The following is a 47,156-nucleotide window of genomic DNA, read 5'->3' as shown; positions in this document are numbered from 1 at the left end:
CATGCAGCGTCAGGTGCGGCATCTGAGTGATCCGCTCGACAATGAAGGCGCGGTGCGGATCAAGCACGGGCTTACGGTGACCGCCCATCTTGCCAGGCGCAGCCGAGCCGGTCGCCCGCTGTCGCTGTGACCACTTCACCACTGACGAGACCGCAACACCAAACCGTTCCGCCACAGACCGGCAGCTCTCGCCCGCCAAAACCGACGCCACCACACGCTCGCGAAGATCTAGGGAAAGTGGTCGGGTCATGCGATGCTGGCCTCCAATCCAGCCAGCATCTTGAATCACAATCCGCCAAAAACCGGAATCCCTCCGATTCAATTAAGCAAGGAAATGCTCTAGGTTTCGCCGCAGGCGCAAAATAGTAGGATGGGTTAGCCCTGCAGATGCGCGAAGCGCATCTGCTCGGCGTAACCCACCACTTCTGCCGCTGCGGAAACAAAAGAGGCGGGTTACGCTGACGCTAACCCACCCTACGGCAGCGGAGCTACTGCAGTCCCAGCTGCCCGGCTTCCCAGCCCAGCATCGCCTGTTTCCGCGTGATGCCCCAGTGATAGCCGGTGAGCGTGCCGCTCTTGCCGAGCGCGCGATGGCAGGGCACGACGAACGAGACCGGGTTCTTGCCGACCGCAGCACCCACGGCGCGCGACGCCTTGGGACTGTTGATGTTGCAGGCGATGTCGGAATACGACACCGCGCGGCCCATTGGAATCTTCAACAGCGTCTCCCACACCCGCACCTCGAAATCGGTGCCGATCATCACCACGCGCAGCGGCTGGTCGGGGCGCCACAGCTTTGTGTCGAAGATGCGTGCCGCGAGCGGCGCAGTGCCCTCGTGGTCCTCGACATAGGTTGCGTTCGGCCAACGCCGCATCATGTCGGCGAGCGCGATTTTCTCCTCGCCGTGATCGGCGAAAGCGAGACCCGACAGCCCGCGATCAGTCGCGATCACGATCGCCGTGCCGAATGGTGAGGGATGGAAGCCATAGCGAAGCGTCAGCCCCGCACCGCCGTTCTTCCATTCGCCCGGCGACATCGCTTCGTGCGTGACGAAGAGATCGTGCAGCCGGCCGGGACCCGACAGCCCCGAGTCGAGTGCCGCATCGAGGATGCTTGCGGAGTCGCGCAGCAGGCCCTTGGCGTGGTCGAGCGTCAGCGCCTGCATGAAGGCCTTGGGCGTGATCGAGGCCCAGCGGCGGAACAGATGGTGCAGCTCATCCGGCGTGACGCCGGCCGCATCCGCCATCGCCTCGATGGTCGGCTGCGCGCGCCAGTTCTCCGAGATGAACGCGATCGCGCGGCGCACAGAATCATAATCGCGGAGCGCGGCGTTCTGGGTGCCCGGCTTGGCCAGGCGCTGGTCATGTATGGCGAGTGTCATCATGACCGGAAATGTAGGCGCGGGGAGGCGCCGAAACCACCCGATTTCTGACTGCGTTCAAGCCACCGGATTGTAGGTCGGGCCGCGCTTGGCGGCGTTCAGTGCTTCGATCAAGCCTTTGTAAAAGCTCGCCTTTTCATCAGGCCCGAGGAACCTCGCAATTTGGATCTGGCGGCCGCGCGAGATCAGATAGAGATGTTCGATGCCAAAGTCCTCGTCCACCTCCATGTCGAGGCGAACCCAGAGCGGATTGAAGGTCCATTCGGCGACCTGACCGCGATGGCTGACCCGGCGCACGCGCAATTCCGACGTCGTGACCGTGATCTCCTCGCGCGCCCGCGCGCTGCGGAAATTGGCCTTGAAAGCCCACCAGACCACGAGCAGGTCGAGGCCGAAAAAGCCGAACACCGGCCAAGCCCCCTTCATCAGGAAGACGATTCCGGTGACGAAGCTGACGACGCTCAGGAACAGCATCACGGCCAGGAAGCCGGTGCGGTTCAGGGAGCGGTGCGGCGTCAGCAGCGCAGAGAAGATCTGCACGTCGGCATGACCTTCAGAATCTGTGCGCTCAATTTCGTTGCCTGTGCTCATCGTCACTCAGTATATCCCGATCATGGCGAAAATCACCCGCAAGCCGGCGCCGCGCAAAACGGCGGTGCCGAAGAAGAAGGCAAAATCGGTTACCGCGAGGCCGAAGACCGCTGCCAGGAAGTCGCTCAAGGCTACCAGGCCCAATTCTACCAAACCTTGGACACCGGCGGAGATCCACGAGGTCTTCAGCCGTTTCCGCAAAGCCAATCCCGAGCCGAAAGGCGAGCTCGAGCACGTCAATCCGTTCACGCTGCTGGTCGCCGTCGTGTTGTCGGCACAGGCGACCGACGCCGGAGTCAACAAGGCGACACGCGAATTGTTCAAAATCGCCGACACCCCGCAGAAGATGCTCGACCTCGGCGAAGAACGTCTGCGCGACTACATCAAGACCATTGGTCTCTACCGCACCAAGGCGAAGAACGTCATCGCGCTGTCGGCCAAGATGATCAGCGATTTCGGCGGCGAGGTGCCGCGCACGCGCGCCGGGATCGAGTCGCTGCCGGGCGCGGGACGCAAGACCGCCAATGTCGTGCTCAACATGGCCTTCGGCGAGCACACCATGGCGGTCGACACGCATGTTTTTCGCGTCGGCAACCGCACCGCCCTCGCACCGGGCAAGACGCCGCTCGAGGTCGAGCTCGGTCTCGAAAAGGTGATCCCGGCCGAGTTCATGCTGCACGCCCATCATTGGCTGATCTTGCACGGCCGCTATACCTGCCTCGCGCGCAAGCCGCGGTGCGAGGTTTGCCTGATCAACGATCTCTGCCGGTGGCCGGAGAAGACGGTGTGATGGCCTCTCCCGCGAGCGGGAAGAGGGAGCGCACCGTCACCGCATCTGCCGCGCGGGCTCGATCAGCCCCGGCCGCGGTCCTGATAGCCGCTTGTGCATGTGGACCATGAAGGCCATGCCGAAGATCGGCGTTGCCAGGTTCACGACCGGGATCGAGACGAAGGCCGCAATGAAGAGGCCGGCGGTGAAGATGGTCGCGGCATTGTCGCGGCGCATCGCCTTGGCATCCTCCGGCGAGCGGAAGCGCATCGCGGCGAGCTCGAAATATTCGCGTCCCAACAGCCAGGCTGCGGCGAGGAAGAAGATCAGGAAGCCGGCGCCGGCCAGAAACACCAGCGGCAACGCGACGAGATAGACCACAATCGTCAACAGTGCGGTCTTGATGCCTTCGAGGATGGCCTGATTGAACGGCAGCGCCATGCCCGGCCGCTCGGCGGGATAATATTCGCGCTCGACGATGTCGGCGACGTCGTCGACGAAGAAGCTCGCGACCAGCGAGGTGATCGCCGGCATCAGGAATACGCTGCCGAACACGACGCCGAAGCCGGCCGCAATCGAGATGATCCAGGCCAGCACCTCCAGGGACGAATGCCATCCCGGCCCGAGCAGGCCCTCGAGCCACACCTCGCCGTAGGTCGCGAACCAGCTCAGCAGCCGCTGCAACCCGATCGCCAGCACCGTGATCAGCACAAGCGCCAGCCCGATCGATCGCCACAGGATCGAGCGCATCGGCGGCGACATCATTTGCGACAGCGCCTTGACGGCGGCATCCAGCATGGGAACCTCTCACGAAATCACCAGCGAGAGGTAGACACCCAGGGCTGCTTCGGCAAGGGAGGCTGACGTGCCCAAACCGCGGCGTTGCATCGTCTCCGCCAATTGATTTTGATAAACGTCTCTCGTTGGCCGGTCAGAGAAGCCTGCTTCGCCTCTCCCCGCAAGCGAAGGAGAGGGAGAGGGTCTACTCGTGCCGATGCCCATGCTTCCTCGTCTTGGCCGGCTTTCCGTCCCCCGTCGGGATCATCACGACACGCCCATAACGCACGCCACGCTCCGCGATGATGTGATCGGCGAAGTGCCGGACCTCAGCGGCGTCGCCGCGCAGTGCCGTCATCTCCATGCAATTGGAGTCGTCGAGATGGACGTGCAGCGTCGCGAGCGCGAGGTCGTGATGGCCGTGGAATTCCTGCACCAGACGCTTTGAGAGATCCCGCGCGGCGTGGTCGTAGACATAGACGAGGCCTGCAACGCAGGGTCCGCTCTGGGCGGTATCCTCGCTCGATTGCTGCAGCCCGGCGCGCGCGAGATCGCGGATGATCTCGCTGCGGTTCTGGTAGCCGCGCGCCTCGGCCGCGGCATCGATCTCCGCCAGCAAATCGTCCTCGATCGTGATCGTGATCCGCTGCATCAGGTCCTCTCCGCGCGCTTCTCACCTCACCCCGCTTGGGGCAGAGGTCGGAATTCAAGCATATCTTGAATTCCGGGGGAGGGGGGACTCTCCGCGAATCTCGGTCTGACCGTTTGCGCGCAGAAAGCCCCTCACCCCGACCCTCTCAGCGCGAGCAAAAGCTCGTCGCGACCCGTAAGGACGGAGGGAGGAGAGAGGGCGCCTCACAGCCGCGTCGCACGCAGCCTCAGCGCATTGCCGACCACGCTCACCGAGGACAGCGCCATCGCCGCTGCCGCGATGATCGGCGACAGCAGCACGCCGAAGGCCGGGTAGAGGATGCCGGCGGCAACAGGAATGCCGGCGGCGTTGTAGATGAAGGCGAAGAACAGGTTCTGCCTGATATTGCTCATCGTCGCTTGTGAGAGTTTTCGCGCACGCACGATCCCGGTGAGGTCGCCCTTCAGCAGGGTGACGCCGGCGCTTTCCATCGCAACGTCAGTGCCGGTGCCCATGGCAATGCCGACCTCGGCCGCAGCCAGCGCCGGCGCATCGTTGACGCCGTCGCCGGCCATCGCGACGCTGCGGCCGGCCCTTTGCAGCTTCGTCACCACGGCGCTCTTCTGGTCCGGCAGCACTTCGGCCTCGACATCGGCAATGCCGAGCCGCCGCGCCACGGCTTCCGCGGTGGTGCGGTTGTCGCCGGTGAGCATGATCACCTTGATGCCCTCGGCGGCGAGCGCCTTCAGCGCTTCCGGGGTCGAGGCCTTGACCGGATCCGCGATCGCAAACAGGCCCGCAGGTGCGCCATCGATCGCCATGTTGATCACGGTCGCGCCGTCGCCGCGCAGGCGTTCGGCTTCGGTGTCGAGCGCCTTGGTCTCGATGCCGATCGATGCCAGATATTTGGCGTTGCCGAGGACGATGCTCTTGCCATCGACCCTGCCCTCGGCGCCCTTGCCAGTGGGCGAATCGAAATGTTCGACCGGGCCCAATGTAAGCTGCTTCTCGCTCGCGGCGCGCACGATGGCGTCGGCGAGCGGATGTTCGCTGGCGCGCTCGACGCTGGCGGCAAGCCGAAGGATGCCGTCTTCGTCAAAGCCTGATGCCGGCACGATCGCGACGACCTCTGGCTTGCCTTCGGTCAGCGTCCCCGTTTTGTCGACCACCAGCGTGTCGATCTTCTCCATCCGCTCCAGCGCTTCGGCGTTCTTGATCAGCACGCCTGCCTGCGCGCCGCGGCCGACGCCCACCATGATCGACATCGGGGTCGCCAGACCCAATGCGCAGGGGCAGGCGATGATGAGGACGCTGACGGCGGCGACGAGGCCGAACGCGAGCCGCGGCTCCGGCCCGAGCCAGGCCCAGGCGGCAAAGGCGGCGATGGCGACGGCAATCACTGTCGGCACGAACCAGCCCGCAACCTGGTCGGCCAGCCGCTGAATCGGTGCGCGCGAGCGCTGCGCGTCCGCGACCATCTGCACGATCTGCGACAGCAGCGTCTCGCGCCCGACCTTGTCGGCGCGCATGATGAAGCTGCCGGATTGGTTCAGCGTGCCGGCGATGACCTTGGCGCCTGGCTCCTTGGTGACAGGCATGGATTCGCCGGTGACGAGTGATTCATCGAGCGACGAGCGTCCGTCGAGAATGACGCCGTCGACCGGCACCTTCTCGCCCGGACGAACGCGCAAGCTGTCGCCGGCGCGCAGCGCGTCGATCTCCACCTCGTGCTCGTTACCATCTGCATCGACGCGCCGCGCCGTTTTTGGCGCAAGCTGCAACAGCGCCTTGATCGCGCCCGACGTGGCGTCGCGAGCGCGGAGCTCCAGCACCTGGCCCAATAGCACCAGCACGGTGATGACGGCGGCCGCTTCGAAATAGACGGCGACCGCGCCCTCATGGCCGCGGAAGGTTGCTGGAAAAAGCTGCGGCGCGGTGGTGCCGATCAGGCTGTAGACATAGGCAACGCCGGTGCCCATCGCGATCAGCGTGAACATGTTGAGGTTGCGCGTGCGCAGCGATTGCCAGCCGCGCGCCAGGAACGGCCAGCCGGCCCAGAGCACCACGGGCGTCGCAAAGACGAGCTGGATCCAGTTCGACATAACAGGGTCCACCCAGTTGTGCGGACCTGCGAGATGGCCGCCCATCTCCAGCACAACGGGCGGCAGCGCCAACGCGCCGCCAATCCAGAACCGGCGCGCCATGTCCGCCAGCTCCGGATTCGGTCCGGCTTCGAGACTCACTACATCAGGCTCGAGCGCCATCCCGCAGATCGGACAGCTGCCCGGTCCAACCTGGCGGATCTCCGGATGCATCGGACACGTGTAGATGGTGCCTTCGGGCATCTCCGGCTCGGGTGCTTTCTCCTTGGCGAGATACTTTGCGGGGTCGGCCGCGAATTTGGTGCGGCACCCGGCCGAGCAGAAATGGAAGGTCTCGCCGTGATGTGTGAGGCGGTGCTTGGAGGTCGCGGGATCGACCGTCATGCCGCAGACGGGGTCGAGGACCTTTGTCGCGGTCGCGTTATGCTCATGAACGTGATGATGGACATGGTCGGCGCGATCGCCACCTCCGCCGCAGCAGGACGAGGCGGCCGGCTTGGGAACCACTGGATTCGCGGAACAACCGCATCCCGACTGCGTCTCCCCATTGTGGTGTGTGTGGTTCGCGCCGTTCATTCCTGCACTCCGGCCTTGTAACCTGTACCCGGTAGGGGTATATAGGCCGCATGCGCAAGGACATCAAGGCATCCGTCGGAAAACGCCTTGGCCGGATCGAGGGCCAGGTTCGCGGCCTCCAGAAGATGGTCGAGGAGGACCGCTACTGCATCGACATCGTCACGCAGATATCGGCTGTGCGCGCTGCGCTGCGGCGGGTCGAGGAAGAGGTTTTGAAGGACCACGTCGCCCATTGCGTCGAGCACGCGATTGCGAGCGGCGATAAGGCCGATCAACGGGAAAAGATCGCGGAGCTGATGGCGGTGATCGGGCGGGCGGAGCGATAGGGCCGCGCCGTAGCCGTCATTGCGAGGAGCTCTTGCGACGAAGCAATCCAGAGTGCCTCCGTAGCCGCAGTCCGGATTACTTCGCGGAGCCTGTCATCGGGCCGCGCTTGGCGCGGACCCGTTGGCTCGCAATGACGTGGGTAGTGTCTTTTACGCTGCCCTCTCCCGCACGCGTCCTCGCCGCCGGGGGCGATACATCGCGAGCCGCTTGAGCAGCGGAAAGTGTTCGCGCTCCGCAGACCGCGCGCTCACTTGCTCAGCCGGAACTTCAGCCGGCGCTTCTTGGTCAGCCGCTTCAGGAACGAGCGGCGGCGAACGGACCGTTTCTGGAAACACACCGAATGAGCCCGCTACCTCCTCGAGCGGCTTTTGCTTGTCGGCCCAGTGCAGGGCTGTGTAGTCGAAGCCGTGCACGATGGTGGGTTTGACCACTTCGAAATAGGGCGAGATGTCGAAGTCGCGGGGCATGTAGAGCGAGGAATCGCGGATGTGCAGGATCTCGCGGCGGGCGGCGCGGCTGCCGGCCTTGGTGATCTTCGGCAGGATCGGATAGCGCACCGCATCGAAGGCCTGTGCGATCAGCGCCGAGCAGATGATCTTGGTTGGATCGCCGGAGCCGATCGCGATCATGCGCCGCCGCCAGCGCTGCGGCACCGGCAGCGGGATCAGGAAGCGCATCAGATCGATGATGTTCTTGGTATCGTAGCCGAAGCCGATGCGGTTGATCGCATAGCGGCACACCGTGGTGCGGTCCTCGTAGGACAGTCCGACCGGACGGCAGAGGCGAGTGTGATAGGGGAAATATTTGGAAAGGGGCGCAGAGGTGACGCCCTCGCCGATATTGGCCTCGATCAGTACATGCGGCTCGCCGTCGCGCTCGACCGCGCCCTCGATAGGACCGACATAGAGCGCCGCATGCGACCAGGTCGACTGCGTCAGATATTTGATGATGCCGGAGATACGGTTGTTACCCTCGACCAGCATGACGTCGCCGGGCTGGATCACGCCGCGCAGATGCTCGGGGTCGCTCGGCGTGAACGGCTCATAGCCCGGCACCTCCTTCGAGAGGTACGCGGCTATTACCTTGCCGACTGAATCCAGGACCGTCCCCATGAGCTCCCCCGGGCCTTTCTGGCCGTCTTTTTTCCATCTGTATCATGGTCCAAACCTGTTGCAATTCGGTTCATGGCTCTGTGAGGTCAAGCACGATTGATTCACCATGACGGTTGCTGCGCAACATCAGATGCGGCAAGGTTCTGGGGCTGTTCCCATCCGCCGCAAGCCTCCGGAAACCATGACATGACAATCACGCGCCGCGGCTTCCTATCGGCGTCGGCGGCTCTTGCTGCGGCGCCGGTCCTGCGCGCAACGGCCGCGCCCTTGCCGCGCGAGGCTGACATTGTCGTGATCGGTGCGGGAGCGGCCGGCATCGCTGCAGCGCGGCGTATCATGGCGGCCAATCGCAGGGTCGTGGTGGTGGAGGCAACGTCGCAGATGGGCGGGCGCTGCATCACCGACACCATCACCTTCGACGTGCCGTTCGATCGCGGCGCACGCTGGATGCACAATCCTGATAGCAATCCGATGATCCGGCTGGCGCGCGGCGCGGGGCTCGACGTGTCGCCTGCGCCGTCGGGCCAGAAGATGCGCATCGGCCGCCGCAATGCGCGGGCCGGCGAGACCGAGGAGTTTCTCGCGGCGTTGGTGCGCGCCAACAGGGCCATCGACGAGGCTTCGCGCGGCAAGCTCGATACGTCCTGCGCGGCGGTGCTGCCGAAAGATCTCGGCGATTGGGCAGGGGCTGCCGAGTTCGTGCTCGGCGCAAGCTTTGCCGGCAAGGACCTGAAGGAGCTGTCGGCGATCGACAAGGGGCGTGCGCAGGACCGCAATGCCCCGATCGCCTGCCGCCAGGGGCTTGGCACCCTGATCGCCAGGCTCGGCGAGCAGGTGCCGACAGTGCTGTCGACGCCGGCAAGCCGGATTCTCTGGAGCAACCGCGATGTCAGCGTGGAGACGCAAGCCGGCAAGATCGCCGCGCGCGCCGCCATCATCACGGTCTCCACCAATGTGCTCATGTCAGGCGCGATCAAGTTCGCGCCTGACATTCCCAAGCGCACGCTGGATGCGGCCTCCAAGCTCGGTCTTGGCAGCTACGATCACATCGTGCTGCAGCTGCCGGGCAATCCGCTCGGGCTGTCGCGCGACGATATCCTGATCGAGCAGAGCAACTCGACGCGCACCGCGCTGATGTTCGCCAATATCGGCGGATCCTCGCTGTGCTCGATCGACGTCGGCGGCTCGTTCGGCCGCGATCTCTCGGAGCAGGGCGAGAAGGCGATGGCCGCCTTCGCCAAGGAGTGGATCACGAAGCTGTTCGGCAGCGAGGCGGCGGCCGCCGTGCGGAAGACCGCGGCGACGCGCTGGAACGCCTCCCCCTACGTCATGGGTGCGATGTCGGCGGCCTCACCCGGCGGCCAGCTCTCACGAAAGGTTTTGACCGAGCCGATCGGCAATCTGTTCCTCGCCGGCGAAGCCACGCATGAGACGCTGTGGGGCACCGTCGACGGCGCCTGGGACAGCGGCGAGCGCGCCGCGGACGCCGCGCTCCGCAAGATCGGTGCGCTCAAGGACGAGCCGGCGGACGTGCCGACGCAATCGACGAAGAAGCGTCGCGCGCCGCGGCGGTAGGACACAGGCAGCAAAGCCGTACAAATTCCACTGTCGTCCCGGGGCTCATGCTCCGCAGTAATAGTCTTGCGAAGTCGTAGTTTCCAGCTCGCCTTACAATGGCTCACGGGATGGGCGAGAATGACGCGGCCCGAAAACCGCGTGACGCTCTTCGGCGTCATGCTCTCAACGTGCCGCCGGTCTTCTTCGTGACCTCGGCCACGATCTTCGCGGCCACGGCCTCGATTTCCTGGTCGGTCAGCGTCTTCTCGCGCGGCTGGATCGTCACCGCGATGCCGATCGACTTCTTGCCGTCGTCGATGCCCTTGCCCTCGTAGACGTCGAACACAGTGACGCCGGTGATCAGCTTCTTGTCGACGCCTTGCGCGGCGCGCACGATGTCGCCGGCCTTCACAGCCCGGTCGACGATGAAGGCGAAGTCGCGCGACACAGGCTGGAACGCCGACAGCTCAACGAGCGGCTTGGCGCGCGTCGGCTTCTTTTTCGCCTCCGGAATGCGGTCGAGGATCACCTCGAACACGACAAGGGGGCCGTCGGCGCCGAGCGCCTCGAGCGCGCGCGGATGCATCTCGCCGAAATGGCCGAGCACGTTCTGTGGTCCGATCTGGATCGTGCCGGAACGGCCGGGATGCAGCCAGGCTGGACCGCCGGCGACGATTTGCAGTGCCTGCATCGGCGCGCCGGCTGCGGCCAGCACCGCGAGCGCATCGGCCTTGGCGTCGAACACATCGGCTTGCGCCGAGCCCGACCAGTGCCGCCCCAGCCCGTCGGACGAAGCGAGGCCCCGGCGTACACCGCTCGCCGCCACGAACTGGTCTTGCGGGCGATCACCCCTGAACACCTGTCCCACCTCGAACAGCATGGCGTCGCCATAGCCGCGATCGGCATTGGTCTGCGCGGCTGCGACCAGTCCCGGCAACAGGCTCGGGCGCATGTCGGAGAGGTCGGCGGCGATCGGGTTCGCGACTTCGAGCTCGCGCTGGCCGCCGCCGAACAATTGTGCCGCCGGCTTGGTGATGAACGACCACGTCACCGCCTCGATCATGCCGCGGCTCGCCAGCGCCCGCCGTGCGCGACGGGTGCGAAGCTGAAGCGGTGTCAGCACCGATTTGCGCGCGTCCTCGCCGCGCTCGAACGGCGCCATCGGCACCTTGTCGACGCCGTAGATGCGAACGACTTCCTCGACGATATCGGCCTTGCCGTGCACGTCGGTGCGCCATGACGGCACCGCAACCTTCACCACCGGGCCCGGACCCGCCATCATGAAGCCGAGCCGGGTCAGGATGAGCTTCATCTCGACCTGCGGCACCTCGATGCCGGAGAGGCGCTTCACCTCGGTGAGCGGGAAGTCGATGATGCGGTCGTCGCCAAAGGCGTTGCCGACCACGACGTTCTCCGACGGCGTGCCGCCGCACAGCTCCATCACCATCTTGGTGGCAAGCTCGAGTCCGGGCACCATGAACGCCGGATCGACGCCGCGCTCGAAGCGATAGCGCGCGTCCGAATTGATGCCGAGCTTGCGGCCGGTCTGGGCGACGTTGATCTCGTTCCAGAGCGCCGATTCGATCAGCACGTCGGTGGTGTTCTCGTCGCAGCCCGAGGCTTCGCCGCCCATGATGCCGGCGAGGGATTCGACGCCCTGCTCATCGGCGATCACGCAGATCGACGGATCGAGATTGTAGGCGCGGCCATCGAGCGCGAGCAGCGCCTCGCCCGCGCGGGCGCGGCGCACCACCAGATTGCCCGCGACCTTCTTGGCGTCGAACACGTGAAGCGGGCGCGCGCGGTCATAGGTCATGAAGTTGGTGATGTCGACCAGCGCGTTGATCGGACGCAGCCCGATCGCGGTCAGCCGCTTCTGCAGCCATTGCGGTGACGGGCCGTTCTTGACGCCGCGCACGAGGCGCAGCGCGAAGCCCGGACACAGCGCGGCATCCTCGACCGTGACCTTCACCGGGCAGGGGAATTCGCCCTTGACCGGCTTGATCGAGGGATCCTTGAACTTGCCCATGTCGGCGGCTGCGAGATCGCGGGCGATGCCGTGTACGCCGGTGCAATCCTGCCGGTTCGGCGTGAGGTTGATCTCGATCACGGGATCGCCGAGCGCGGCCCATTCGGCGTAACCCGCGCCGACAGGCGCGTCTGCCGGCAATTCCATGATGCCGTCATGGTCGTTGGAAATCTGCAGCTCGGCCGCCGAGCACAGCATGCCGCGGCTCTCGACGCCTCTGATGGTGCCGACGCCGAGCGTGATGTCCTTGCCGGGAATGTAGGTGCCGGGGGCCGAGAACACGCTGACGAGGCCGGCGCGGGCATTCGGCGCCCCGCACACGATCTGAACCGGCGCGCCGCCGTCCCCGGTGTCGACCATGCAGACGCGCAGGCGATCGGCATTCGGATGCTGCTCGGCCGAGATCACCTTTGCGATGGTGAAGGCTTTAAGCGCCTTCGCCTTGTCCTCGATGCTCTCGACCTCGAGCCCGATCATGGTGAGCTTGTCGGCCAGCTTTTCCAGCGGCTCGTCAGTGTCGAGATGATCCTTCAGCCAGGAGAGGGTGAATTTCATGGCTGCTTTTTCTCCAGGGAGACGGTCTGCTCCCTCTCCCGCTTGCGGGGGAGGGCTGGGGTGGGGGCTCTCTCCGCGACGGTGGTCGCAATTGTCTCGAGAACGCCCGCACGATTGGTCATGACATCGAGATTGCTGAAGCGAAGCACCTTGAAGCCCTTTGCTTCGATCGCGGCAGACCGACGCGCATCGGCGCGCTCGCCTTCATTCGAGAAGTGTTGGCCACCATCGAGTTCGATGACGAGCTTGGCGGCGTGACAGATGAAATCCGCGACGTAGCGCTCGATCGGGACCTGGCGACGAAAAGTGACGTCGTTCAGTCGACCGGCGCGCAACTCCGACCAAAGGATACGTTCTGCATCAGTCGAATTGCGCCTGAGCGCGCGCGCGCTAAATCGGAGCTTGGCCGGCACTTTCCAGTCCGGATGCTTGGGATCGACCATCGGCACCCCCATTGCGGAGAAACCCTCTCCCCAACCCTCCCCCGCAAGCGGGGGAGGGGGTTCGACCTGTCGGGTCGATGGAGAATAGGTCCCGACGAAGCAAGCGCCACGGGGACGCTCCATCCGCCGCCTCCCCCCCTTGCGGGGGAGGGTCAGGGAGAGGGTTGTCTCCGGGGAGGGAACGGAGAGAGTGTTCGTGAGGGCGAGCATCACGAGCTCAGTCCCCCAGCCAGCGTCGGCACTTCCAGCGGCCTGAAGCCGTAGTGGCTCAGCCAGCGGACGTCGCTGTCGAACAGCTGGCGCAGATCGGCGATGCCGTATTTCAGCATGGCGATGCGGTCGATGCCCATGCCCCAGGCGAAGCCCTGGTACACGTCGGGATCGATGCCGCAGGCGCGCAGCACGTTCGGATGCACCATGCCGCAGCCGAGGATCTCCATCCAGTCCTCGCCTTCGCCGAAGCGGATCTCGTTTTTGTCGCGGCGGCACTGCAGGTCGACTTCCAGCGACGGCTCGGTGAACGGGAAGAACGACGGGCGGAAGCGCATGTTGAGGTGGTCGACCTCGAAGAACGCCTTGCAGAACTCGTGCAGGATCCATTTGAGGTGGCCGAGATGCGAACCCTTGTCGATGACGAGGCCTTCGACCTGGTGGAATTGCGGCGTGTGGGTCGCGTCCGAATCGATGCGATAGGTGCGGCCCGGGCAGATCACGCGGATCGGCGGCTTCCGGGTCAGCATGGTGCGCACCTGCACCGGCGAGGTGTGAGTGCGCAACAGCATGCGCGAGCCGTCCTCCTTCGGATGGAAGAAGAACGTGTCGTGCATCTCGCGCGCCGGATGACCTTCCGGGAAATTCAGCTTGGTGAAGTTGTAGTCATCGGTCTCGATGTCTGGACCTTCGGCGACCGAGAAACCCATGTCGGCGAAGATGGTGGTCAACTCGTCCCAGACCTGGCTGAGCGGATGGATGCGGCCGGCCTCGGCCTGCGCATCGCGTAAGGGCAGCGTGACGTCGACGGTCTCGGACGCGAGCCGCGCATCGAGCGCGGCGGACTTCAGTACGTCGCGGCGTGCGGCGAGCGCCTCGGTGACCTTGTCCTTGGCCTGGTTGATCGCCGCGCCTTGCGTCTTGCGCTCGTCGGGCGACATCTTGCCGAGGGTTGCGAGCAGCGCCGAGATCGAGCCTTTCTTGCCGAGGGCTGCGACGCGGACCGCTTCGAGCGCGGCTTCGTCGCCTGCGGCGGCGATCTGGTCGAGGATGGATGTTTCGAGCGTTGCGAGGTCGGACACAGTCTAATCCTTAGCTCCAAATTCGGCTGGGTTGTCGCCGCCCGAAGGCCGTAACGTCAAGCAAAAAGCCGGTCAATTCGCCTCTGGACCAGCTGGGTTGAACCTCGCGCGGGGACCCGGCACCAAGGAGGAGCAAGAGGAGACCTTTCCAATGCTTTCGAAATGCTACCTGGCTGCTCTGGCCATCGTTCTGTCCCTCGCCGGCACGCCTGCGCGCGCCATGGTCTGCATGGACAAATCCATGACGCCGGACGAGGTCGCGGACACCATCAGCGCCCAGAAGGGCTGCGAAAGCGCGATGAAGGTCTTCAGGGATTGCGAACTGAGCGCGAGCGGCGATGTTCAGCTCGGCGCCGCCGTCGAAAAGACATGCGAGGCGGACTTCAAGCCTGGCCTCAGTGCTGCGCAGACACAGGCGTACAAAGGCGAGATGCACGCATGCGACATCAAGTACCGGAACAAGTCCGGCACCATGTATCTCTCGTTCACGGCATTCTGCCGGGCGGAGGTGGCCCAGCGTTACTCGCAACGCGCGCTGAAGGCTGCGGGCGCGAACGCCCGCTAGCGCGGGCCCTATCAGGCCGCGAGAGCGGCCTTGGCCTTCTCGGCGATCAGCTGGAACGACGCGGGCTCGTGGATCGCGAGATCCGAGAGCACCTTGCGGTCCACGGTGATGCCCGACTTGGCGAGACCGTCGATAAATCGGCTGTAGGTCAGGCCGAACGGACGGACAGCCGCGTTGAGACGCTGGATCCAGAGCGCGCGGAAGGTGCGCTTCTTACGCTTGCGGTCGCGGAAGGCGTACTGCTGGGCCTTCTCGACGGCCGGCTTGGCGGCGCGGATGGTGTTCTTGCGGCGGCCGTAGAAGCCCTTGGCGGCCTTGTAGACTTTCTTGTGCTTGGCGTGGGCGGTCACACCGCGTTTGACGCGAGACATGACGAAATCCTTCAGAGATGACTTGGTTTTTCGGATCGCCGCGCAAAACGCGGCGCAGATGGCAATGATCTTCGATCTTGGACGCGATCAGGCGTTCGGCAAGAAGTACTTCTTGACGTTGTCGCCGTCGGTCTTGAACAGCACAGCGGTGCCGCGAAGCTGACGGATCTGCTTCTTCGTCCGCTTGATCATGCCGTGACGCTTGCTGCGATGGGCGAACATCACTTTGCCGGTGGCAGTCACCTTGAAGCGCTTTTTAGCGCCCGATTTGGTCTTCAGCTTGGGCATTTGGCTCTCCTAATGGCCACAGAATTCCGCCCGCAAAGGCGGCTGGCCGTCAAAAATGCTCGTTAGAGCGTTGATTGTGCTCAGGTTTTGCGAACAAGCGCGAAACCCGCACGAAACACCGCCACGGCAGCCCTTAATCAGCCGGGCGATGAAGGCTGGGCTTATGACAGAGGAAACGCCGGATGGCAACGATGAACCGCGGGAACCGCCGCGCCGACTATTTGGAGTTACCCACGGCCGATGCCCGCATCGCCGGTTATGACGGCGTCTGGAATGTCACTTTCGCCACCACCCGTGGCGCCTGCGGCTCGGGGTATAGCGTCCCCTTCACGGTCACGGGCAGCCGCGTGTCCTCGGCCGGCGGCGGCCGGGTTTCCGGCACGGTCAACCGCGGGGGCGCCGTCGCGGTCGCGGTGTCGGTCGGCGCCTCCCATGCCGCCGGCGGCGGCCGTCTCGGCGGCGCAGCCGGGGCCGGATACTGGAGAGGGGTCATCTCCGGCGATCAATGCAGCGGCACCTGGCAGGCGACAAGGACGTAAGCGCAGCCGAAACGGCGGTGCGCTCCCTGCCCCGGTTGCGGGGGGTGGGTTGGGGAGAGTGAAGAGGAGTTCGCGGCTGCACCTTCGCAAAAACAAAACGGCCCGCCGGACAATCCGGACGGGCCGTTGAATTCTCAGCGTTGAAAAGCTGCGCTCAGCGCGGCGCCAGCACCATGACGACCTGACGGCCTTCGAACCGGGCGTCCTGCTCGACCTTGGCGAGCTCGGCGACGTCGGTCTTGATCTTGTCCAGCAGCTTGGTGCCGATTTCCTGGTGCGCCATTTCGCGGCCGCGATAGCGCAGGGTGATCTTGACCTTGTCGCCTTCTTCGAAGAACCGCAGCATCGCCCGCATCTTCACGTCGTAGTCGTGGTCGTCGATCATCGGGCGGAGCTTGATCTCCTTGATCTCGACCGTCTTCTGACGCTTGCGGGCCTCGGCGGCTTTCTTCTGGGCGGAATACTTGTACTTCCCGTAGTCCATGATCTTGCAGACGGGAGGGCTGACATTTGGCGAAATCTCAACCAGATCCATGCCGGCTTCCTGGGCCATCTTGATGGCAAGCATGGTCTCGACGGTGCCTTTGTTCTCACCGGCCTGATCAATCAGCTGGATCTGCGCGTTGCGAATATCATCATTGATGCGCGGCCCATCTTTGCTGGCAACGGGCGGGGCTCTATTGGGACGGCGAATGGGTGGTTCTCCAACATTGTGAAAGGAAGCGGCTATTTTGCAGGAAGATGCTGATGCCGGCAAGCAAGTCGCTGTTGCGAGCAGCGAAAAACCGTCAAATGCGAGGCATTTTGGCCACGCTTTTCGGCACGGTGCACGACATAGACAGCCTGCCCCTGTTCCGCAAGCGTCCCAAAGGGACAATAGCAATATTGGGTTGCTTCGCGAACACGCCCGAACAGCTCAAACCGCACAGCCGGAGTAAACGTTCCATGACCACAGCAATTCCCGATGCCGTGCTCGACTTCATCGAGGTGGGTGAGGGCGCGTCCGCGCGCAGGATCGCGGTGCGCCACCGCACTGGCCAAGGATCTGGTCAAGGTCCCGGCGTGGTCTGGCTCGGCGGCTTCAAGTCGGACATGCAGGGCGGCAAGGCGGTGGCGCTGGATGCCTGGGCCGCAGAACATGGGCGTGCCGCCGTCAGGTTCGACTATTCCGGGCATGGTGAATCCAGCGGCGAATTCGCCGACGGAACCATCGGCAGCTGGCTCGAGGACAGCGTCGCGGTGTTCGAGCGGTTCTGCACCGGTCCGCAAATCCTGATCGGCTCCTCCATGGGCGGCTGGATGGCGCTGCTGCTGGCGCGCGAGATCAGGAACCGTCGGGAGAAAGCGCAAGCCAAGGCCTCGCTCGCGGGCCTCGTGCTGATCGCGCCGGCGCCCGACTTCACGGAAGAGCTGATGTGGAAGACCTTCTCGCCCGCGGTGAAGAAGGAAATCGAAACCAAGGGCTTTTGGCTCAGGCCATCCGAATATGGCGACGGCACGCCGTATCCGATCACACGCAAGCTCATCGAGGAGGGTCGCAACCATCTCGTGCTCGGCAGCGCCATCGATCTCGGTTGCCCCATCCGCATCCTGCAAGGTGCCCAGGACCCCGACGTCCCGTGGCAGCATGCATTTGCGCTGACGCATCGCCTGCCGGCTGACGACGTCGTGCTCACGCTGATCCAGGACGGCGACCATCGCCTGTCCCGTCCGCAAGACATCACGCGCATTCTTGCCGCAGTGGCGGAGATCGTATGATTTTTTCTTCCTTCTCCCCTTGCGCGAGCGATGATCGACGACTGGTTTGTCGCACGGCCACGGATTTCCGTGGGACATCGAGGGGAGAGGGAGCGCAAACTGCTGTTGTCTGTGATTCCAACTAGGGCGGCGGTGGCTTCGCCATCGGCTTGCGTTGCGCCAGCGCGGCGACCGTCGCGGTGCCGATCGGGCCCTGCTCGTCGTAAAGCCAGCATTCGCCGATCGCGACGCCATCAGTGGCCTGATGGTTGACCACGTCGAAACCGATCCAGTTCGTCACCGGCAATCGGTGCAGATAGATCGTCACGTCGCTGTTGATATAGCCGAGCCCCTTGTCGCCGGCATTGGCAAATGGGCTCGCGAAATCGGCACCTGTGGCGACGTGGACGAACGGCGTCATCCGCACGCCTGCAACGAGCTCGCGCACCTCGCTCATCCAAAGTCGCCGCGGCCCGAGCGAGCCCATATGGCCGACGATGGGCCGCGTCGTCCATTTGCCGTGCATGCCGAGCCTCGGATCGGTCGGCTTCGGAATCTCTGATGGCTTCGGCACGTCCCAGTTCGGCGGCGACCAGACATTGCCGTCAGGATTTTGCGTCCGCCGCAATAGTTGGCACGAAGCACGCGCCATGCTGACCCCGCCGGAGACAAACTCGGCTTCCACAACGCGGATGCGCAGGCCGTCGCGCACCAGCCGCGTCGTCACTTGGATCGGCTTGTCGATGGTCGGCAGCCGAAACATGTCGACTGTCAGCCGCGCCGGCACGAATTCCGGGCCCGAATGGCGCTCCTCGATGACAAAGCCGAGCAGGCCGATGATGACGCGACCGTGCAGCGATTTCGGATCCCACGGGCCATTGGCCACTTCCGTCGGATGGAATGTATCGCCGTCGCGGGTGAAGAAGGGGATGCTTGTTGTCATATGCGCGACTTTGCGGGAATGGGTGAGGAAATCAAGGTGGTGAAGTGGACGCACCATGGCCACAACAACGGTGTCATCGCCCGACTTGATCGGGCGATCCAGTACTCCGAGACAGTCATGATTGAGCCGAGAGGCCGCGGCGTGCTTGATTCCCCGCCTTCGCGGGGAATGACAGGGGTGGGCTAGGAAGCGGCTCGCCACTCCTCGCGCACGCTGTCGTCGGCCTCGTTGCTCGCCGCTGCAGACCTCATCACCTCAAACTCTTCCCGCTCCACCAACTGCCCGAGCGCCCACACCGCAGCCCCGCGCACCAGCGGGCTCGCATCGTCAAGCAATCGCCGCGCTTCCTCCGCCAGTGCGGCCTCGCCGGAATTGCCGATCGCGATCAGCACATTCCGCACAAAGCGCTCCCGGCCAATCCGCTTCACGGGTGACTTCGTGAACAGCGCGCGAAATGCGGCATCGTCGAGTCGCGAAAGTTCGGCCAGACCAGGCGCGCGCAATTCCTCACGCGCAGCGAGTTTGGCTTCGCGTCCCTCCTGCGCAAACTTGTTCCAGGGACACGCGGCGAGGCAATCATCGCAGCCATAGATGCGGTTGCCGATAGCCTTGCGAAATTGCTGCGGGATCGGCCCCTTGTTCTCGATGGTGAGATAGGAGATGCAGCGCCGCGCATCGAGCTTGTACGGTGCGGGAAATGCCGCGGTCGGGCAGATCTCGAGACAGGCCCGGCACGAGCCGCAATGATCGATCTCGCCGGGATCGCGCGGCAGCTCGAGCGTGGTGTAGATCGCGCCGAGGAACAGCCATGAGCCGAATTCGCGCGAAACGAGATTGGTGTGCTTGCCCTGCCAGCCCAGATGTGCGGTCTGTGCCAGCGGCTTCTCCATCACCGCTGCCGTGTCGACGAACACCTTCACTTCGCTCGGCGCTGTCGCAACCAGCCAGCGCGCCAGTGCCTTCAGCCGCTTCTTGATGACGTCGTGATAGTCGTCGCCCCTCGCATAGACCGAGATCGCGCCACGCGTGCGCCGTTGCAGGATAGCGAGCGGATCCTGGTCGGGTCCGTAATTGACGCCGAGCATGATGACGCTGCGCACGGCCGCCCACAGCCCGCGCGGATCGACGCGGCGCTCCGGCTGGTTGGCGAGCCAGTCCATGTCGCCATGGCCGCCCGAGGCGATGAATTCGAGGAAGTTCGCGCCGGCCTCGTCGATCGTGCCGGGCTCGGTGACGCCAATGCAGTCGAAGCCGAGCGCGCGCGCCTCGCGCGCCAGCGCCGCCTTCAGTTCAGTCGGATCGGAGTTCAGAAATCCAGGTCCACGTAGGTCCGCGACGCCGGCACGCCCGCCAGCCATTCGCTCAGCAGCGGGCGGAACGACGGGCGGGATTTCACCCGCGCGTACCACGCCTTTGCCGCGTCGTCCTCGCTCCATGGCACGTCGCCCAGATAGTCGATCGCCGAAAGATGCGCCGCGGCGGCGAGATCCGCGTAAGTGAGCCGGTCGCCGGCGAGGAAGTTGCGCGTCTGCGCCAGCCAGCCGATATAGGCCAGATGATAGCGCACATTGGCCTTGGCGGCGCGCATCACGTCCGCCGAGGGCGGGCCGCCGCCATTCTCCTCGCTCATGAAGCGCTTGTAGATGCGCTCGGTCACGAGCGGATGCGAGACTTCCTCGAAGAACTTTTCGTTGAACCAGGTCATCAGCCGGCGCACCTCGACGCGCTCACCGATCGTTTCCGGCATCAGGCGCTTGGGTCCCATCCCGGCGCCATAGGCTTCGTCGATGTATTCGGCGATGATGGCCGCACTCGGGACCGGCGGCTGCTCGTCGTCCAGCAGAACAGGCGTGGTGCCGGCCGCATTGAGCAGCAGAAATGCCTCGCGCCGTTCCCAGCTGCGTTCTTCGACCAGTTTCAGCTCGAGCCCGTATTCGCCCCCGATCAGGCGAATGAAGCGCGAATGTGGACAGAACGGATGATGAAACAGCGTAAACATGAAGCCTTTGACTATTTGATGGTGCTTAAGAATCCATCAATGTTTGTGCGGCGCCACACTAGTCTTTCAAAACCGCGCGGCAAAGGCGCGATAGCGCATTTTGCGATTGCGAGCGAGAGGCGAATAGGCGAGAAGAGCCCCGCTTTTCCAGCGGAAATGGACCGTAAATATGTCAGATACCGTACGGGCAGTGATCCTCGGCATCATCGAGGGTGTGACCGAGTTCCTTCCCGTGTCCTCGACCGGCCACCTGCTGCTTGCGGAGCGCTTTTTCGGCCTCGGCGAGGGCGCATTCTGGGATTCGTTTACCGTCCTGATCCAGCTCGGCGCCATTCTCGCGATCGTCGTGCTGTACTTCAAGAAGCTATGGGACGTCGCGATCGGCATGTTCACGGGCGATGCCTATGCGCGCCGTTTCGTGATCGGCGTGCTGGTGGCATTCCTGCCGGCTGTCGTCGTCGGCCTCCTCGCCGGCAAGTATATCAAGAGCCTGCTGTTCAATCCCTGGGTCGTGTGCTTCTCGCTGATCGTCGGCGGCGCCATCCTGTTGTGGGTCGACAGGCTCGAGCTCAAGGCGCGCGAGTATGACGCCACGCGATTTCCGCTGCTGATGTACCTCTATATCGGCATCGCGCAGTGCGTTGCGATGATTCCGGGCGTGTCGCGTTCCGGTGCCAGCATCGTCGCCGCGATGTTTCTGGGCGCCGACAAGCGCGCGGCGGCGGAGTTCTCGTTTTTCCTCGCCATCCCGACCATGATCGGTGCGTTCGCCTACGATTTCTACAAGAGCCGCGCCGAGATGACGATGGACCACATGGGCATCGTCGCGATCGGCTTCGTGGTGTCGTTCGTCACCGCGATCATCGTGGTGAAGTCGTTCTTGGAATACGTCACCCGCCACGGCTTCGTGGTGTTCGCCTGGTGGCGCGTCATCGTCGGCACCCTCGGCCTGATCGCGCTGGCGCTGGGCCATTAACGTCTCGGCAACTTGCCGACGGGCCTCAACGCAATATCAGCTTTTCGCCGCTAGTCAGTTTCCGGGAGCGGGGTGGCCCGCAGGTGGAGCTGAACGATGACGACTGTCAGCGGCTGGGGGCGCTTCCCGGTCGTCGATACCGAAGTGCTGAGGCCGCGCTCGTTCGAGGCGGTGGCCGACGCCATCGTCGCCGGCTCGGTGGCGCGGGGCAATGGCCGTGCCTATGGCGATGCCGCGATCGGTGCCGCCAGGACCATCGGCATGACAGGGTTCGACCGGGTCAGATCGTTCGATCCGGCAACGGGCCGCATCCGCCTCGAGGCCGGCGTGCTGCTGTCCGACCTGATCGACGCTTTTGGCCCGCGCGGCTTCCTGCCGTTCGTCCTGCCCGGTACGCGGTTCGTGTCGGTGGGCGGTGCCATCGCCGCCGACGTGCACGGCAAGAACCATCATGGCGAAGGCGGTTTCGGCCGCTATGTCGACAGCATCCTGCTGCACACGGGTGCAGGCGAGACCATCGAAGTCTCGCGCGAGCAAAATCCCGATGCCTTCTTCGCGACCGTGGGCGGCATGGGCCTCACCGGCGTGATCCTCGAAGCCACGATGCGGCTGCGCACCGTCGAGACCGGCTGGATCCGCGAGCAGGTGGTTTCCGCTTCCGATCTCGATGCCGCGATGCGCGCGCTCCAGGCGAGCGAGTCTGCGACCTATTCGGTGGCGTGGATCGATTGCGTGGCGCGCGGGCGCGATCTCGGGCGCTCGCTGATCTATCTCGGTGAGCACGCAAGCGCCGACGAGCTTGCTGAAGGCGCCGATCGCTTTCCCGTTGGCAAGAAGCCTGGGCTCGCCGTGCCGGTCGACCTGCCCGCGATGGCGCTCAATCGCGTGACCATCCGCGCCTTCAACGAGCTCTATTACCGCATGGGCGCGCGACGTGCAGGCAGCGACCATCTGGTCTCGCTCTATCCCTATTTCTTTCCGCTCGACAGCCTCGCCGACTGGAATCGCATCTATGGCCGGCGCGGCTTCCTCCAGCATCAATGCGTGATCCCGGAAGCCGGCGCGCGCGGCGTGCTCGGCGATATCCTCGATCGCGTCTCCAAGCGCGGCGATGCGTCGTTCCTCGCGGTGCTGAAAAAGCTCGGGCATGGCGACGGCCTGCTGTCGTTTCCGCTGCCCGGCTACACGCTGGCGCTGGATTTCCCGGTCAAGGGCGACATCCTCGATTTCCTCGACGAGGTCGATCGTCTCGTCGTCGCCGCCGGCGGCCGGCTCTATCTCGCCAAGGACGCGCGGCAGTCGCGTGCGACGTTCGAGGCCGGCTACCCCGCGCTGTCGCGCTTCAAGGCGATCCGCAAAGCGCTCGATCCCGCCGGCAACATCCGCTCCAAGCTTTCACAACGCCTGTTCGATGAGGTCAAGCCGTGACATCACGCATGTCAGTTCTGGTGCTCGGTGGCTCCTCCGACATTGGTCGCGCCGCGGCGCGCGCCTTTGCCAAGGCGGGGTACGATGTCGGTCTCGCCGGCCGCGACGTCGCGGCGCTCGAGCCTGACGCCGCAGATCTGCGCGCGCGCTACAATATCGAAGTCGGTCTCTTCAAATTCGATGTGCTCGACGCCGCTTCGTTCGACGGCTTCGTCGCAAGCCTTCCCGCGCTGCCTGACGTCGTCATCTCGACCGTCGGCCTTCTGGGTGTGCAGCAAAATGCCGAGAGCGATCTTGCGCACGCCACCACGATCATGCGCTCGAACTATGAAGGGCCATCGCTGATCCTCGGCCTGTTCGCCGAAAAGTTTTTAGCTCGCGGCAATGGCACCATCGTGGGCGTGTCCTCGGTCGCCGGCGATCGCGGCCGCGCCTCGAACTATGTCTACGGTTCGGCCAAGGCCGGTTTCTCCGCCTTCCTCTCGGGCCTGCGCGCCCGTTGCAGCCGCAGCGGCGTGCACGTCGTCACGGTGAAGCCCGGCTTCGTCCGCACGAAAATGACTGAGGGTATGAAGCTCATCGGCCCGTTGACCGTCGACCCGCCGGTCGTGGGTAAGGCGATATTGAACGCCGTCGAGAAGAAGGCCGATATCGTCTATGTCAGTGGCATCTGGCGTCTCGTGATGCTGATCATCAAGACGCTGCCCGAGGCGGTGTTCAAGAAGCTGAAGTTTTGAGGCTGCTGCGAGCCGCGACGGCGATCTGCTCTTTGGCCCGGCTCGTCCAACAAACTCGTCATGCCCGGCCTTGTGCCGGGCATCCACGTTCTTGATGCCGCGAAGTAAGACGTGGATGGCCGGGTCAAGCCCGGCTTGTCCCGGCCATGACGACGGAGAGAGCTGGTCCTCACACGCCCATGCGCTGGAACTGGCCCTGCGGGCGGAAACGCCAGAGATATTGCGGGGCGATCGCTTCCAGCGAATCCGCCGTGATGCCGAGGCCTTCCAGCGTCAGCCCCGCGGCCTTCGCGGCTTCCGACACGACATTGTCGCGCTCGAGCAGCGTGACCTGGTCCGGCGTCAGCTTGAAGGTACCCGGCGCGAATTGCAGGACGGCCGCCTTGAGGCGCGCAAGGCCAAACGACAAGGGCACGAGCGTCGGCTTGCGGTCGGCGATCGCGACGATGGCCTCGATGATCTCGCGCATCGTCAGCACCTCGGGACCGCCGAGCTCGTAGGTCGCACCCGCCTTGGCCTTGCCGTCGACGGCGTCGGCAATCGCGGTGGCAACGTCGCCGACATAGACGGGCTGCATCTTGGTCGCGCCGCCGATCAGCGGCAGCACCGGCGAGATCCGCGCCAGCGCCGCAAAGCGGTTGGTGAACTGGTCCTCGGGACCGAACATCACCGAGGGGCGGACAATCGTGGCCGACGGCACTGCTGCGCTCACCGCCGCCTCGCCGGCCGCCTTGGCCTTGGCATAGCGCGACGGCGATTCGGCATCGGCGCCGAGCGCCGAGACATGGATCAGGCTGGCGCCCACGGCGGCCGCCGCTTTGGCGACGGTCTCGGCGCCCTTGGCCTGGACGGCGTCGAAGGTCTGGGCGCCGCTCTCGGAGAGGATGCCGACCAGATTGATCACGACCTGCGAATCACGCACCGCCGCCTCGACCGAGGCCGGATAGCGCAGATTGGCCTGCACGGTGTGGACCTGGCCGACTTTCCCAGAAGGCTGGAGATAGCCGGCCAGTTCCGGCCGGCGCACCGCGACCCTGATCCGGTAGTCCCGCCGGCACAGCGCGCGGACGACATTCCGGCCCAAAAACCCCGATCCGCCGAAAACCGTGACGAGAGTTTCCAGATTCGATGCCATGAGAGCTTTTCCTGCGGGAAGACTGCGTAATATCAGGCTTCTACCGGGCCGGTTTGCAATGCGCAATCGGCATCCCGAACCATGAATTGACAACGGCGTCACCGAACCGTAGTAACCGCCTCCGTGCCCCAAACGGCATGCCCAGGTGGTGGAATTGGTAGACGCGCTGGCTTCAGGTGCCAGTGGCTTAACGGCCGTGAAGGTTCGAGTCCTTTCCTGGGCACCATTTTTCGGGGTTTGGTCCCCAAATCGAGCTATTTCCAATCATCGGAGTTAGCGGGACGGCAATCCCCGGGGATCTCCGTCGAGAGGGTCTTGTCCTCACGCCACGCTCCTCCCAGCCCGCTTCGCATCTATTTCTGCACAGATGATCGCGGCTGCCAGCACCGAACCGAGCCCGCCCGAGAGCTGCTGGAGTGCAGCGCCGATTGGCGCAGATCAGCAACTGACACCCCGCAGCAGTGGTCCAAAACTAGATGGTCGCAGAACGTAGCGTCGGCGACTTACAGGCGAGATGGCAGCTTTGCGGGACGGGCTGCTGCGTGACTCTACTCACAGTCATCTCAACCAGCTCTCAGCTAAAGGTGCGGCATCAACCCGATGGGGCGGGATGACTTTCGGATGGAAAGAAAATCATGCGCGCGATGTCAAGCACTGATGAACTGTCCCTCGACCGTCTCGATGACGTTGTGGGAGGGTCAGGTAGTTACGGCACGTCAGGACACACCGGAGCTATCGCTTGGGGAACGAAAAGCAACGGCGGTATGGCTGTGACGTGGCCGGGCAGCCTCGGCGGTGTGAACGGTGTTTGGTCGGTTTCTTCGGACGGCGGTGTGCAGTGGCACGGCAAGCCCCAGTGAAGAAGGAGAAAGGAAATGACCCAACCGTCGTATCAGGAACTGACGGACGCCGACCTGACCGTTGTGTCGGGAGGAGTGTTAAAGGAAATCTTCCAGCAAGCCGGGCGTCAGATCATGAACAAGGTCACGCAACCTTCGCTTCTGTGCAACCCGGACACGGCACTGATGCAGTTGGACGGAACACTCACGTCAGATAGCCCCGGCTGTCACCGGACCTAAATGCGAGCGCCAGCGATCGACGCGCATGGCAGCCGTGCTAGGAGCTCGACTATCCGATGTCGCGCAATGTACGCGAGGTCAGACCGTAGAATTTCAGATGAACCCGGTTCATCTGCTCGACTGACCCGAAGCCGCATTTGGCCGCAACCGTCTTGAGCGGCAAAGTCGAGGTCCGAAGATGGTGACGTGCCGTGTCGGCGCGAAGCCGTTTGACCGTCTCGGCGGGCGGCACACCGATCAGCGTTCGATATTTGCGTGCGAATGTTCGCTCGCTCATGCCCGCCTGAGCCGCAAGCTCAGGGACGCGTAGGTCACGGCTGAGATTGGCCAAGATCCACTGATGAAGCTCCGCAAAGGCTGCCGCCCTGTCATGGTCAATGGTTTCGATGAATTCGCTGTATTGCGACTGGCTGCCTGGTCGCTTGACCTAGAGCACCATCCACTTGGCCGTGACTGCGGCGGCTGCTTCGCCGTGGTCGTCAGCGACGAGCGCGAGGGCGAGGTCGATGCCGGCGCTGACGCCCGCGGAACTCCAGATCTTGCCGTCACGCACATAGATGGCATCGCGATCGACCGTGACATCGCGGAAGTTCCGTTGGAGCTTGTCGCAATCGACCCAATGCGTTGTCGCTCGTTTGCCCGCAAGCAACCCGGCCCGCGCAAGCACGAGCGCACCGTTGCAAACGGAGCAGATCCGCTCCGCCTCGTCCTTGTGGGTCCGCAACCAGCCGATCAGAAGGGGATCGTGCGACGCCGCTTCGACACCCTTTCCTCCAACCACCATAACCGTCGTTCCGGGCTTCAACGCAGATGGCAGAGCCTCGGCATCGATCGCCAGTGACAAGGAGCCCTGTACCCTGGTGGGACCCGATGACACGACCGAGACCCGGTAATCGATCGGCAGCCCTGTTGCGGAATCCCGCGCATGTTCGCTCGCCGAAAGGAACACCTGCATCGGGCCGGCGAGATCGAGCACTTGGAAGCCCTGAAAGGCCAGAAAGACAATATGCCGAGGGCTTGCCGACGCCGGTGTGAGCATTGGCAGGAAATACGACAAGTTTGGCAAATATGCCACTCGTAACAGGCGTAACTCGGACAAGGGTTAAGCCAAGCGAGGATGACAGATGATCTACGAGTTGCGCACCTACCGCACCCTGCCGGACCGGATGCCGGCATTGCTCAAGCGCTTTGAGACGCGGACACTGCAGATTTGGCAGCGGTTGGGCATTCGCCAGCTTGGCTTTTGGCGGACCACCGTCGGACCGTCACACCTTGAGCTCGTCTATATTCTCGTCTGGAGCTCGCTCGCCGAGCGGGAGCGCCTCTGGAATGCCTTCGTGACGGACCCCGAATGGCAGGAGGTCGCCGCTGCCTCGGAGGCCGACGGGCCAATCCTCGCGAATATCTCGAACTCCTTCATGAGCCCAACGAGCTTCTCGGCCCTGCAATGAGAGAGGGGCTTGGCGGACCAGCGACGTCGTCGTGACGAGGAATTTGCACGCCAAATGGAGCGCAACGGTGTGGGCCACCGGGCGGCGATCCCACGGTCGCCGCCGTCAGGATATCTGAGCCGGCCAAATCGGCTCTGTCAGCCTCTCACACCACCCGCTTCCCCGCCTTCTCCGCCACCCCCTTCTGCACGAAATACATCGCGACCAGCGTGATAACATTGGTCGTGACGACGACGTAGCCGATCCGCTCGAAATGGAGCAGCGAACCGTTGGGTTGCTGCGAGATGATGGCGGCCGCAAGCACCGAGCCGAGGCCGCCGGAGAGTTGCTGCAGCGAGGCGCTGACCGCGCTGAACGAGCCGCGCTGGCTCAGGTCGGGGATCGCCGACATCAGCGCCTGCGACGGGATCATGCGCGAGAAGATACCGACGAACAGCAGCACGTTGACGGCGATCGCGGTCACCAGCGAGACATGGCCGAGATGGGTGTAGATCAGGACCATCACGACGGTCATCACGCAGCCGAACACGAAGGTCGGGTATTTGCCGAAGGCGTCGCTGGCGCGGCCGACCATCGGGCCCGTGACGATGCTGAACAGGCCGGAAACCAGATAGATCGTCGGCAGATGCACGATGTCGATGCCGACATTGTTCACGGTGAAGGCGCTGGAGAACGGCATCAGCATGTACCCGCCGGTCGCCAGCAATGTCGTGACCGAGAAAGCCAGCGTGTAGCGCGGTTCGAAGATGGTGGCGACCAGATGGTGGAACGGGTTTCGGTCCTGCTTCAGCTTCAGATGCGCGTCGACCGGCTCCATGGCGAAGGCGATGATGGCGATCGCCAGGATCGACAGGCCGACGATGGCAAAGAAGCAGACATGCCAGCTCCAGTGGTTGGCGAGAAACAGCCCCGCCGGCACGCCGAGCACCTGGCTCGCCGCGAAGGCGGTCTGGACGAATCCCATCACGCGGCCGCGCAAGTGCAATGCGAAGAGGTCGGTGACGATTGCGAGCACGATCGAGCCGATCACGCCGCCGAACAAGCCGGTCACGATGCGGCCGAGCAGCAGCACGTGGTAAGTTTGGGCGAATGCGCAGAGCGCGGTGCCGAGCGTGAAGCCGACATAGAAGAACAGCAGCAGGCGCTTGCGATCGAAGCGATCGGCAAAGCCGGCGGCCAGGATGCCCGACAATCCTGCGCTGAACGCGTAGGCCGACACTGCGACGCCGAATTGCCCGGCCGTGATGTCGAGCGAGGGCATCATGATGGCGCCGAGCGGCGACATGATGATGAAGTCGAGAATGATGGTGAACTGCGCGAACGCGAGCAGCGCCACGAGAAGCGATTGGTAGCGCGTAAAGCCGCGCTGGCGTTCCTGCTGATCGTCGATCGGCGCGGCGAGCGTCTGGTCTGTCATGATACCCTGAGGGTGTGGTGGGAAAGCTGGGCTCACATGGGGTGCGCGCCGCCGATTACCACCACGGCGGGCCTCATGTTCCGCTGGTATATTCAAGCGGGCGCCGGGTTGTGGGATCCCTGCAACAGCTGGCGGCGCGGTCGCCTTTGCCGGCAGGGTTAAGCCGCCCTTAGCCAATGCCGCCTAGGCTCGCGGCCGTCCTTTTCCGGCATCCCCAGCCCTTGGGCCGGTCGTGTCGCGGTAAGTCAGAGCGTTTCGGATGGAGCAACCTGCCCGGCAGTACGATCGGAGTGCGGCCGCGTCGCAGGCGACGCCCGCGCCGGCCCGTATCCTCGTCATCGATCTCGAAGGCGCCCTGCTGCGCTCGGAATTGCCGATGGAGGCGCTGTTCTCCAGCCCCGCCCGGATGCTGGCGCGCTTCGGCGCGCGCGGACGCCCGGGCATGGCTGTACTCACGGAGGTTCTGTCAGGCGCGAAGCTCGACTACGCCCATCTGCCCTATGACGAAGATGTGCTGAACCGGGCGCTGGCAGCGCGGGCGCGGGGCGCCAAGATCTTTCTTGTCGCGGGCCGCTTCCCCGATCAGGCCGCCGGCATCTCGGCGCATCTCGGCTTCGACGGGGTCGTGACCCCTGCTGATCTTGCGGCCGGCGACAATCTGCCGTTCGAGCGCGCTGCGGTCGAGCGCATCGACCACGTCAATCGTGCTTGCGCCAGTCTTCGCACCTGGGCGAAGGCGCTGCGCCTCTATCAATACGCCAAGAACACGCTGGTGTTCGTGCCCGTTCTCACCGCGCATCAGGTGAACATCGCGACACTCGGCGCCACGTTGCTGGCATTCCTGGCGTTCTCGGCCTGTGCGTCGGGCGCCTATCTGATGAACGATCTGCTCGATCTCGCCGCCGATCGCCAGCATCCGACCAAGCGCCACCGCGCGCTGGCCGCGGGGACGTTGCCGATCTCGTCGGCGCTGTCGGCGATCCCCGTGCTGTGGCTGTTCGCCTTCGGGGCCAGTCTTTGCATCTCCTTGACGTTCCTCGGCGTGCTCGTCGCCTATCTCGTCACCACCATCGCCTATTCGCTGGTGCTCAAGCGCAAGATGCTGGTCGACGTCGTCACGCTCGCCGGCCTCTATTGCCTGCGCATCGTCGCCGGCGCGGTCGCGGCCGGCGTGATGCTGTCGGAATGGCTGATGGTGTTCTCGCTGTTCGTGTTCACCTCGCTCGCGTTGATCAAGCGCTTCAGCGAGCTCAGCCTGCGCCAGGGCGAAGGCCTCGCCGCTCCTGCCAACCGCGACTACCGCATCAGCGACCTCCACATCATCGCAGCGATGGCGGCGGCGAGCGCGATGAATGCGGTGACGGTGTTTGCGCTCTACGTCTCGTCCTCGGCGGTGACGCCGCTCTACAGCCGCCCATGGATGCTGTGGCTGCTCGCGCCGCTGCTGCTCTACTGGTTCGGCCGGGCCCTGATGATCGCGCATCGCCGCGAGATGCCTGACGACCCCATCATTTACGCCTTCCGCGACGGTGCCAGCCGCACCACGGTTGCGGCGATGGTCTGCATCATGCTGGCGGCGATCTGAGCCATCGCTGCTTGCGCAGGTCCCCCCCAAGGGCTAAATCGCGGACCATCCGAAGAGCTTATGATACCGACGCGACCGATTCGACTGAAGGTTTGAAACGCCATGACCGTACGCCTGCATCGCGGCGACCTGCCTGACCTCTCCCGCTACACCGGGGCGGTGGCCATCGATACCGAGACCATGGGGTTGAACCCGCACCGCGACCGGCTCTGCGTGGTCCAGCTTTCGCCCGGCGACGGCAGCGCCGACGTGGTGCAGATCCCCAAGGGGCACACCGATGCGCCGAACCTGAAGGCGCTGCTGGCCAACCCCGGCGTCACGAAAATCTTCCATTTCGCCCGCTTCGACGTCGCTGTGCTGTACCAGAGCTTCGGTGTGATGACCGGGCCGATCTACTGCACCAAGATCGCCTCCCGCCTTGCTCGCACCTATACCGATCGCCACGGCCTCAAGGACCTCGTGCGCGAGGTGCTCAATGTCGACCTCTCCAAGCAGCAGCAATCCAGCGATTGGGGGTCCGACAGCCTGACCGAGCCGCAGCTCGCTTATGCCGCCTCCGACGTGCTGCACCTGCATGCCTTGCGCGAGCGGCTCGACGCGATGCTGGTCCGGGAGGGCCGCACCCAGCTGGCCAAGGCCTGTTTCGAGTTCCTGCCGACCCGCGCCCTGCTCGACCTCCAGGGCTGGGAGGAAGAGGACATCTTTGCGCATTCCTGAGCCGTTGACGCGGAGCAAGGCCCGGCCTGCCGCCCCGTTTCGGACACTTTCCTGCGGCCAGTCGCAGGCTGCATATTCCTGAGCTCGCGGGTACAATGGGGCGCCCCGATTGGAGCCATCTGACAGGCAAGCGATGCCCCCGGAGCAGCGGTGAACTCGGCCCAGTTTCCCATCTACGACGCCGCGCTCGCGGCGAAGTTTGCCCAAGCGGCGCGCCACAGCCGTCTGGTGCGGATTCTGCGCATCGCGGTGCCGGCGACGGTGGTTCTGGCCCTGGCCTCGATCGTCGCGGTCTCGACCTTCCTCAATCCCTTCACGATGATCCCCGTGAAGGTCGATTCCGGAAACATGGTGGTGACCGGGACCAAGATCACGATGGAAACGCCGCACCTTTCCGGTTTCACTCCGGATCAGCGGCCCTACGAGCTCTGGGCCAAGACCGCCACGCAGGACATTACCGACCCCGACCATGTCGACCTCAATGCCCTGCGCGCCAAGGTGCTGATGGAAGATCAATCGACGGTGTTCCTCGATGCCCGCACCGGCCGCTTCGACAACAAGCAGCAGCAGCTCGATCTGCACAAGGACATCTTCCTGCGCACCTCCACCGGTTATGAGGCGCGGCTGAACTCGGCCTTTGTCGACATGAACAAGGGCACGGTTTCCTCCGATGAGCATGTCGACGTCAAACTGACCAACGGCACGCTGACCGCGGACAGGCTGCGGATCACCGGAGGCGGTGAGGTCGTTCGTTTCGAAGGCAATGTCGTGATGCATCTGGACAAGATCAGCACGGATGAGCCCGCTCCGGCGCCGGTCGAGCCGCCCCCGCCACCACCGGCGAAATCCCGGAGCAAGTCCGGCAACGCAAGATGATTTCGATGACTCATTTTTCTTCGCGTCACGACACCAGGCGTCGCGCCATCGTCGCGGCGATGGCGCTTGCCGGCGCCGCGCTGATGGCGGCGGGTGCTGCCGTCGCGCAAAGCACGATGCAAGGCGTGCCCAATGCGATGCAGGGCTTTTCGCAGAATCGCGATCAGCCGATCCAGATCGAGGCCGCCTCGCTCGAGATGCGCGACAAGAAGAAGGAAGCCACCTTCTCGGGCAATGTGAAAGTCGTGCAGGGCGACACCACCATGACCTCGAAGACGCTGGTGGTGTTCTACGAATCCTCCGGCGACAAGCAGGCCGCGCCGCAGACGGCTCCAACCGCGGCGCCAGCCAAGGGCCAGAAGAGCGCGCCGCCGATGCAGGCGGCGGCACCGGGCCCCGGCGGCGCCTCCTCGATCAAGCGGCTGGAAGCGCGCGGCAGTGTCGTCGTCACCCAGAAGGACCAGGTGGTGACGGGCGAGACCGCCGTGTTCGACACCAAGACCAACCTCATCACCATGCTGGGCGGGTCCGGGAGCCAGGTGGTTCTGACGCAATGCCAGAACGTGTTGCGCGGCGACCGCCTCATGGTCGACATGACCACCGGCGTTTCGCGGGTGGAATCCGACAGCGGCAAGGTGCAGGGCCTGTTCATCCAGTCCCAGGGCGGCGGGAACGGCAAATGCGGAACGCCCGTGGCTCCGGGCGCGGGTTCGCCTCTGCAACTGCCTGGTGGAAGTAAACAGAAGTGAATTCAATCACTTGTCGCTGATGCCGATGATCCGAGGTTGAAGCTTGCCCGGCGAGGCTGTATCTAGCGCGCAGGGCTTTCAAGGCGGGTCGGCCGCTTTTCGGGCGTGTTTCACTGGGCATGAGACATCCCTTCACTCATGCTGCGTCGGCGAATCGAATTGCTGGCGTGGCAGATCGCGTGAATGTCGCGCAGAATCCGTAGAAGGCTGGAAGGCGGGGATGGTCGATCTGTTCAGCATGTTCCGTCGTCGCCCCGCCAAGCGCGGCCCGCGGGGATTTGCCCGTCAGGACATCACGGCGCTCGGGGACAGCATCGGCGGGCTGGTGGCGAGTCCTGTCAGGGATGCGCCGCCGCTTGCCCGTGACCAGCCCATTCAGGCCTCGGACCCCTATGGCCTCGAGGCCCCGCCGCGGCCGCGGCCGGCGGTTGCTCAACCGCCCAAGGCCAGGCCCGCCGCCAAATCCAGCGGCACGGGCGGACCGCAGCTGTTGCGGCGGCCGGGCTTCCTGGCTGTGCATAGCGTGGAAAAAAGTTTCGGCAGCCGCCAGGTCGTGCGCGGCGTCAGCATCTATGTCCGGCGCGGCGAAGCGGTCGGCCTGCTCGGCCCGAACGGCGCCGGCAAGACCACCGTGTTCTACATGATCACAGGCCTGATCAAGGCCGATCGCGGCGCCATCGAGCTCGACGGCCACGACGTCACCAAGCTGCCGATGTATCAGCGCGCGCGCCTCGGCATCGGCTACCTGCCGCAGGAAGCCTCGATCTTTCGCGGCCTCACCGTCGAGCAGAACATCCGCGCCGTGCTCGAAGTGGTCGAGCCCTCGCGCAAGGAACGCGAGCAGCAGCTCGACGCGCTGCTCGACGAATTCAACATCACGCGCCTGCGGAAATCGCCGTCGATCGCATTGTCCGGCGGTGAGCGCCGCCGCGTCGAGATCGCGCGCGCGCTGGCGACGCGTCCGAACTACATGCTGCTCGACGAGCCCTTCGCCGGCATCGATCCGATCGCGGTCGGCGACATTCAGGACCTCGTCCGCCACCTCACCAATCGCGGCATCGGCGTGCTGATCACCGACCACAATGTGCGCGAGACGCTCGGCCTCACCGATCGCGCCTATATCGTCTATGCCGGTGAGATCCTGACCGAGGGAACCCCGGACGAGATCGTCGCGGATCCCGATGTTCGCCGGCTTTACCTTGGCGAGGAATTCCGCCTCTAGCCTTTTTTTCCGTCGCGTCAAGGCGTGTACATCAGGCCGGGACTAAGCTAAGCAAGAATCGGACCAATTTTGGAACGGTTCTTGTTAGATGGCGCTTTCGCAGAGATTAGAGTTCCGGCAATCGCAGTCGCTGGTCATGACGCCGCAGTTGATGCAGGCGATCAAGCTGCTGCAATTGTCCAATCTCGATCTCACGACCTTCGTGGAGGAGGAGCTCGAGCGTAATCCCCTGCTGGAGCGGGCCAATGACGAGGCCCCCGGCGGCGATGCCCCGGCCGAGCCCGCCCAGTTCAGCGACACCGATGGCGACGAATCAGGCAGCCAGGGCGACGGTCTCGGCGGCGATGACGGCTTCGGCGGCGGTGACGCCTTCGAACCGGGCCAGGAAGAATGGATGAGCAAGGATCTCGGCACCCGCGCCGAGATCGAGCAAACCCTCGATACGGGCCTGGACAACGTGTTCTCCGAGGAGCCCGCCGAGGCGGCGGCGCGCAACGCCCAGGACGTCGCGCCGACGACCTATACCGAGTGGGGCGGCGGCGCCTCCGGTGACGAGGACTACAATCTCGAGGCTTTCGTCGCAGCCGAGATGACGCTGTCCGATCACCTTGCCGAGCAGCTCTCGGTCGCCTTCACAGGCGCGGCGCAGCGCATGATCGGGCAGTATCTGATCGATCTGGTCGACGAGGCCGGCTATCTGCCGCCCGATCTCGGCCAGGCCGCCGAGCGGCTTGGCGCAACGCAAGAGGACGTCGAGGGCGTCCTTGCCGTGCTGCAAAAATTCGATCCGCCCGGCGTCTGCGCGCGCAATTTGAGCGAATGCCTGGCGATCCAGCTCCGCGAGCTCGACCGCTACGATCCCGCGATGCAGGCGCTGGTCGAGCATCTCGATCTCCTCGCCAAGCGCGACATCGTTGCCTTGCGCAAGCTCTGCGGCGTCGACGACGAGGATATCGCGGACATGATCGGCGAGATCAGGCGCCTCAATCCCAAGCCCGGCATGAAGTTCGGCTCGGCGCGGCTTCAGACCATGGTGCCCGACGTCTATGTCCGGCCGGGTCCTGATGGCGGCTGGCATGTCGAGCTCAACAGCGACACCCTGCCGCGCGTGCTGGTGAACCAGACCTACTATTCCGAGCTGTCGAAGAAGATCGGCAAGGACGGCGACAAGTCGTATTTCACCGACGCGCTGCAGAACGCGACGTGGCTGGTGCGCGCGCTCGACCAGCGCGCCCGCACCATCCTGAAAGTCGCGACCGAGATCGTGCGCCAGCAGGACGGCTTCTTCACCCATGGTGTCGCGCATCTGCGGCCGCTGAATCTGAAAGCCGTCGCCGACGCCATCCAGATGCATGAATCCACGGTGTCGCGCGTCACCGCCAACAAATACATGGCGACAAATCGCGGCACATTCGAGTTGAAATATTTCTTCACGGCCTCGATCGCGTCGGCCGATGGCGGCGAGGCGCACTCGGCCGAGGCCGTGCGTCACCACATCAAGCAGTTGATTGATTCGGAAGCGCCGTCCGCGATCCTGTCGGATGATACCATCGTGGAACGATTGCGCGCCTCGGGCATTGATATTGCCCGCCGCACGGTCGCGAAGTACCGCGAAGCCATGCGCATTCCGTCCTCGGTGCAACGCCGTCGCGACAAGCAGAGCGCTCTTGGTAACGTCCTTTCGACCTCAATGTCCGATCGCTCCCGCAACACCGAACCAGCCTGATTGCGCTGGCGCAGAATCGCGCTACTCTCATCCTCCCATCGCGACCGATCCAAGCACGCGCATGATCCGGAAAAGTGTACAGCGGTTTTCCCCTCCGACAGACGCCGTAGGCGTTTGCGGGGAGATCATGCGCAGGGGAACGACCCCAACCACGATGACGCGTCATCGTGGTTGGCCGAATGAACCAAGCGAGGCATCACATGACTCTTCGGATCTCGGGCAAGAGCGTTAGCGTCGGTGAGGCCCTTCGCGGCCGCGTCACCGACCGGACGGAAGAGGTCCTGCGTAAATATTTCGACGGCAATTATTCCGGCCACATCACGCTCAGCAAGGACGGCTTCGGCTTCCGCACCGATTGTGCGCTGCATCTCGATTCCGGAATTACGCTGGAGGCCGATTCGAACGCGCAGGACGCCTATGCCAGTGCCGACCAGGCGCTGATCATGATCGAGAAGCGGCTCAAGCGCTACAAGAGCCGGCTCAAGGACCGCTCGGCCCGCAAGGCCCATGTCGCCTCCGCCGCGCTGGCCGCGCTGGATGCCACGGCTTACGTCCTGGAGGCGCCGGGCGAAGGCGACGACGAGGACGAAATCACCGGCTACAACCCCGTGATCATCGCCGAGGCCACGACATCGCTGAAGCGGCTCTCGGTCAGCGAGGCCGTCATGGAACTCGACCTCAGTGGGGCGCCCTGTCTGGTATTCCAGCATGGTTCCTCGGGCCGGGTGAACATCATCTACCGGCGGGCCGACGGCAATGTTGGCTGGATCGATCCGCCGGGTGACAAATCGGCCGGTTAGACCGACGAAAGCGCACCCCCGTATCAACCACAGGCCTTAACAATGACCGGGGCAAAGCCGCACGCGGGAGTTGGCACCGGGATTGCGTTGGAGTAGAAGCGCCCCACATCAGGATCGGGGCTAAGTCCCCCTCCTGCTTCACCTTCTTGACGCCGGTCGGGCTCGGTTCAATCGAGGCGGCCAATTCGGAACCTGACGGTTTAACTCACCTCGGAAACCTTCCATGCCGATTACCGATCTGGTCGCACCCGAGGCGATTCTCCCGGCATTGAAGGTCAACAGCAAGAAGCAGGCGCTGCAAGAGCTCGCGGCCAAGGCTGCCGAGCTGACCGGACAAAACGAACGCTCGGTGTTCGAGGTGCTGCTTCAGCGCGAGAAGCTCGGCACCACCGCGGTCGGCTACGGCGTCGCCATTCCCCACGGCAAGCTGCCCAAGCTCGAGAAGATCTTTGGCCTGTTCGCCCGGCTCGATCGCCCGATCGATTTCGAGGCGATGGACGGCCAGCCGGTCGATCTCGTCTTCCTGCTGCTCGCCCCTGAAGGCGCCGGCGCCGATCATTTGAAGGCGCTGGCCCGCATCGCCCGCCTGCTGCGCGACCAGGACATCGCCAAGAAGCTCCGCGCCTCGCGCGACGCCCAGGCGATCTATTCGGTGCTGGCCCTGCCGCCGGCCACCGCGGCGTAAAGCTTCATTGCTGACCGTGCGAGAGTGGAGCGCGCCATTTGCGTCACACGCCGTCATTGCGAGCGCAGCGAAGCAGTCCAGAATCTTTCGCGGTGACAGTCCGGATTGCTTCGCTGCGCTCGCCATGACGGCGTGGAAACATCATCGACCAACATGAAAACGGGCACGCCTTCGTCGTAGGCAAGCCGTCAGAAATTCCATTGATGCGCAGCGCAGGCCGCCGCTTGCGCGCGTCAGCACACCGTCGGCAGCAGGCGCCGGACTTCGTCGAGCAGTTCGGGAATCGCCGTCTTGTCAGCCGCGAGATGCTTGAGCAGCGCACTCTGGAATAGACCGTCGAACAGCGCATAGAGGGCGGCGGGCGACGACACCGGTCGCTTGCCGCCGAGCTCGGCGTAGCGCGATGCGATGCGCCAGATCATCGCTTCCAGGTTCTTGTCGATCTCGAGCACGTCCTTGCGAAACGCCGCCTCGAACATCGCCTGCGAACGCAAATCGTACCAAAGCCGGTGCATGCGGGCTTCGTTCTGCAGCGTGGCCGCAAGCTTGGCGAGGAAACCTTCCGTCAATTCGTCGCGGCTCGTCGCGGTGACGACGACCTCGTCATATCGGGTCACGCACTTCGCCTTGTAGTGGCGCACGCAGCAGCAGATCAGGTCGAGCTTGTCGCTGAAATAATAGTGGAACACGCCGTGCGTGAACGCCGAGTTCTGCGCGATCTCGCGCAGGCTGGTGCGTGCGAAGCCGAGCTCTCCAAGCGTTTCGAGCGCGGCCTCGGCCAGCTCGATGCGCCGTGCGTTGAACTTCTCGTCGCGCACGACCTCGACCGCGGCCTCACGCCTCACTGCTGCTGTCGCTCGCCGCGCCATTGTCGCGCTGTCTCCCGTCCCTTCCTCACGACGGTCATAGCGTCCGTCGCCATCTACAGACCATTCTCTTTGACAACTGTCAAATTTTTATCTTGACAAGTGTCAAGTGCCGGGCGGAGTGTGCGCCTCAAGAATTTGGACAGTCGTCAAGACGTCCGACATACGGAGGAAATGCACCCGCCGGCGCCGCGCCGCCGGAATGGACTCGCGTGCCGCAGCGCCACTGCGGCCGCCACCCGTGCTGCCGGTCGCAGCACGCACCGGTCATCGGCGAAGAGATCAGTCCAGAAATCAGCAAGGGAGGACGTGCGATGAGTGAGAAGAGTCTCGAAGGCCGCAAAGCCCTGGTCACCGGCGGAGCTCGCGGAATAGGAGCCGCTATTGCAGAGGCGCTGGCGCGATCCGGCGCTGCGGTCATGATCGGCGACATCCTCGATGACGTCGGCAAGGACAGCGCCGGCCGGATCGCCAGGCTGGGCGTGAAGACCGGCTTCGTGCATCTCGATGTCACCGACGACGCGCAGTGGGAGAAAGCGACCGCTGCGACGATTGCCACCCTCGGCGGCTACGACATCCTCATCAACAATGCCGGAATCGAGATCACCGCCCTCATCAGCGAGGTCAAGGCCGAGGACGCGCGGCGGATGTGCGACGTCAATATCGTCGGCACCGTGCTCGGCATGAAGCACGCTTTCCGCGCGATGCGGCCGGACGGATCGGCGGGCAAGGGCGGCGCGGTCGTCAACATCGCTTCTGTCGCCGCGACGATCGCCTTCCCGAGCATCGCGGTCTATTCGGGCACGAAGTCCGCGGTCGACCGGATGACGCGGGTCGGAGCGATGGAAGCCGGCAAGCTCGGTTACGGCGTGCGCGTCAACTGCATCTATCCCGGCCTGATCCCGACCGACATGGGCCTGCAGCTGGCCAACGACATCGTCAAGATCGGTCTCGCGCCCGACGTCAACGCCGCCGTCGGCTCGGTGGTGGAGCAGACGCCTCTCGGCAAGCTCGCGGACGTCGGCGACATCGCCGACGCCGCGGTGTTCCTGTGCTCGAACGAGGCGCGTTTCATCACCGGCATCGGACTGCCGGTCGATGGCGGCATGGGCATGTAGCAAGCATTTTCACAATGAAAATATCGGAGGAACACAATGAGTGCGAAGAAGCCCGTCATCGTCTATGGCGCTTCCGGCTACACCGGCCGCCTCGTCTGCGAATACTTACGTGAGTACAACATCCCCTTCGTCGCCGCCGGCCGCAGCGCCGAGAAGCTCAACGCGGCAATGAAGGCGAACGTGGCCGGCATCGAGACCGCCGACTACGAGGTGGTGGAAGTGCCGCACACCGTGGGCGCGCTGACCGAATTGTTCAGCGGCGCCTCGGTGGTGCTCAACACGGTCGGCCCCTTCGCCAAGTTCGGCGGGGAGGTGGTGCAAGCCTGCTGGGCGTCCCGATGCCATTACACCGACACGACAGGCGAGCAGGACTGGCTGATCACCCTCGAACAGGAGTGGGGCACGAAGTTCGCCAATGCCGGCCTGCTGCTGGCGCCCGGCATCGCGCAGATGTACACCACCGGCGAAATCGCAGCCCAGCTGTGCCTGGAGACGCCAGGCCTCGATACGCTCGATATCGCCGTGTTCTGGGGTGGCAGCCCGACGATCGCTTCGACGCAGACCATCCTGGTCAATGCGGCGATGGCCAAGGCCTACTACCTCGAGCAAAACAAATATGTCGAGCATCAGCCCGATGCCGGCCTCACCAACCTCGTCATCCCCGGCCAGCACGAACTGGCGCTGGCACTCCCCTGGGGCGGCACCTCGCACCCGGTGTGGTTCAAGCGTGATCCCCGCGTGGCCAACGTGAAGGTGCTGGGTGGCGTGTTCAACCGCGCGCTGATGCTGGGCGTGCCACAGATCGTCGCCGCCGCGCTGGAGGCGACCAAGGACATGAAACCCGACGATCGCTACGCCGCGCTGGCGCAGACCGCTGCGGGCGTCATGAACACCATGCCGCCGCGCGAGAACCCGCGCGTCAACAAGTCGATGGATTCGGTGCATGCCTCCGGCCCGCTGGGCCGCGCGCACTGTGTCATCAACGGCAACAGCAACTACAAGCAAACCGGCATGCTGCAGGCCTATGCCGCCGCGCATCTGCTGCAGCAACCGCCCAAGCGCGTCGGCTTCGCCTCCGCCTGTCAGGCATTCGGCCACCACGAGCTGCTCGGGCAATTGCGCAGTTTCGGGCTCGTCAGCAAGCCGATCCTGACCGTGCACGATTAGGAGACGCAGCACGGCGGCGATTTTTGTCCACCTCTCCCCATCGGGGAGAGGTGGACTTTCACCGCGGTTCGCATCCAACCAACCTGACACTGCTCCCGGAGGGATCATGCGCTTCATCGATTACCTCGATAAAGGTGCCTCGCTGGGCCCGGACGCGCCGTGCCTCACCATGGACGGACGCGATCTCAGCTATCGCGAGGTGCAGCGCCTGAGCTACCGCGTCGCGCGCGGACTTGCAGGATCGGGGCTCGCGGCGGGCGAGAAGGTTGCGATCCTCTCCGGCAACGACCCGCTGGCCTTCGCCTGCGTGTTCGGCATTTCACGCGCCGGTGCGGTCTGGTGCCCGATCAATCCGCGCAACGAGGCGGCCGAGAACAAATTCATACTCGATCAATTCGACTGCGCCGCACTGCTGTTTCATTCGAGCTTCGCTCCGATGGTCGAGGCGGTCCGGTCCGACCTGCCGAAGCTGCGCCTGCTCGTCTGCCTCGATGCCGAGCTGCCGTTTGCATCTTCCTTCGACAGCTGGCTCCGCAGCGTTTCGGACGACGACTACCAGCGGGCGCCGGTCGACGACCTCGCGATGATCCCGGGCACCGGCGGAACCACCGGCAAGCCCAAGGGCGTCATGCTGTCGGGCCGCAACATCGAGGCCATGACGGCCCTGACGCTGATGGGCTACCCCTTCAAGGGCCGCCCGGTCTACCTCGCATTGGCGCCGCTGACGCACGCCGCCGGCGTGCTGTGTTTCCCGATCATGACGCTCGGCGGCCGCATCGTGATCATGCATCACCCCGACATCGCCGAATTCCTCGATCTGATCGAGCGCCATGGCGTCACGCACACCTTCCTGCCTCCGACCGTGATCTACATGCTGCTCGATCATCCCAGGCTCGATTCCGCGAAACTCGGCTCGCTGCAATGCTTCTGGTATGGTGCGGCGCCGATCTCGGCCACGCGGCTTGCGGAGGCGCTTCGACGCATCGGGCCGATGGCGCAGTTGTTCGGTCAGACCGAAGCGCCGATGATGATTTCGACGATGGCGCCCGAGGAGCATTACAATCCGGACGGCACGATTGCGATGGAACGACTGTCGTCGGCCGGACGGATCAGCCCGCTGGTGCAGGCCGGCATTATGGACGCGGACGGCAATCTGCTGCCGTCAGGCGAGCGCGGCGAGATCGTGGTGCGCGGGTCGCTGGTGATGGAAGGCTATTACAAGAATCCAGAGGCAACGGCGGAGGCCTCGGCGCATGGCTGGCACCACACCGGCGACATCGGCTACATCGACGGTGACGGCTACCTCTACATCGTCGACCGCGCCAAGGACATGATCATATCAGGCGGGTTCAACGTCTATTCGATCGAGGTCGAAAACGCATTGCGCGGGCACGAGGCGGTGCAGGATTGCGCCGTGATTGGCCTGCCGGACGAGAAATGGGGCGAGCGGATCGTCGCGGTGGTGCAGCCCCGCGCCGGCCAGAGCGTCGATGCGACGGCACTTGCGGCTTTCGTCAAGCGGCAGATCGGCAGCGTCAAGACACCGAAGCAGATCGAGATCTGGGACGATCTGCCGCGCTCCAAGGTCGGCAAGGTGCTGAAGCCGGACATTCGCGCGCGACTCGCAGGTCGCTCGGGCGGATAGAGCGTGATGAGTTTGGGCTGAATCAAGCCGCCGCGGGCTAGGTGCACCTCTCCCGCGTGCGGAAGAGGTCGGTGCGTCCCGGGCGATGCGAAGCATCGTCCCGCGCGCCGGGTGAGGGTTCTTTCCCTGGGGGAGTGTTCCGTTGCGGAGACACCCTCTCCCCAACCCTCTCCCGCAAGCGGGAGAGGGAGCACAGTGCCGATGCCGCCGGGACCAACTAATCCGCAATCCGCTCCAGCACGTCGCGCACCAGCCCTTGCAGAAGATCGAGCTTGTAGGCCGTCATCGGCAAGGGCTTGGCACCCGAGGTCGCCGCTTTCGCCGCTTCTGCGATCGATGCCGCGTTGGCAATCCTGCCATGAAGCGCGACTTCCGCGGCGGTGAGGCGAAGCGGCACGGGCGCAACACCGCCGGCAGCCAGACGCACGAGTTGAAACTTGCCGTCGGCGACAATGACGCGGGCGCAGAGTTCCACCAGCGGCCATTCCGCATGGCTCCGGCTGATCGCGCGCCTGTAGGAAGCGCGCTCGCCCTCGAGCGGAGCAGGAAGCGCAATGCTCTGGATCATCTCGCCTGCTGCCAGTGCATGATCGGCGTGCGAGATCGAGCCGTCGCCGAGCAGGCCGGCAATGGTCAATCCGCTGCGCCGGTCCGTGACGATGGTCGCATCATAGGCGAGCAGGGCCGCCGCCATGGTCGAGGGATGCGGCGCGACGCAGGGCCCGAGATCGAAGGCAACGCCATAGAGATGATTGCCCGACCGGGCCGGGCAGGTGCTGCCGCTCTTCTTCAGGCAATCGATGTCGGCCCGGCGGAAATACCAGCAGCGCGAACGCTGCGCGAGATTGCCGCCGAGCGTTGCAACCTGGCGCACCTGCGGCGTGGCGAGGCCTTGAGCGCTCGCCGCAAGGCCGGGATAGCCAGCGGCGATGCGCGCGTCCGCCGCGATCGTGGCGATGGTGGTCAACGCGCCGATCTGGGCTGATCCGTCGGCGTCCCAGGTGATCGCCTTGGAGCCGGTGCCCGAGATATCGATCAGCATTCCCTGCGACACGCCGCTGCGGCGGCGTTCGCTGAAATCGGTGCCTCCGGCGCGGAATTCAGGCACGGGCTCGGCGGTCATGACGGCGACACTCATGCTGCATCCCTCCCTTTCAGCGCGGCCACCAGACGATCGGGCCGGAACGGAATCTCGGTCAGTCTCACGCCGATCGCATCGCGGATGGCGTTGGCGATCGCGGGCGAGGTCGGCACGGTGGCGACTTCGCCGATGCCGACGCTGCCGCCCGGCACATGCTCGAAACCGGCCTCGTCGAAATGCACGTCCAGTTTCGGCATGTCCGCAATCCCGGGAATGCGGTAATCCTCCATGCTGCCGCTCAGGATGTGGCCGCTCGAAGGATCGGTCTCGCGCGCTTCATAGAGGGCGTAGCCGATGCCCTGGATCACCGCGCCTGCGGCCTGGCTTCGCGCCAGCGCCGGCGCGGCGAGCTTGCCGATCGCGAGGCCCGTATAGGCGTTGAGCACGCGCACATGGCCGAGCCAGGTATCGACCTCGACTTCCATCACCTGTACCGAGCTCGGCACGCCGGCGCCGACCACCATGTGGTTCATCAGGCGCAGCACCCAACCGAACACCCGGCCCATGATGCCCGCCTCGTGCAGCGCCGGCCTGACGCCGGGCGGCGGCTTGCCGTCCTCCTGGCGCCTCGCCGACACGGAGACGTCAGGAGAAGCCGCGATCATCTCGCGCCACGGCGCGTTCGAGCCCGGAGCAGGTGTGCGAGACGCGGTGCGCCTGATTTCCGCTTTCAGCTTGTCGATGGCGAGCAAGGTCGGCGGCACCACCGAGGCGGTGACACGGCTGCCGCCGGAACCCGGCCCTCGCGGCAGGTTGGAGCGGCCGACGCGAACCTCCACATCCTGCGGCTCGAGATCGAACGCCTTCGCGACCGTGTTCGCGATCACGCTCCGCGTGCCCGTCCCGATATCCTGCACCGCGCAGCTTGCGACGATGCGGCCGCCCTTGACCGCGAGCTCGACCGAGGAGCCGGTCTGCCAGAGATAGAGCCAGTAGCCGGTGGCGACGCCGACGCCGCGCCGGTAGCGGCCTTGTTGCGAGCCGGCCGGCTTGCGATTTTTCCACACGTCGAGGCCGGCGGCCCAGTCGTACAATCGCTGGCGGTTGGGATCGGGGTCCCAGCGCTTGCGCAGCTGAATCGGATCGAGCTTCATGCGCAGCGCCGCTTCGTCGACCGCCTGCTCCAGCGCAAACGACATCGGCGGACCGCCGGGGCCGCGGAACGGCGCGCCGGGCGGCAAATTGCTGAGCACGTCGAAGTCGACGAGCTCTTTTGCTTCGGCCGGATAGATCAGCCGCGCCAGGCCGGCGATCAGCGAGTTCACGGCGGCGCCGGTATCGGCATGCGCGGTGAGCGACAGCGCCTTGAGGCGGCCTTCCGTCGAAGGCAGCAAGGACAGTTTCAGCTCGGCGGCCGGACGATAGCCGGTGACGGAAAGCTCCTCTCCCCGATCGAAGGCGACACGCACCGGCGCCTTCGCGGCGCGCGCAAGCTCGATCGCGGCGATGGTCTCGAGCCCGACGCTGCCCTTGGAGCCGAACCCGCCGCCGACATGATCGGCGATCACACGCACCTTGTCGTGCGGAAGGCCATAGCGCTTGGCGATCTTCTCCATGCTCTCATGGATGGCCTGGGTCGAGATGTGCACCGTGAGCTGATCGCCATCGAACCTGGCCACGGCGGCATGTGGTTCGAGGCTTGCGTGCTGTTGCGTCGAGACGCGGAAGGTTTCCTCGACCAGCAGCGGATTGCGTTGCGCCCGCGCCTCGTCGAGCCAGTGCCTCGCCTGCTTGGCTTTGTGCGAGAACGGCGCCGAAGGCCCGCGGACATTGCCCTTCCACGACACCGGAGCGCCGCCGGCGCCCTCGGAGACGTTGCCGGCACGCTTGCGGTCCTTCTTTTCGAACACGACGGGCGCATCGTCGCGTCGCGCTGCATCGAGCCCGATCGCCGCGGGCAATGGCTCGATCTTGAAGGTGATCGCGGCGATTGCCTTCAGTGCGGTGCGGCGATCACTGGCCGCGACGGCTGCAATCGGCGCGCCGACGAACCGGATCATGTTGTCATCGTCGAGCAGCGGAACGACCGCGGCCACACCGGCCATGGCGCGCGCCGGCGCCAGATCGAGCCCGGTGATCCTCGCATGCGCGACGTGCGCGCGCAGGATGACGCCTTCGAGCTGGCCGTCATGGTGGATGTCGACGGTGTAGCAGGCCAGTCCCGTCACCTTGTCGCGGGCTTCCAGCCGCGGCGCGATCGGATCGTTGCCGTCGAAGCGGCCTGAACAAGCCTCCGCCACCGCGCGAAAAATGCCTTCATAGGCGCCGCAGCGGCAGAGGTGTCCCGATAGTGCGGCGGCGATCTCCTCGCGCGCGGGCGTCGCCGTGCCCTTGGTCGCGCGCCAGCTGTCATGGAAGGCGGTGGCTTCGACGACGAAGCCTGAGGTGCAGAAGCCGCATTGCAGGGCGTCGTGCGCCATGAACGCCTTCTGCACCGGATGCAATCCGGCGGCTCCCACGCCCTCGATGGTGGTCAGCGATTTGCCGGCGGTCGCCTGCGCCGGCAACAGGCAGCTCACGACGGGCGTGCCGTCGAGCAGCACGGTGCAGGCGCCGCAGACGCCGGAGCCGCAGACGAGCTTGGTGCCGGTGAGGCCGCCGTCGCGGATCACGTCGATCAAGAGCGCATCCGGATCGTCGGGCAGCACCAGAGGCCTTCCATTGATGGTCGTGGTGGTCATTTCCGAACTCCCGTTTTGCGTGGGGACTTCTTCGCGAGCGGCGTCATCGCGCCGGCGATCAACATGCGCAGCATGGTCTCGAGCTGTTTCAGGAACGCGTCGACCGGCTGCATGGAAGGGAAAGCGGATTTGGTGCCGTGGATCGCCATCTCGACGCAGCGCGCGAGCTCGCGCACCGTGATGCCGCTTTCGAGCGTGAGCTTTCGCTTGCGGCACACCCGCGCGATCGTGGTTGCGATCTCGTCGGCGAAACGGCTGGAATAGCTCTGGTAGAGGTCGCGCGCCTGTGCGAGGTGCTCGGAAAACAGCTCCTCGGTATGGGGCGAGTCCTTGAGCGAGGCGAGCAGCGACTGCATCCGCGCGCCGATCTCGGCGACCAGGATGTCGGCAAGCGCGAGGCCCGCTTCTTCCGCCGCCTTCGCTGCCGCGATTTCGGCAGCGAGCCCCTGCTCGTAGAGCCGCTCGAGCACGGCGCGAAACAGCGCCTCCTTGGAGGCGAAGTGATGATACAGCGCCTGCCGCGTCAGTCCGGCCTCCGCCGCCGCCTGCTCGATCGAGGAGCGGCGGAATCCGTGGCGCCGGAACACGCGCATGGCGGCGTCGAGGATGCGGTCCTGCGGAAGGGCCTTGGGAGAGGACTTGGCCTGCATTTTGTCAGATTTGACAAATGTGGATGAAATGTCAAATCACGGATCGATGACGGCCTCGTGCGGAGCCGAGTCCGCCGCACGCGAGCGGGGACATCGCCAAGAAGCTCCGCGCCTTGCGCGATGCCCGGGCGATCTACTGCCGCAGGCGACCGCGGCTAGATCTCTCGCATCATTGCCGGCTAGCAGCAGAGCGAGCGTCACAACTCGTTCTCGTGCCCGGACGCAGCGCAGCGTTTCTTCAACGGTGCGCTGCTGAGCCGGGGCCCATATTCACTGCGCTTCCTTGTTGCCTTGGGTCCCGGCTCTTCGCAGCGGCGTTGCACGCTGCAGCGCGTCCGGGACACGAGATTTCGGCGCGTCGCCGCCTTACACTCCGTCATTGCGAGCGTAGCGAAGATTCCATGGGGAGTGGATAGCGACCTGGTCTGAGGCCAGACTGAGGTTGCTAACACACCAACCTGGAGACGACGATGTTGCTCGATCATCCTTCCGCCGGACTGGCCGCTATCCGCACACAGTTTGGCGCAATTTTCGTGTCATTGGAACTGAGCCGTTCGACATGGCTGGTTACATCGCTGTCGCCGGGCAAGGGCGGGAAGATGTCGAGACACAGCGTGAAAGCCGGCGACATTGCGGACCTTTTGAAGCTGTTGGCAGAGCTGAAGCGCAAGGCACAGGCGCGAACGGGCGAGAGTTATGCGATCATCACCATCCAGGAGG

46 protein-coding genes, 1 tRNA gene and 1 pseudogene are annotated in these 47,156 nt (G+C 64.6%); 24 read left to right on the top strand and 24 right to left on the bottom strand.

All coding sequences use genetic code 11. From position 1 onward, the window contains the following. The 3 genes from BM222_RS36150 to BM222_RS36140 all read right to left on the bottom strand — a co-directional run. A partial coding sequence (locus BM222_RS36150; RefSeq protein ID WP_143106160.1) for an IS630 transposase-related protein occupies positions 1-250 on the bottom strand: 250 nt, incomplete at its 3' end. Between the two features lie 238 nt (positions 251-488). Beyond that, the gene (locus BM222_RS36145; RefSeq protein WP_092239400.1) at positions 489-1,385 is read right to left on the bottom strand and encodes a methylated-DNA--[protein]-cysteine S-methyltransferase; all 897 of its coding nucleotides are present in this window, start codon (positions 1,383-1,385) and stop codon (positions 489-491) included. 54 nt (positions 1,386-1,439) lie between these two features. Beyond that, complete coding sequence (locus tag BM222_RS36140; RefSeq protein ID WP_092239410.1) at positions 1,440-1,973, bottom strand: DUF2244 domain-containing protein; 534 nt, start codon at positions 1,971-1,973, stop codon at positions 1,440-1,442. Positions 1,974-1,995: 22 nt separating this feature from the next. Between BM222_RS36140 and nth the strand changes: the two genes are divergently transcribed. Continuing rightward, positions 1,996-2,763: an endonuclease III gene (nth, locus tag BM222_RS36135; protein ID WP_177243671.1), complete on the top strand. Its 768-nt coding sequence runs from the start codon at positions 1,996-1,998 to the stop codon at positions 2,761-2,763. Positions 2,764-2,799: 36 nt separating this feature from the next. Here the strand turns inward: nth and BM222_RS36130 are convergent, their stop codons facing one another. From BM222_RS36130 to BM222_RS36120, 3 genes are all read right to left on the bottom strand, one after another. After that, a complete protein-coding gene (locus tag BM222_RS36130) occupies positions 2,800-3,540 on the bottom strand; it encodes a sulfate transporter family protein (protein ID WP_092239396.1) in 741 nt (246 codons plus the stop codon). 184 nt (positions 3,541-3,724) lie between these two features. After that, on the bottom strand, positions 3,725-4,171 hold the full coding sequence (nikR, locus tag BM222_RS36125; RefSeq protein WP_092239394.1) for a nickel-responsive transcriptional regulator NikR: 447 nt from the start codon (positions 4,169-4,171) through the stop codon (positions 3,725-3,727). Between the two features lie 203 nt (positions 4,172-4,374). Next, positions 4,375-6,828 (bottom strand): heavy metal translocating P-type ATPase, encoded by a 2,454-nt coding sequence (locus BM222_RS36120; protein ID WP_092239392.1) that lies wholly within the window; start codon positions 6,826-6,828, stop codon positions 4,375-4,377. Positions 6,829-6,878: 50 nt separating this feature from the next. Between BM222_RS36120 and BM222_RS36115 the strand changes: the two genes are divergently transcribed. After that, positions 6,879-7,154: a metal-sensitive transcriptional regulator gene (locus BM222_RS36115; protein WP_092239390.1), complete on the top strand. Its 276-nt coding sequence runs from the start codon at positions 6,879-6,881 to the stop codon at positions 7,152-7,154. A gap of 150 nt (positions 7,155-7,304) precedes the next feature. On the opposite strand, the gene BM222_RS36110 is transcribed toward BM222_RS36115, so the two are convergent. Continuing rightward, positions 7,305-8,267 (bottom strand): YiiX/YebB-like N1pC/P60 family cysteine hydrolase, encoded by a 963-nt coding sequence (locus BM222_RS36110; protein ID WP_092239388.1) that lies wholly within the window; start codon positions 8,265-8,267, stop codon positions 7,305-7,307. 186 nt (positions 8,268-8,453) lie between these two features. On the opposite strand from BM222_RS36110, the gene BM222_RS36105 reads away from it, so the two are divergent. Then, a complete protein-coding gene (locus BM222_RS36105; protein WP_092239387.1) occupies positions 8,454-9,842 on the top strand; it encodes a flavin monoamine oxidase family protein in 1,389 nt (462 codons plus the stop codon). A gap of 157 nt (positions 9,843-9,999) precedes the next feature. On the opposite strand, the gene pheT is transcribed toward BM222_RS36105, so the two are convergent. The 3 genes from pheT to pheS form a co-directional block, all read right to left on the bottom strand. Next, the gene (pheT, locus tag BM222_RS36100; protein ID WP_092239385.1) at positions 10,000-12,408 is read right to left on the bottom strand and encodes a phenylalanine--tRNA ligase subunit beta; all 2,409 of its coding nucleotides are present in this window, start codon (positions 12,406-12,408) and stop codon (positions 10,000-10,002) included. Then, on the bottom strand, positions 12,405-12,851 hold the full coding sequence (locus tag BM222_RS36095; protein WP_244547390.1) for an endonuclease domain-containing protein: 447 nt from the start codon (positions 12,849-12,851) through the stop codon (positions 12,405-12,407). Before BM222_RS36095 ends, pheT begins: the two co-directional genes overlap by 4 nt. A gap of 209 nt (positions 12,852-13,060) precedes the next feature. After that, complete coding sequence (gene pheS / locus BM222_RS36090; RefSeq protein ID WP_092239383.1) at positions 13,061-14,143, bottom strand: phenylalanine--tRNA ligase subunit alpha; 1,083 nt, start codon at positions 14,141-14,143, stop codon at positions 13,061-13,063. A gap of 151 nt (positions 14,144-14,294) precedes the next feature. On the opposite strand from pheS, the gene BM222_RS36085 reads away from it, so the two are divergent. Continuing rightward, on the top strand, positions 14,295-14,708 hold the full coding sequence (locus BM222_RS36085; RefSeq protein ID WP_092239406.1) for a hypothetical protein: 414 nt from the start codon (positions 14,295-14,297) through the stop codon (positions 14,706-14,708). An 11-nt stretch (positions 14,709-14,719) separates the two neighbouring features. Here BM222_RS36085 and rplT read toward each other — a convergent pair whose 3' ends face one another. Together rplT and rpmI are read right to left on the bottom strand one after the other, a co-directional pair. Further along, positions 14,720-15,079 (bottom strand): 50S ribosomal protein L20, encoded by a 360-nt coding sequence (gene rplT / locus BM222_RS36080; protein WP_092239381.1) that lies wholly within the window; start codon positions 15,077-15,079, stop codon positions 14,720-14,722. Positions 15,080-15,166: 87 nt separating this feature from the next. Then, positions 15,167-15,367 carry a 50S ribosomal protein L35 gene (rpmI, locus tag BM222_RS36075; RefSeq protein WP_007598540.1) on the bottom strand — a complete coding sequence of 67 codons (201 nt, stop codon included), beginning with the start codon at positions 15,365-15,367 and terminating at the stop codon, positions 15,167-15,169. Positions 15,368-15,549: 182 nt separating this feature from the next. On the opposite strand from rpmI, the gene BM222_RS36070 reads away from it, so the two are divergent. Continuing rightward, positions 15,550-15,906, top strand: a complete 357-nt coding sequence (locus BM222_RS36070; RefSeq protein WP_502690997.1) for a hypothetical protein — start codon at positions 15,550-15,552, stop codon at positions 15,904-15,906. 154 nt (positions 15,907-16,060) lie between these two features. On the opposite strand, the gene infC is transcribed toward BM222_RS36070, so the two are convergent. After that, the gene (gene infC / locus BM222_RS36065) at positions 16,061-16,600 is read right to left on the bottom strand and encodes a translation initiation factor IF-3 (RefSeq protein WP_092239402.1); all 540 of its coding nucleotides are present in this window, start codon (positions 16,598-16,600) and stop codon (positions 16,061-16,063) included. Positions 16,601-16,851: 251 nt separating this feature from the next. Here infC and BM222_RS36060 point away from each other — a divergent pair, with 251 nt between their 5' ends. Further along, positions 16,852-17,664: an alpha/beta hydrolase gene (locus BM222_RS36060; RefSeq protein WP_092239379.1), complete on the top strand. Its 813-nt coding sequence runs from the start codon at positions 16,852-16,854 to the stop codon at positions 17,662-17,664. A 121-nt stretch (positions 17,665-17,785) separates the two neighbouring features. Here BM222_RS36060 and BM222_RS36055 read toward each other — a convergent pair whose 3' ends face one another. The 3 genes from BM222_RS36055 to BM222_RS36040 form a co-directional block, all read right to left on the bottom strand. Then, positions 17,786-18,586, bottom strand: a complete 801-nt coding sequence (locus BM222_RS36055) for an acyl-CoA thioesterase domain-containing protein (protein WP_092239377.1) — start codon at positions 18,584-18,586, stop codon at positions 17,786-17,788. 182 nt (positions 18,587-18,768) lie between these two features. Then, positions 18,769-19,944, bottom strand: a complete 1,176-nt coding sequence (gene queG / locus BM222_RS36045) for a tRNA epoxyqueuosine(34) reductase QueG (protein ID WP_092239373.1) — start codon at positions 19,942-19,944, stop codon at positions 18,769-18,771. Continuing rightward, complete coding sequence (locus BM222_RS36040) at positions 19,893-20,585, bottom strand: glutathione S-transferase family protein (protein WP_092239371.1); 693 nt, start codon at positions 20,583-20,585, stop codon at positions 19,893-19,895. The genes queG and BM222_RS36040 overlap by 52 nt, the downstream gene beginning before the upstream one ends. A 169-nt stretch (positions 20,586-20,754) precedes the next feature. Between BM222_RS36040 and BM222_RS36035 the strand changes: the two genes are divergently transcribed. The 3 genes from BM222_RS36035 to BM222_RS36025 all read left to right on the top strand — a co-directional run bounded on the left by BM222_RS36035 (position 20,755) and on the right by BM222_RS36025 (position 23,726). Beyond that, positions 20,755-21,561, top strand: a complete 807-nt coding sequence (locus BM222_RS36035; RefSeq protein ID WP_092239369.1) for an undecaprenyl-diphosphate phosphatase — start codon at positions 20,755-20,757, stop codon at positions 21,559-21,561. Positions 21,562-21,657: 96 nt separating this feature from the next. Beyond that, positions 21,658-22,989, top strand: a complete 1,332-nt coding sequence (locus BM222_RS36030; RefSeq protein ID WP_092239367.1) for an FAD-binding oxidoreductase — start codon at positions 21,658-21,660, stop codon at positions 22,987-22,989. After that, positions 22,986-23,726: an SDR family oxidoreductase gene (locus tag BM222_RS36025; RefSeq protein WP_092239365.1), complete on the top strand. Its 741-nt coding sequence runs from the start codon at positions 22,986-22,988 to the stop codon at positions 23,724-23,726. Before BM222_RS36030 ends, BM222_RS36025 begins: the two co-directional genes overlap by 4 nt. A 169-nt stretch (positions 23,727-23,895) precedes the next feature. On the opposite strand, the gene BM222_RS36020 is transcribed toward BM222_RS36025, so the two are convergent. Continuing rightward, a complete protein-coding gene (locus BM222_RS36020) occupies positions 23,896-24,861 on the bottom strand; it encodes a complex I NDUFA9 subunit family protein (protein WP_092239364.1) in 966 nt (321 codons plus the stop codon). A gap of 139 nt (positions 24,862-25,000) precedes the next feature. Here BM222_RS36020 and BM222_RS36015 point away from each other — a divergent pair. Together BM222_RS36015 and BM222_RS36010 are read left to right on the top strand one after the other, a co-directional pair. Further along, a tRNA-Leu gene (locus BM222_RS36015) sits at positions 25,001-25,087 on the top strand. Positions 25,088-25,736: 649 nt separating this feature from the next. Then, the gene (locus tag BM222_RS36010; protein WP_092239362.1) at positions 25,737-25,940 is read left to right on the top strand and encodes a hypothetical protein; all 204 of its coding nucleotides are present in this window, start codon (positions 25,737-25,739) and stop codon (positions 25,938-25,940) included. Positions 25,941-25,989: 49 nt separating this feature from the next. Here the strand turns inward: BM222_RS36010 and BM222_RS36005 are convergent, their stop codons facing one another. Continuing rightward, positions 25,990-26,271 carry a helix-turn-helix domain-containing protein gene (locus tag BM222_RS36005; protein WP_283810287.1) on the bottom strand — a complete coding sequence of 94 codons (282 nt, stop codon included), beginning with the start codon at positions 26,269-26,271 and terminating at the stop codon, positions 25,990-25,992. 96 nt (positions 26,272-26,367) lie between these two features. Continuing rightward, positions 26,368-26,979 carry an AraC family transcriptional regulator gene (locus BM222_RS36000; RefSeq protein ID WP_092239358.1) on the bottom strand — a complete coding sequence of 204 codons (612 nt, stop codon included), beginning with the start codon at positions 26,977-26,979 and terminating at the stop codon, positions 26,368-26,370. 85 nt (positions 26,980-27,064) lie between these two features. Here BM222_RS36000 and BM222_RS35995 point away from each other — a divergent pair, with 85 nt between their 5' ends. Continuing rightward, the gene (locus tag BM222_RS35995; RefSeq protein WP_092239356.1) at positions 27,065-27,391 is read left to right on the top strand and encodes an NIPSNAP family protein; all 327 of its coding nucleotides are present in this window, start codon (positions 27,065-27,067) and stop codon (positions 27,389-27,391) included. Between the two features lie 145 nt (positions 27,392-27,536). Here the strand turns inward: BM222_RS35995 and BM222_RS35990 are convergent, their stop codons facing one another. Further along, entirely contained in the window at positions 27,537-28,808 is a 1,272-nt protein-coding gene (locus BM222_RS35990; protein WP_092239354.1) for an MFS transporter, read from the bottom strand. A 259-nt stretch (positions 28,809-29,067) separates the two neighbouring features. Here BM222_RS35990 and BM222_RS35985 point away from each other — a divergent pair, with 259 nt between their 5' ends. From BM222_RS35985 to ptsN, 8 genes are all read left to right on the top strand, one after another. Beyond that, on the top strand, positions 29,068-30,393 hold the full coding sequence (locus BM222_RS35985) for a UbiA family prenyltransferase (RefSeq protein ID WP_092239352.1): 1,326 nt from the start codon (positions 29,068-29,070) through the stop codon (positions 30,391-30,393). Between the two features lie 102 nt (positions 30,394-30,495). Then, positions 30,496-31,110 (top strand): ribonuclease D, encoded by a 615-nt coding sequence (locus tag BM222_RS35980; protein WP_092239350.1) that lies wholly within the window; start codon positions 30,496-30,498, stop codon positions 31,108-31,110. A 150-nt stretch (positions 31,111-31,260) separates the two neighbouring features. Then, positions 31,261-31,986, top strand: a complete 726-nt coding sequence (gene lptC / locus BM222_RS35975; protein ID WP_092239347.1) for an LPS export ABC transporter periplasmic protein LptC — start codon at positions 31,261-31,263, stop codon at positions 31,984-31,986. Further along, entirely contained in the window at positions 31,983-32,735 is a 753-nt protein-coding gene (locus BM222_RS35970; protein ID WP_092239345.1) for an LptA/OstA family protein, read from the top strand. Before lptC ends, BM222_RS35970 begins: the two co-directional genes overlap by 4 nt. A 220-nt stretch (positions 32,736-32,955) precedes the next feature. Further along, positions 32,956-33,957, top strand: coding sequence for an LPS export ABC transporter ATP-binding protein (gene lptB, locus BM222_RS35965; protein WP_092239343.1), 1,002 nt, complete (start codon positions 32,956-32,958; stop codon positions 33,955-33,957). A gap of 88 nt (positions 33,958-34,045) precedes the next feature. Further along, complete coding sequence (rpoN, locus tag BM222_RS35960) at positions 34,046-35,683, top strand: RNA polymerase factor sigma-54 (RefSeq protein WP_092239341.1); 1,638 nt, start codon at positions 34,046-34,048, stop codon at positions 35,681-35,683. Between the two features lie 200 nt (positions 35,684-35,883). Further along, positions 35,884-36,483 carry a ribosome hibernation-promoting factor, HPF/YfiA family gene (gene hpf, locus BM222_RS35955; protein ID WP_092239338.1) on the top strand — a complete coding sequence of 200 codons (600 nt, stop codon included), beginning with the start codon at positions 35,884-35,886 and terminating at the stop codon, positions 36,481-36,483. Positions 36,484-36,706: 223 nt separating this feature from the next. After that, positions 36,707-37,168: a PTS IIA-like nitrogen regulatory protein PtsN gene (gene ptsN, locus BM222_RS35950; protein WP_008141251.1), complete on the top strand. Its 462-nt coding sequence runs from the start codon at positions 36,707-36,709 to the stop codon at positions 37,166-37,168. Positions 37,169-37,401: 233 nt separating this feature from the next. On the opposite strand, the gene BM222_RS35945 is transcribed toward ptsN, so the two are convergent. After that, complete coding sequence (locus BM222_RS35945; protein WP_092239336.1) at positions 37,402-38,037, bottom strand: TetR/AcrR family transcriptional regulator; 636 nt, start codon at positions 38,035-38,037, stop codon at positions 37,402-37,404. 311 nt (positions 38,038-38,348) lie between these two features. Here BM222_RS35945 and BM222_RS35940 point away from each other — a divergent pair, with 311 nt between their 5' ends. From BM222_RS35940 to BM222_RS35930, 3 genes are all read left to right on the top strand, one after another. Then, entirely contained in the window at positions 38,349-39,152 is an 804-nt protein-coding gene (locus BM222_RS35940; RefSeq protein ID WP_092239334.1) for an SDR family NAD(P)-dependent oxidoreductase, read from the top strand. A gap of 36 nt (positions 39,153-39,188) precedes the next feature. Next, complete coding sequence (locus tag BM222_RS35935) at positions 39,189-40,319, top strand: DUF5938 domain-containing protein (protein WP_092239332.1); 1,131 nt, start codon at positions 39,189-39,191, stop codon at positions 40,317-40,319. A gap of 106 nt (positions 40,320-40,425) precedes the next feature. Then, positions 40,426-41,964 carry an acyl-CoA synthetase gene (locus BM222_RS35930; protein ID WP_092239331.1) on the top strand — a complete coding sequence of 513 codons (1,539 nt, stop codon included), beginning with the start codon at positions 40,426-40,428 and terminating at the stop codon, positions 41,962-41,964. 217 nt (positions 41,965-42,181) lie between these two features. Here the strand turns inward: BM222_RS35930 and BM222_RS35925 are convergent, their stop codons facing one another. From BM222_RS35925 to BM222_RS35915, 3 genes are read right to left on the bottom strand one after another with little or no spacing between them, the layout of a single operon-like run. Then, positions 42,182-43,102, bottom strand: coding sequence for an FAD binding domain-containing protein (locus BM222_RS35925; RefSeq protein ID WP_092239329.1), 921 nt, complete (start codon positions 43,100-43,102; stop codon positions 42,182-42,184). Then, on the bottom strand, positions 43,099-45,786 hold the full coding sequence (locus tag BM222_RS35920; protein WP_092239327.1) for a molybdopterin-dependent oxidoreductase: 2,688 nt from the start codon (positions 45,784-45,786) through the stop codon (positions 43,099-43,101). Before BM222_RS35920 ends, BM222_RS35925 begins: the two co-directional genes overlap by 4 nt. Then, the gene (locus BM222_RS35915) at positions 45,783-46,436 is read right to left on the bottom strand and encodes a TetR/AcrR family transcriptional regulator (RefSeq protein ID WP_092239325.1); all 654 of its coding nucleotides are present in this window, start codon (positions 46,434-46,436) and stop codon (positions 45,783-45,785) included. The genes BM222_RS35920 and BM222_RS35915 overlap by 4 nt, the downstream gene beginning before the upstream one ends. A gap of 470 nt (positions 46,437-46,906) precedes the next feature. Between BM222_RS35915 and BM222_RS35910 the strand changes: the two are divergent. Continuing rightward, positions 46,907-47,156, top strand: a pseudogene (locus tag BM222_RS35910) (IS110 family transposase); the annotation flags it as partial.

This window comes from Bradyrhizobium sp. Gha (genome assembly GCF_900113735.1).
Lineage (GTDB): Bacteria > Pseudomonadota > Alphaproteobacteria > Rhizobiales > Xanthobacteraceae > Bradyrhizobium.
The sequence above is the reverse complement of the archived record's forward strand: the minus strand, read 5'-3'. Positions and strand labels throughout refer to the sequence as shown.

Coding starts and splice junctions, on each gene's coding strand:
- BM222_RS36145 (WP_092239400.1), bottom strand. CDS start 1,385: ATGATGACACTCGCCATACATGACCAGCGCCTGGCCAAGCCGGGCACC.
- BM222_RS36140 (WP_092239410.1), bottom strand. CDS start 1,973: ATGAGCACAGGCAACGAAATTGAGCGCACAGATTCTGAAGGTCATGCC.
- nth (WP_177243671.1), top strand. CDS start 1,996: ATGGCGAAAATCACCCGCAAGCCGGCGCCGCGCAAAACGGCGGTGCCG.
- BM222_RS36130 (WP_092239396.1), bottom strand. CDS start 3,540: ATGCTGGATGCCGCCGTCAAGGCGCTGTCGCAAATGATGTCGCCGCCG.
- nikR (WP_092239394.1), bottom strand. CDS start 4,171: ATGCAGCGGATCACGATCACGATCGAGGACGATTTGCTGGCGGAGATC.
- BM222_RS36120 (WP_092239392.1), bottom strand. CDS start 6,828: ATGAACGGCGCGAACCACACACACCACAATGGGGAGACGCAGTCGGGA.
- BM222_RS36115 (WP_092239390.1), top strand. CDS start 6,879: ATGCGCAAGGACATCAAGGCATCCGTCGGAAAACGCCTTGGCCGGATC.
- BM222_RS36110 (WP_092239388.1), bottom strand. CDS start 8,267: ATGGGGACGGTCCTGGATTCAGTCGGCAAGGTAATAGCCGCGTACCTC.
- BM222_RS36105 (WP_092239387.1), top strand. CDS start 8,454: ATGACAATCACGCGCCGCGGCTTCCTATCGGCGTCGGCGGCTCTTGCT.
- pheT (WP_092239385.1), bottom strand. CDS start 12,408: ATGAAATTCACCCTCTCCTGGCTGAAGGATCATCTCGACACTGACGAG.
- BM222_RS36095 (WP_244547390.1), bottom strand. CDS start 12,851: ATGGTCGATCCCAAGCATCCGGACTGGAAAGTGCCGGCCAAGCTCCGA.
- BM222_RS36085 (WP_092239406.1), top strand. CDS start 14,295: ATGCTTTCGAAATGCTACCTGGCTGCTCTGGCCATCGTTCTGTCCCTC.
- rplT (WP_092239381.1), bottom strand. CDS start 15,079: ATGTCTCGCGTCAAACGCGGTGTGACCGCCCACGCCAAGCACAAGAAA.
- rpmI (WP_007598540.1), bottom strand. CDS start 15,367: ATGCCCAAGCTGAAGACCAAATCGGGCGCTAAAAAGCGCTTCAAGGTG.
- BM222_RS36070 (WP_502690997.1), top strand. CDS start 15,550: ATGGCAACGATGAACCGCGGGAACCGCCGCGCCGACTATTTGGAGTTA.
- BM222_RS36060 (WP_092239379.1), top strand. CDS start 16,852: ATGACCACAGCAATTCCCGATGCCGTGCTCGACTTCATCGAGGTGGGT.
- BM222_RS36055 (WP_092239377.1), bottom strand. CDS start 18,586: ATGACAACAAGCATCCCCTTCTTCACCCGCGACGGCGATACATTCCAT.
- queG (WP_092239373.1), bottom strand. CDS start 19,944: ATGGCTGGCGGGCGTGCCGGCGTCGCGGACCTACGTGGACCTGGATTT.
- BM222_RS36040 (WP_092239371.1), bottom strand. CDS start 20,585: ATGTTTACGCTGTTTCATCATCCGTTCTGTCCACATTCGCGCTTCATT.
- BM222_RS36035 (WP_092239369.1), top strand. CDS start 20,755: ATGTCAGATACCGTACGGGCAGTGATCCTCGGCATCATCGAGGGTGTG.
- BM222_RS36030 (WP_092239367.1), top strand. CDS start 21,658: ATGACGACTGTCAGCGGCTGGGGGCGCTTCCCGGTCGTCGATACCGAA.
- BM222_RS36020 (WP_092239364.1), bottom strand. CDS start 24,861: ATGGCATCGAATCTGGAAACTCTCGTCACGGTTTTCGGCGGATCGGGG.
- BM222_RS36010 (WP_092239362.1), top strand. CDS start 25,737: ATGACCCAACCGTCGTATCAGGAACTGACGGACGCCGACCTGACCGTT.
- BM222_RS36000 (WP_092239358.1), bottom strand. CDS start 26,979: ATGCTCACACCGGCGTCGGCAAGCCCTCGGCATATTGTCTTTCTGGCC.
- BM222_RS35995 (WP_092239356.1), top strand. CDS start 27,065: ATGATCTACGAGTTGCGCACCTACCGCACCCTGCCGGACCGGATGCCG.
- BM222_RS35990 (WP_092239354.1), bottom strand. CDS start 28,808: ATGACAGACCAGACGCTCGCCGCGCCGATCGACGATCAGCAGGAACGC.
- BM222_RS35985 (WP_092239352.1), top strand. CDS start 29,068: ATGGAGCAACCTGCCCGGCAGTACGATCGGAGTGCGGCCGCGTCGCAG.
- BM222_RS35980 (WP_092239350.1), top strand. CDS start 30,496: ATGACCGTACGCCTGCATCGCGGCGACCTGCCTGACCTCTCCCGCTAC.
- BM222_RS35970 (WP_092239345.1), top strand. CDS start 31,983: ATGATTTCGATGACTCATTTTTCTTCGCGTCACGACACCAGGCGTCGC.
- lptB (WP_092239343.1), top strand. CDS start 32,956: ATGGTCGATCTGTTCAGCATGTTCCGTCGTCGCCCCGCCAAGCGCGGC.
- rpoN (WP_092239341.1), top strand. CDS start 34,046: ATGGCGCTTTCGCAGAGATTAGAGTTCCGGCAATCGCAGTCGCTGGTC.
- hpf (WP_092239338.1), top strand. CDS start 35,884: ATGACTCTTCGGATCTCGGGCAAGAGCGTTAGCGTCGGTGAGGCCCTT.
- ptsN (WP_008141251.1), top strand. CDS start 36,707: ATGCCGATTACCGATCTGGTCGCACCCGAGGCGATTCTCCCGGCATTG.
- BM222_RS35945 (WP_092239336.1), bottom strand. CDS start 38,037: ATGGCGCGGCGAGCGACAGCAGCAGTGAGGCGTGAGGCCGCGGTCGAG.
- BM222_RS35940 (WP_092239334.1), top strand. CDS start 38,349: ATGAGTGAGAAGAGTCTCGAAGGCCGCAAAGCCCTGGTCACCGGCGGA.
- BM222_RS35935 (WP_092239332.1), top strand. CDS start 39,189: ATGAGTGCGAAGAAGCCCGTCATCGTCTATGGCGCTTCCGGCTACACC.
- BM222_RS35930 (WP_092239331.1), top strand. CDS start 40,426: ATGCGCTTCATCGATTACCTCGATAAAGGTGCCTCGCTGGGCCCGGAC.
- BM222_RS35925 (WP_092239329.1), bottom strand. CDS start 43,102: ATGAGTGTCGCCGTCATGACCGCCGAGCCCGTGCCTGAATTCCGCGCC.
- BM222_RS35920 (WP_092239327.1), bottom strand. CDS start 45,786: ATGACCACCACGACCATCAATGGAAGGCCTCTGGTGCTGCCCGACGAT.
- BM222_RS35915 (WP_092239325.1), bottom strand. CDS start 46,436: ATGCAGGCCAAGTCCTCTCCCAAGGCCCTTCCGCAGGACCGCATCCTC.